Source organism: Oleiharenicola lentus (assembly GCF_004118375.1).
GTDB classification, from domain to species: Bacteria; Verrucomicrobiota; Verrucomicrobiia; order Opitutales; family Opitutaceae; genus Lacunisphaera; species Lacunisphaera lenta.
Window position 1 is genome coordinate 485,001 of record NZ_SDHX01000002.1, and the last position, 56,306, is coordinate 541,306.

Consider the following 56,306-nt stretch of genomic DNA (forward strand, 5'->3'; position numbering starts at 1 on the left):
CTGCGGCGTCATACCGTTAATCGCCGCCGAAGAGGCTTTCGCGAATTGCTGGTGCCGCTGCGCCATGAAGGCATGTCTGACAATCACAAGGGGGCTATCCACTCATAACAGTCCGTGGGCTTGCAGGTCCGATAGCACCGCCGGCGCAGACAACGATTGGCCCGCAGCAATGAACGACCGCCGACCCAAGCGCAGCCCAACTTTCGCTGGTATCTGGACTGCGTCCATGACCGGCTGACCAACGGTCGGTCACTTCGACGGCTCACGATCACGCTGAATACACCATCGAGACCCTCTAGATCAAGGCATACGCCATGCCGTACGGGTCCCGTCTCACCCGCTTGCTGGTATTGGTTCGCGCGGTCACGTGGGCGGACTCATAGCCTATGGGCCAACAGCGTACCCAAATTTGCCAATCAGGTGCTAGTACGCTGGCCCCAAGAGCAACTGGTCGCTCATCGCGTCTTCAACCCGGGCAAGCTGCCCAAGAAAGACTACACCGAAAGCTTCAACGGCAATCACCGCGACGAGTACCTCGACGAGCACATGTTCATTAACCTCCACCTCACCCGGGAACTACGCCTATCTGGATGAGGCAGCAAACAAGTGACGAGCATGCGGGAGTATTGATGATTAGCCTGGTACGACGCAATCCACACTAATCCTGTGAAGAGTAGCATTCAAAATGCGGGTGGTTTTTGCGAATTACGGCAAAAATTAGGGTATTTTTGCCCATATTTTGGGCTTTTTACACAAAAGCAGTTGGAAGACAAATCGAGGGTTGCTTTGACAATTTAAAGTTCTTTTGAACGCATGCTCTAAAGAAGGCATTAACTCTGCGACTTAACTCAACCAAGGCGTTTGCTTGGACCTTAAACAAATTAAACAGATCATCGATCTGATGAAGCGCTCTGAACTTTCCGAATTCGAATTCGAGGAAGAAGGCTTCAAAATCAAAATTAAGCGTGGAGTGAATGGCCTCCCGATGGTCGCGGCCGCTCCTCAATCCACTCACCCCTTCCCCGTGCTATTGCCTGAGGCCTCGGCTGCCCCGAAATCTCTACCTACGCCTCACTCCAATACGGCTGCATCAGGAGGTGACGAAGCCGGGTTTGCTTACGTAAAATCCCCGATGGTAGGCACTTTCTACCGTTCACCTTCCCCTGAAAATCCTCCATTTGTAGATTCCGGCACAAAGGTTGAGGAAAAATCGGTCGTCTGCATCATCGAAGCGATGAAGATCATGAACGAAATCCAAGCCGAGGCAAAAGGAACAGTTGTGGAAGTCCTCGTTGAAAACGGACAGCCGGTTGAATACGGACAGCGCCTATTCAAGGTTAAGCTCAACTAAGCCAGTTTGCCTAGAGCCGGGCAGTCAGCTGTCCGGCTCAATTTTTTTATCCTCATGATCCAGAAGGTCCTCATCGCCAATCGCGGTGAAATCGCGCTCCGCATCATCCGCGCCTGTCGCGAACTCGGTATCAAGACATTGGCCGTGTACTCTGAGGCTGACGTGCAATCCCTCCACGTCCAACTCGCTGACGAAGCAATCTGCATCGGTGGCCCCAAGAGCTCCGACAGCTATCTGCGCGCCGACCGGATCATAAGCGCGGCTGAAATTGCCGACGTCGATGCGATTCACCCCGGCTACGGCTTTCTCTCAGAAAACGCGAAATTTGCCGAGCAATGCGAATCCTGTAACATCAAGTTCATCGGCCCGAAGTCGAAGAGTATTCGGATCATGGGCGACAAAGCTATCGCCAAGGATACCGTTCGTAAAGCGGGGGTGACCACTGTTCCAGGCTCAGACGGTCCAATAGACAGCGAGGCTGAGGCCGTTAAAATTGCCCGCAAAATCGGCTACCCTGTGATCATCAAGGCTGTAGCCGGCGGCGGCGGTCGTGGTATGCGCATTGCCCACAACGACGTCTCCTTTGCCAAGGAATTCCACGTAGCCCGCGGGGAAGCGGAAAAAGCCTTCGGCAACGGGTCCGTATACATCGAGAAATACATCGAGAAACCCCGCCACATTGAGTTCCAGATCCTCGCGGACAGCCATGGCAAGGTTCTGCACCTCGGTGAGCGCGACTGCTCCGTTCAGCGCCGCCACCAAAAGCTGATTGAGGAATCACCCTCCCCCTTTCTTACCGCCGACCTCCGAAAAAAGATGGGGAAGGCCGCCGTTAAGGCCGCCGAGGCTGCCGAATACCAAAACGCCGGCACCATCGAGTTTCTCGTGGATGCCAAGGGCAATTACTACTTCATCGAGATGAACACGCGCATCCAGGTTGAGCACCCCGTGACCGAAGAAGTCACCGGAATTGACCTGATCAAGCAGCAGATTCGTGTAGCGAACGGCGAGAAGCTCGATTTCGACCAAGGGGATATCAAATTTGAGAAGCACGCCATCGAGTGCCGCATCAATGCCGAAGACCCGGCCCGCAACTTCGCCCCATCGCCCGGAACTATCTCGCTCTATTATGCGCCGGGCGGCCACGGTGTGCGTGTGGACTCCCACGTTTACAGCGGCTACACTATCCCGCCATATTATGATTCCATGATCGGCAAGCTGATTTGTTACGGCGACACGCGAAAGATCGCCCTCCAGCGCAGTTACCGTGCCCTCAGCGAATACCTTGTGCGTGGCATCAAGACCACTATCCCCCTGCACAAGGCCATCATGAGCGACCCTGTTTTCATCGACGGCAAGGCCACCACGGCCTACATGGAAGACTTTCTTTCCCGCACGCCGACCGACTTGTTCTGAACCAAGGCTTAGGGTCGGATCAGCACCAAGTCACTCCACTCGCCCATCACGCGCGAGTCCACCTGCCAACCACCGGCCTGGGTGACAAAAGTATCCCGCACCAGAGCCAGTTCGCTCGCTAAAATGCCGCTGAGGACAAGCGTCCCATGTGGGGCAACGGAACCGACCAATTCTGGGGCATATCGCATCAGCACATCCGCCTGAATGTTTGCCAGCAACAGCTCGGCCTGACGGCCAGCCAACCCGGTCACCAAGTCTCCGACGTAGAACTCCACGCGCCCGACCAAACCATTGAGAGCAGCATTATCCCGGCTGACGTCCACGGCCAGAGGGTCGTTGTCAAATGCCGCTACGCGCAAGTAGCCAAGCTTTATGGCAGACAGGGCCAGGATACCCGAACCGCAACCGGCATCAATCACCCGCCCGCCGACGCCTTTCTCGGTCGCGAGCTTCACCAAGCGCTCCACCACCAGTCTCGTCGTCTCGTGATTGCCGGTGCCAAAGGCCATGCCAGGGTCCAACCACAGGACTTGATCACCCTCCGGCAGTCGGAACGTTTCGCGTTCCCAGACCGGCACCCAATGCAGGGGGCCAAACTGCCAGGCCTTGAAGTGCTCTTTATAGCTCTCTTTCCAGTCCTTGTCGGCCAATTCGCTGATAACCGGCTCGGTTGCCAGCCACTCGGGGTCCATGAGCGGGGCAAACCCTTCCCATGATGCTTGCGCAACCACACGTGTCTCGAAATACCCCGTCAACCAAGCCCGACCCGATGCCTTATCCTCGATCACCATCAGGTGCTGCTCTTCACGTTCGGCCAACTGATCCTCGATGGCCGGTACGGCCCCCAGTGCGACCTCAATTTTGAACTCAAATACGGTGGCCATGTTTATTTCTCTCCGTGGCTTAGCCGGGCGATGACCATTGGTAGCAGTTTGTGCTCGGCGGCATGCACTTTGGCCGCCAGCGAATCGAGGGTTTCACCCGGTTCGATTGGCACGCGCGCCTGTTCAAGAATTCGACCGGCATCCACGTCCATCGTTACCTCATGCACTGTGCAACCGGTTTCTTTCACGCCGGCCCGCAAGGCCTGTCCAATTCCATCCAGCCCCGGGAAAGCCGGCAGTAAACTGGGATGCAAATTGATGATCTTACCCGCAAAGGCCCCCAGAAACCCCGCCTTCAACACGCGCATGAAGCCCGCCAGCACCACCAAATCAGGCTGAGCCTGACGCACCGCCGCGATAAATCGGGCTTCGCCTTCGCCTTCCAGCTTGGTCCTGAACGGTGCGGGATCCACAAACTTCGCCGGAACACCAAACCGTGCGCCCAGCGCCAGAATCCCCGCCTCCGGCTTGTCCGCAAGAATCTGCACTACCCGAGCCGCACCCAGCCGGCCGGCCTGCTGCGCCAGCAGGATCGCCTCGGCATTGCTGCCTCTTCCTGAACCGAGAATTACAACTCGCATCCGCCCATTTAGGTCGGGGCGTGGAGGGGAGGCACGCATTATTTCTGTCAAACCTTCACCACTAAGCGCACCCTGCTTGCCTGCGGGGCGAATCCGCGCACGCTCGCGCCATGAAATCCGGCCGGGGATTCCTCAGCCTCTTCGACAGTCTCACCGATCGCATCCTGTGCGTGGTCGGCGCGGTGTTGTTTTCCCAAGGCCCGGAGTTCATGCAGCAATACCTGCAGCGTCTCGGCGGGCATCTCGATGAAGCCCGCCGCCAGCTCGCCACTTTTCAGAAAACCGCCGACCAGGCCGGTCTCACGCTTGACCAGTTCATCAGCCAGACCGCCGCCAATGCCGACTCCGCCGTGGCCAAACTCGGTGGCGTCATGAGCGACTCCGTCGATCGCGTCGCCTCGCTCCAATCCGCGCACGACGCCCTGCTGTCGGCCGCACTGTGGGAGCGACCGTTCGTTTTCGTTCGGCAACTCGACCCCAGCATCGCCCGCGCCACGGCCGGTGTTTACCAGCCTGCCGTGCCCACGACCGCCGAGGGCTTGGTTTACGCCCTCGCCGGCATGCTGATCATCCTGGCGCTGTACCATCTGGGCCTGAAGCGTCTGTTCGGGCTGGTGTTCACCCGCTCAAGCGCTCCTGCCACCGCAAGGGCTGGCGCTTAGAAGAACTTTTTCGCCTTCTCGAAGAAGCTCTTCGAAACCGGTTCGTCGGCGTCGCCGCAGGCCTGGGCGAATTCCTCCAGCTTGCGCTTTTGCTCGGAGTTAAGCGAGGTCGGCACCTCGACATGGACCCGGATAAGTTGGTCGCCCTGCACGCCGCCGCGCAGCTGCGGCATGCCTCGGCCCTTGAGCCGGAAGGTGGTGCCCGACTGCGTGCCGGCAGGGATCTTGAGCGTGGCCTTGCCCTCCATGGTCGGCACTTGGACGGTGCCTCCGAGCGTAGCTAGCGTGAACTTGATGGGCATCTCGCAAAACAGGTCGTCGCCCTGCCGCTCGAACACCTCGTGCTCCCTGACGACGATCACGATGTAGAGATCGCCGGCCGAGCCGCCCATCACGCCCGCTTCTCCGTTGCCCGTGGAACGAAGCTTGGAGCCCGTGTCCACACCGGGCGGGATGCGCACGTTGATCTTGGCGGTTTCCTGCACCCGGCCATCGCCGGAGCATTTCGCACAAACCTTCTCGAATCGCGAACCCGAGCCATGGCAGGTTGGACAGACCTGGCGGACATGGAAGAATCCTCGCGAGGTGGTCACCTGCCCGGCGCCGCGGCAGGTTGGACAGGTCGTCTTCTTGGAACCGGGTTCTGCTCCCGAACCGCTACAGTGCTTGCAGGCGCCGGCACGGCGGAAGGAAATCTCCTTCTCCACGCCCTTGGCCGCCTCCTCCAGCGAAATCTCGAGATCATAGCGCAGGTCCGACCCACGGCCGGAGCCGCCGCCGTTGCCTTCGCCCCCGCCACCACCGAAGAACTCATCGAAGATGCCGCCGGCCCCGCCGCCGCGCTGGCCAAAGACTTCGCGGAAAATGTCGAAAGGATCGTGGAAACCGCCGCCACCGTAGCCACCGCCGCCGCGCGGCCCGGCGCCGGCCTGCTCGAAGGCCGCATGGCCATAGCGGTCGTACGCGGCACGCTTCTCGGGGTCCTTCAGCACCTCGTAAGCTTCGGAGACTTTCTTGAACATCTCCTCCGCCTCCTTGTTGCCGGGATTCTTGTCCGGGTGATACTGCACGGCCTTCTTACGGTAGGCCTTCTTCAGTTCCTCCTCGCTGGCGCCCTTCGCCACGCCGAGCAGCTCGTAGTAGTCCTGTTTTTGTCCGGCGGCCATGGTCAGTCCTTCGCCTCCGCGGGTTTGGCCGGGCCGCTGGAAACCACGACCGACGCCGGACGCAGCAATCGTCCGTTCAGCGAGTAGCCGAGACGCACGACCATGCTGACCTTCTCCTCGGGCACCTCGGCGCTGGGCTGGTGCGAAATGCAGTCGTGCAGGTTTGGATCAAAGGCCTGGCCCTGCGGGTTGATCTCCTTGAGGCCGTGCTTGGCGAGCGTGCTCTTGAACTGTTCCAGCACGAGCGTGATGCCGTCGGTAATCGCCTTCACGTCGGTCTGCTGTTTCGCCGCACCGAGACCCAGGCCGAGGTTGTCGAGGATCGGGATGATGTCCTCCATCACGCCGGAGGCGGCAAACTGCCGGAGCTCGTCTTTCTCGCGCACCGTGCGCTTCCGGAAATTCTCAAGATCGGCCACGGCGCGCGTGTAGCGGTCGTAGTTGGCCGCAGACTCTTTCTTCGCTGCCGCGAGCTGTTCCTCCAAGCTGGGCGCGGCCGGAGCCGGCGCAGGCTCGGCCGTGGCACCGGCGGGTGCGGGATTGGGCTGGGTGGTTTCGGTCTGACTGTTCTCGCTCATGAAAGGGGGCGGAAATTACCTCATGCTTTTGCTTTTTCAAGCGAGCTGAAACCATCCGTGACCAGCACTTGGGCGTCCTCGACCGCGATGAAGCCGAACTTGCCGCCAAACGGCAGCAAAGCGTTGTCGCCCAACGTCAGCGTGGTCTCCCCGGCCGCGAGTCGGCCGCCTACCACGGAAAGAATCCGCGCCTGCTCACAGGCATTGAAGGTCAGGCCTTCGCCCCGCGCCAGGCGGTGGCGGGTAATGCGGAACTCCCGGCACTGCGCCAGCACCGCCGTCTTCTCCCCGTTGCGGACAAGTGATGGCGCGGCGGCAGTGTTGGCCTCCAACGATGCCATGGATTGCTCGACGTGCATCGCCCGCGGTTTGCCATCAAGACCAACGCGACCCCAGTCATAGACGCGGTAGGTCGTGTCGGAGTTCTGCTGGATCTCGAGGATCATGTTGCCGCCGTCGATGGCATGCATGACGCCGCTGTGGATGAGCAGTGAGTCCCCGCCCTGCGTCGGCAACCGATGCACGAGTGACTCGGCGGAGTTGTCCTTGAGCGCCTCGCGAAACGCCGCGGCATCGACCCCGGGCTTAAGACCGGCGAGCACCGCGGCGCCAGGCTCGGCGCGGGCGACATACCAGTTCTCGGTCTTCGGTTCGCCGCCGAGCTTCGCCGCGATGCTCGCGGGTGGATGCACCTGGAGGCTGAGGCGCTCGCGACAATCCAGCCACTTCACGAGGATCGGAAACGGCCGCTCCTTCGGCCAGTGCGGCCCCATGAGCTCGGCGCCATGCGTCGCCATCAGCTCACGCAACGACCGTCCCGCCCAAGGTCCGCCCTCCACCAGCGACTGTGCTTCCACGCGGTCTACGAGCTCCCAGCTCTCTCCAATCGGCGTGGAACCGGGCAGTTTGCGACCGAGAAACGACTCGAGCCCGCGACCGCCCCAGACGCGTTCCTGATAGACTGGCTTGAATTTGAGAAGTGGTGTCATGCTTTGGAGACAAACGGTTTGCGGAATTCTTGGCGGGGGCTTTTACATTGACCCTCCGAGCCGATGAACCTGCAATAAATTCGGTCACACACTGAAAATGCCCAAAGCGGACAGAGCAAATCCAAAGGAAAAAGATACGCCCTCGTTCGAGGGTCCGCGCCACAGCCGGAACCTGTTGGCCGCTTTGTTGTGCCTAGCTTTAGCTGTGCTGATTTCCTATTGGCTGTTCTACTATCTGCCGGCGGAAAGCAGCGTCCACACCAGTGGTGGCAGCAGCGAGGTGGTTAAGGGCAAAATGGAGCAGCGCGAGTTTGTGCCCAACGGCATCAAGCGCCTCGGCATCATCGGCGATCTCTACTCGGCCGGGAGCGTGTGGTTGCTCGGTGCCGCCGGCTGGCTGATCCCGGCGTTTCTGTTCTGGATGACCTACATCTACATGCTGCGAGCCCGCCACCTGACGGCGACGCGATCCGTGGCTTTGATCATCGCCGTGGTGACGGGCGCCTCGTTGCTGGACATGCAGAGCACCCTCTTCACTGACCTGGATTATTATCAGGAGGGCCCGGGCGGCGCCCTGGGCAAGGTTTTCTATCGCGACATTTTCGGGGCTTTGCTGGGACCGTTTGGATCGGGCCTGGTTCTCGGCAGCGTTTATCTCGCGAGCATGCTCTTCATCTTCACGCGCGACATCGGTATGGAGTTTGAGCGGCTGCTCCTCGCCCTGTCTGAGTGGCGCAATAAGCGCGCCGCGCTCAAGGCCGCCATCGCCGAGGAGCGCCGCAAGCAGCGCGAGGAAGCCGCCAAGGCCAGGCAGGCCGAGGCCGCCGCGGCCGCAACGGTCGCCGCACCCGCGATCAATGCCGGCACCAGCAAAAAGATGGTCGTGCCCAAGACGGAAGACCCGCTCGCCGAGAAACCCAAGTTCATCCCTGCCGCTGCGGTCAAACCCGCCCCCGAACCCGAAAAGCCGGCCAAAACCGTCACCACTCCGCCGCAGCCGGCGCCTGCTAAGGCTGCCGCTAGCAAGACCGCGACCGACCCCAAGGACCTCGCCGTGGCCACAGGCAAACTCGAACTCAACATCGTCAAGCCCGAGGAAACCAAGAAAGCCAAGGTCACCCTCCCGCAGAGCGACGACAAGGATTACGAGTTTCCGCCGCTCAAGCTCCTGCGCGAGCAGGTAAAAACCGAGGGCAACAGCGAGGAGGAACACCGCCAGAACGCCGAAAACCTCCTCCGCATCCTCGGCGAATTCGGCGTCGAGGTCACGCTGGGCGAAATCCACGTCGGCCCCGTCATCACCCGCTACGAGGTCGTTCCCGCCGCCGGTGTGCGCGTCGAAAAAATCTCGGGCCTCGACAAGAACATCGCCCTCGGCATGCGCGCGCAGTCGGTGCGCATCCTTGCCCCCATCCCGGGCAAGGCCGCCGTCGGTGTCGAGGTGCCCAACCAGAAGCCCACGCCCGTCGGCATGCGCGAAATACTCGAGAGCGAAGACTGGGTTGGCGCCAAGGCCGAGATTCCCATCGCCCTCGGCAAGGATGTCTCTGGCAAGCCGCTCGTCTCCGACCTCACCAAGATGCCCCACCTGCTCATCGCGGGCGCTACTGGCTCGGGCAAATCGGTCTGCATCAACTCCATCGTCGCCTCCATCCTCTATTCGAAAAGCCCCAAGGATCTGCGCCTGATCATGGTGGACCCGAAGGTCGTCGAGTTGAAGATCTTCAACACCCTGCCCCACATGCTCATCCCGGTGGTCACAGAGCCGAAGAAGGTGCCCGGTGCGCTGAAGTGGCTGCTGAGCGAGATGGAACAGCGCTACCAGATTTTCGCCAAGGTCAACGTCCGCAACATCACCGGCTTCAACAACCGCAAGAAGGACCCCAAGGCCGCCGAGTTCCCACCCACCGAACAGCAGGCCGAGTTGGAGGGCGTCGCCGAAGAGATCGAGATTCCCGACCGCCTGCCCTACATTGTCGCCATTATCGACGAGCTCGCCGACCTCATGATGGTCAACCCGGCCGAGATCGAGACCAGCATCGCCCGCCTCGCCCAGCTTGCCCGTGCCGCCGGCATCCACCTCATCATTGCCACCCAGCGCCCGTCGGTGAACGTCATCACCGGCGTAATCAAGGCCAACCTCCCCTCGCGTATCGCCTTCCAGGTGGCCTCGCAGGTGGACTCCCGCACCATTCTCGATACCAAGGGCGCCGACACGCTTATCGGCCGCGGCGACATGCTCTTCTCGCCCCCGGGCAGCTCGCGCCTCGTGCGCGCCCAAGGCGCCTTCGTGGCTGACGATGAGGTCATCGAGCTGGTCGAGTTCCTCAAGCGCAACGGTCCGCCCCAATACGCCCAGTCCGTCCAGCAGCAGATCGACCGCGCCGCCAAGGAGGACGACGATGAGGATGGTGAGGGTGGCAGCGACGACCTCGGCGACGACCAGGAACTGTTCATGCAGGCCTTCGACGTGATCAAGGCCAGTCGCCGCGCCTCCACCTCCACCCTCCAGCGCAAGCTTCGCATCGGCTACAACCGCGCCGCGCGCATCATGGATCTCATGGAGGACAAGGGCATCGTCGGCCCCGAGAACGGTTCCTCGCCGCGCGAGATCCTCGTGGACCTCGACACCTACCAGCCGTGACCGCCGCCGCGTTTCACGCCGAATTTCGCGTCCGGCGCGTGTTTCGTGGTGACATGACCCTCCGCCTTTCCTAACTCAATTCCCATGCAGACCATCGGCGAACGACTCGAGGAGGCACGGAAACGGAAGGGCCTTTCTATCCGCGAGGCGGCCGAGCACACGAAGATCCGCGGCGACTATCTGCAGAAGTTCGAGGCCAACTCCTTCGACATCGACCTGCCGCCGCTCTACATCCGGGGTTTCGTCCGCACCTACGCCCGCTATCTTGAGATGGATGCGGAGCGCATCGTCAACGAAGTCGAGACGGCCCTCGGCCGCGAGACCAAGCCCGCCCGCCGCGAACACCGCGAACCGCTCGGCCGGGTGGACTTCGGCGCCGAGCCGCGCAAGGCCGACTCCAGCGACACCGGCGAAAAAGTCGGAGGTGGCTCCGCCAACGACAAGGCCATGCTGATCAAGTTCGGTCTCGTGGGTGGAGGCGCCCTCGTCGTCATTGTCGTGATTCTCCTGCTTATCAACGTGCTCACCTCGCGCACCCCGGCCAAACCTGCCGCGACGGTCACCGAGTCTGCCACCCCTACCGTGCAGGCCGAGCCCGCCCAAACCCTCGTGCTGACCGCGGTGGAGGCGACCCGCGTCAAGGTCGTGCAGGATCTCGACGGCGCCACCCTGTTCAACGGAGCCCTCACCAAGGGAGAGGCCAAATCTTTCAAGAAGCAGGGCAGACTTCTCATTACCGTGGAAACCGGCAAAAACATCCGAATGGAAGTCAACGGCCGCAGCTATCCCGTTCCACTCGACGGCTACGGCCGCTTTGCCCTCGACTGAGTATCAGCCCGGGCCGGCTCAAGGCGAAGTGCGGGCAACCCACCCGCAAGCATCAGGTGCTACTTCCGTAGCGCCACGGGCGGACCGAGCACTTCGCGCAGAATGAACGCGCGGCGCAGGGCTTCGGGACTGCGCAGATCGCCCACTACCGTTGAGCGGGTGGCCGCCCGCTTCGCGGCGCTGTGGTCGGCCGTCGCTTCCTCAAACTCGGTGCGCTTCGACGCGGACTCCTTCATGCGCTTGGCTTCGATCAATTTTTCCTGCCACGCGGCCTGCTGCTCCAAAATTTCGGCCTGACGCTGCGCATCAATACGTGAGCCGCTGCGCAACTGTGGTGTCGGCTGCGGAGAGGAAACTATCACTTCCCGGACGAGCGGAGGCGGAGTGTCCGAGCCCTCCTCGGCATATTCCGGTACGGTAGCAGTTTCTTGCGCGGTGCCACCCCGTTGGCGCTGGGCGATCTTGCGCTGGATTTCCTCGCGGATCTTGCGCGTGCGCTCAGCCAACTCGGGATCCTCGAACTCGAATTCCTTGGACTGCTCCGGCTGCCCGAGAGCAGACTCGTCCGCCCCCTTCTTCCTCGTGATGGCCTGGAACAACTGCAGCAGGACACCGCCGATGATGATCACGGCCCAGATGTTATCGAGCAGCAGTTGGATCCATTTCATGACCGGAAGGGGAAGGCGTGAATGGGCGGCAATTCCGGCTTATTTCTTGCCCTCGGGATGTGCAATCGAGCCGCGCATGGCGGTGTCGGACTGGATGTTTTCCATCTTGTAGTAGTCCATGACGCCCAGCTTGCCCTGACGGAAGGCCTCGGCCATGGCGCGCGGCACCTCGGACTGGGCCCGCACGACTTCGGCCTGCATTTCCTGCACCTTGGCCTTCATTTCCTGCTCGAGCGCGACCGCGGCCGCGCGGCGGATTTCCGCCTGCGCCTGGGCCATGTTCTTGTTCGCCTCGGCCTGCGCTTCCTGGAGCTTGGCGCCCACGTTCTCACCCACGTCCACGTCGGCGATATCGATGGAAAGGATCTCGAACGCCGTGCCTACATCGAGACCGCGCTGCAGCACCACCTTGGAAATGCTGTCCGGGCTCTCGAGCACGGTCTTGTAGGTCTCGGCCGAGCCGATGGTGGTGACGATGCCCTCGCCGACGCGGGCGATGATAGTCTCCTCCTTGGCGCCACCGACGAAGCGGCCGAGGTTGGTGCGCACAGTCACGCGCGCCTTCACCTTCACCTGGATGCCGTCCTTGGCCACGCCGTCGATCGTGGTGCGGCCGCCCTCGGGATTGGGGCAGTCAATGACCTTCGGGTCCACCGAGGTGCGCACGGCCTCAACCACGCTCTTGCCCGAGCCCTTGGTCGCGAGGTCGATGGCACAAGCCCGGTCCCAATCGAGCTCAATGCCGGCCTTCTGCGCGGCGACGATGGCCTGCACGGTCGGCACGACGTTGCCACCGGCGAGGAAGTGGGCGGCGATCTTGTCGGTCGCCAGCTCGATGCCGGCCTTCACGGCAGTGATGCGGGCATCAACCACCAGGCTGTAGGGCACGCCGCCGAGGCGCATGCCGAGCAGGTTGAGCATGCCCACGGGCGCGCCGTTGAGCATCGCCTTCAGCCAGGTGCTGAAGAACGAGAACACGATGAAGAACGCGATCAGCGCGGGTACGCCGATCAGGACGAGCACAATGACGGAGGGCATGGTAGTTTCAGGATTTAGTTAGAATTAGACGGAAATTGTCGAGGCCCGTGACCCGCAGCATGGCCCCCTTCGGCGCATGTCCGGATTGTGAGAACGCCTCGTAGCGACGCCCCTCGACGATCACGTAACCGCTCGGCACGAGCGGCGTGATCGCCTCGGCGGTCTTGCCCACCACGGCCTGAAGGTCAGCCACTGGCGGCTGACTGGTGGCGGTGACCGCGGACTGCACAATGAGCTTCTTGCCGACACGCGTCTTGGGCAGCCAGATCAGCTCGATGTAAAGCATCAGGCCCAGCAGCACCACGGCCACGGCCGTGGCGATGAGCCCGCCAGCCAGGCCAAAGTTCACAAACGCCAGCACGCAGCCCACGAGCATACAAAGCCCGCCGATGATGCCGAGGATCGCGCCGGGCACAAAGACCTCGCCGGCCAGCAACAGCACACCGATGAGAAACAGGATAATGATGGCGTTCATAACTTGGCCTTTTCAACGACGAGACCGAAATCCGTGCGCCCACTGACCACGATCGCCTCGCCGGTGTCAATGCCCCCGACCTCGACCTTGGCCTCGTAGCGCCGGCCGCCGATCTCCACCTGACCGCTAGGCCGCAGCATGGTGACAGCCACGCCGGTCTGACCCACAAGGGAAAGAATCTGCCCCCGGGCCTCGGGCGCTGCGCCGGAAATTTGGGCGGTTCCTGCCACGGCGGTTTGGACAATCATTTTGTCCCACACCCAGCCTTTCGGCAGGTAGCGCAGCAGGGCCACGCCCAAAAGGACGGCCAGCGCCAGGCCCAAACCCACATTCTGGAGCGGCCGTACGAAGGCGTCGCCCGACCAAGCCACGCTGATCGGTTCACCCGGCCAGAGATCTGCCATGGCCCAGACCATCGAACCCAGCATCAACGCCAGGCCGCTTACGGCCACGATGGCTATGCCGGGAAAGAAAATCAGCTCGACCGCCACCAGAATTAGACCGATTGCAAAGAGCAGGATCGGCTCGTGCCCGGAGAATCCGGCCACGTAATTGCCGAGGAACACGATCGCCAGCAGCGTAATGCCCGCGATGCCGAAGATGCCAAATCCGGGGGTCTTGAACTCAATGAAGAGCGCCAGCATGCCAAGCCCCATCAGCACCGGTGAAATGGCGTTCAGATATTGGGCGAGTTTCTCGGACCAAGTGACTTGGAATTTCTGCACGGTGTATTTGCCTGCACCGAACTTGCTGGCAAGGAGCTCCTCGATGTTCGCTGCTTTGCCCGCACCGAGCAGCGGCTGGGGTGGCTCGCCGTAAAGTTCCAGGGCTTCGGTGGCGGTCAAGGAAAGCAGCTCACCCTTGGGCTTGATTACCTTGTCGCCGATCTTCAGCTCGAAATCCTCGTCGATCATCGCCTGCACGGCCTGACCGCGGAAGCCTTTGCCCTCGGAGGTCGCCCGCACCCGCGCGCGCAGGTAACTGACGATTTTCTGTTTCATCGTCTTGTCCACCTCACCGCCGGTAGCGAGCACCGGGGCGGCGGCGCCAATGACCGCACTCGGGGCAAACCAGATTTCATCCGTCGCCGCCGAGATGAAGGCGCCAGCCGACATCGCCTCGCTGTCCACGTAGGTCAGCTTCTTGCCGGGAAACTTGTCGAGCGCCTCCATGATCTCGAACGTCTTGTCGAGGGCACCACCAGGGGTGTTCATATCGAGCACCACCACATCCGTCTTCCGCTCGATGGCCTCTTTCAGGCCGCGCCGCAGGATGTAAACGGTCGGCGTGCTGATCTCGTCCTTGACCGGGATGACATAGACCCGGGTCGGGCCAACCACGGCCGGTTCCGGCGCAACCACCGCGCTCTTGGGCGAGGTGGCCGGCGCCGGCGCCTCTTGGGCGACGGCGAGTGCGGCTGCGGCCAGCAGGGGGAAAAGCATCAGGGCGTGCTTAAACATCAGGGCCATCCTACCGTATGCCCGTCGCCAAGCAAGCGTCGCCAACTTACAATTCCCCGAATTATTTCCGGCCGGCCCGCCGGCTTGTGCATAAATTGTCTGACTTTGGGTTGGAACGCGCCCGCCAATTCGTTTTACCAACAAGCCATGGAACGCATCCCGTATCTCGGGCACACGATTTTCAAGTGGCAGGTCGGCGCCTCGTCCTTCCTGGCGCTGCCGGAAAAGGGCGCGCGGCTCATGAACTGGAACGTCACCCTCGGCGATGGCAGCGTGCGCGACATCATCTACTGGCCCGAGGTCGAGAATCTCGACACCATCGCCAGCGTCCGCGGCGGCAACCCGATCCTTTTCCCCTTCAACGGCCGCACCTACGACCGCGGTGCGATCCACCAGTGGCGGGCGGAGGACGGCGTGCAGCGCCCCATGCCCATGCACGGTCTTGCGCGGCAGGGAAAGTTCAACCTGACCCGTCTCGACGAGGGCGGCTTTTCCGCGCAGTTCATACCCGACGAGGCCGCCAAGGCCGCCTACCCCTACGACTACGAGTTCGTCGTCAGCTACCGGTTCGACCCGCTGGCACTCTTTGTGGAGTTGCAACTCACCAACCACGGCCGCGCGCCCATCCCGTGGTCGGCAGGCCATCATTTCTATTTCACGCTGCCTTGGAGCAGCGGCCGCACGCGGCGTGACTACACGCTGGAGACCACCGCCACCAAGCACCTGCAGCGCGATGACAAGGGCCAGCTCGTCCCCGGCCCGCGCGTAAACAACCGCGAAACCCTCGACACCCCCGCGCTGGTGGACCTCATCCACACCGGCCTGAAGCGCGAGGTGTTTGCCGTCACGGAGGCCGGCACAGGCAACCGCCTGTTCTTCCGCACCAGCATGGCCGGCAGCAGCGCCAAGGACTTCGCCGTCGTCACCTGGACCCAGGACGAGAAGTCTCCGTTCTATTGCGTGGAGCCCTGGATGGGGCCGCCCAACGCCCCCGAGACGAAGGTCGGACTGCACCACGTCGCCCCCGGGCAGACCCAGAAGTTCTACGTCGAAATTTCCCTCGGTTGATTTTGCCGGGAATTTCCCCACGTTTCTGAGCAATGCCCGGCCTATTGCATCTTTCCCCCGCCTTCATCGAGGGCATTGGCGGTCCCGAACTGCTGATGATCATGTTCGTGATCCTGCTGCTGTTCGGCGCCGACCGCCTGCCGGACCTGGCCCGCGGCTTCGGCCGTGCGATGCGGGAGTTCAAGAAGGCCACCAGCGGCGTCGAGCAGGAGGTCCGCAAGGCCATGGCCGAGCCGCCGCCCCCGCCCTCGCCGCGGCCCGTCGGCACCGTCGGCCAGGGCGACGCGCCGAAACCCTACATCCCGCCTAGCCCTTCCTCCCCGCCGCCGTCCGCGGAGTGATTCGCGGCGTCAGCCGAAGATATTTCCGCGGTTGAAGCGCCACACCGCGATGCCCATCACCGCAAGCGCGATGCCCCCGAGGATGGCCAGCGTCGGGAGCAGCTCAACGAACGATGCGTTGGCCCAGAGCACCTGCGCGAAGCCTTCCATCGCCCAATAGACGATCGTCAGCTTGCTCAGCTGCTGGATGAACTCCGGCATGAACGTCACGGGGAACCATGCCCCGCCAACCGCGCACATGACCAGGATCACGAATGTCGCCAGCCCGCTGGCCGCTTCGGGCGAGGAAGTCAGCGAGGCGATCAGCATGCCGAACGCCGTGCAGGCCGAGGCCGCGAACACACACATCAGCAAAAGCAGCCCGAAGTGATTTTCCACGTCGATTCCGTAGAGAATCCGCCCGCCGATGAAGAGCACGGTGAGCTGTAGCACACCGACGCTCACGCCGAAGAGGAACTTGCTCCACAGGATCTGGGACCGGCCGACCGGTCCGGCCAGGATGCGATGAAAAATGCCGTGGTCGCGCTCATAGAACAGGGCCGTAGCGGCACCGCTCAGCGCGAAAAGCAGGAACTGCATGGCCCAGCCGCCGACAATGCGCGTGGCGGCCGGAGACTTCACGTCCTGCCCGGCCACCTGCACCGACTCGATGCGCACCGCCTGGGCGAAGAGCGATTCCGCGGGAGCGGTCGAACCCGCGGAGCTGCCCGCGCGCTCGCCGAAGCCGAAATTACCGCTCTCGATGTCCTTGAGAATGTCGTCGGCATTGCCGCCGAAACTGCGTGCAATGCTGGTGGCGAGGTCGCGGTTGAACGACTGCTGGCGCTCACCGCCGATGAAGCCCCGCCCGCGTGCGAGCAACGACTGCCCGAGCAGCTGCGGAACGTTGGCAAAGATCGTTTTCTGGAGGATGCCGTTCACCATCTGGGTTTCGATCTCGTTGCGCGGGTTGCTGTAGATTTTCAGGTGCAGCCCGAACTCCTGCTCGCTGACCACGTCGGCCGGGATCACCAGGGCGAAGCGGAATTTGTTGTCGCGCATCAGCGGCGTCAGATCCTCCTCGCGCAGCGGGCGCGCCGTTTTGTCGCCTGCGGTCGTGGTGGTGATCACCTTGAAAGCGGGCTCGGCCTGTAGGGCCGCGAGGAGTTTCGCCGCCGCGGGATTGTCGCTGGCGTTGACTACGGCGAGCGGGATGCCGCTCGGGCCGGTGTCTTTGCGGTTGATGCCGAAAACGCCACCGAAGATCCAGATGAGGGCGAAGGGCACGATGAAAGTCAGCGAGACCGCCGCCTTGTTGCGGAAGAACGTGGTGAAGTCCTTGCGGACGAGAACGAGAATGGTGCGCATGGCGGGAGGGTTTATTCGCGGAGCGTGCGGCCGGTGAGATGGAGAAAGAGCGCTTCAAGCGTCGGGCGCTGGCTGGTGAAGAGGCGCGCGGGCAGTCCGCGGGCTTCGGACTGCGTGTAGAAATGGGACAGCTTCATCCCGGGTTGAGGGCGGAAACTGTAGGTGTCGCCGGCCTTGGCGATGGCACCGTGTCCGGCCAACTGCGCGGCCAGCGTCGCGGTATTTTCATCGGCTGGAAACCGGATCTCCTCCTCGAAGGGCAGCTTGAGCAGCAGTTCGTCGAGCGTGCCCAGCGCATGGATCTTGCCGTGGTCGATGATGCCGATGCGCGAGCACAGCCGAGTGGCCTCCTCCATGTAGTGCGTGGAGTAAATCACCGTCAGGCCTTCGCGATTGAGTTTCTCGAGAAACTCAAAGATGGCGCTGCGCGACTGCGGGTCCACGCCGACGGTGGGCTCGTCGCATAGCAGGAGTTTCGGCCGGTGCAGGAGCGAGGCGATGATGTTGAGGCGGCGCTGCATGCCGCCGGAGAAGGTCTGCACGAGATCGCGGCGACGGTCCGCCAGCTGCATGGCCTCGAGTCCCTGATCGATGCGCTCGCGCAACGTGGCTCCGCCGAGCCCGTAGAGCTGACCGAAGACCCGGAGGTTCTGTTCCGCGCTGAGCTTTGGGTAGAGCGCGATGTGCTGTGGCACGAGCCCCAGCGCAAGACGCGCCGACGGATCGGCGGCCGTGAGCGGTTGGCCATTCAGGGTGAGCGCGCCGGCATCCGGGGAACGCAGACCGGCGACCAGCGACATGAGCGTGGACTTGCCGGCGCCATTGGGGCCGAGCAGACCGAAGAATTCGCCGGCTTCGATCCGCAGCGAAACGCCATCGAGCGCCGTGAGCGCGCCGTAGCGCTTGGTGATGTTTTCAAGGGAGAGCATGGGAAAGGGTTGCGCCGAGGAATAGGTTATCCGTCCGCCAAGACGAGCCTCCCGTCATCTCCGAAGGTCATGGTCATGGTGACCGGCACTTCCGTCCCATTGCCGGGAACGTCTGATTTCGACTTCGTGCCTTCGGCGAAAATTCAGAAACAGCGCGAAACCACGCAGAAAAATTCTTCTGCCTCATCCCTGCGCACTTACACACACGGCTGCAACTTGGCACATCGGGTGCGTGTAGTGAGGGCAGAACAATATCCGCCATGAAAAAGAATTTCCTCATCATCGCCACCCTCGCGGGGCTCAGCACCATCGCCAGCGCCGCTTCAAAATCACCCGATTCCGAAGTTTTCGTGCTCCCGACCTATGTGGTCACCGCACCCCGTTTTGAATCGGCCGAGCAGCAAATCCGGACGAGCCTGAACGAGCTCCGTCACCAGCCCCTGCTCGCCAAGGCCATCACTCCGGACTTCAGCGCCCTGCGCCAGCATGTCGCCCCGGCCACCCGGGTTGCCCATGCCCCGGCTAACGTCACGGCGAAGTCCACGGCCAAATCCTGAGGCGAAGTCGCCTCCCACTTTGTCAGTGCATTAGTGTGTGTGCAAAAAGCCGCCCCTGGGGAGGGGCGGCTTTTTCATCGCCTGCCGCCGGCGATGCCCAAGCATGGGGCGCATGGCCTCCGACGACCCCGAACAGCCCGTCGCCATCCCCATCACGGGTGAACTCGACTTGCACACGTTCCGGCCCGCGGAGATCGCGTCGTTGCTCGACGACTATTTTGCCGAGTGCCGTCGGCGTGGAATTTTTCGCGTGCGGGTGGTGCACGGCAAGGGCACCGGCACGCTGCGCACCACGGTGCACGCGCATCTGCGCCGCTCGCCCGGCGTGGCGGGCTTCGCGCACGGCGACGAGAACAGCGGAGGCTGGGGCGCGACCATCGTTACACTCAAACCGGATAATTCCTGCTGAAGCGCCGCGACTTTCCTGCGATGATGCGGGTCCTTTCCCCACTTATGAACGCCATGCACGAAATTGACTACAAGATCCACGGCGACGACATGCAGTTCGTCGAGATTGAGCTCGATCCGCAGGAGGCCGTCGTGGCCGAGGCGGGCGGCATGATGTATATGGACGACGGCATCGCCATGCAGACCATCTTCGGCGACGGCTCGCAGCAGAACTCCGGCTTCATGGGCGCGCTGCTCGGGGCCGGCAAGCGCCTGCTCACGGGCGAATCGCTCTTCATGACGGTCTTCCAGAACCAGCAGATGGGAAAAAAGAAGGTCGCGTTCGGCGCACCCTACCCCGGCAAGATAATCCCCGCCCACCTCAAGGAACTCGGCGGCGAGCTGATTGTGCAGAAGGACTCTTTTCTGTGCGCGGCCAAGGGCGTGAGCGTCGGCATTGCCTTCCAAAAGCGCCTCGGCGCCGGTCTCTTCGGTGGCGAAGGCTTCATCATGCAGCGGCTCACCGGCGACGGCTGGGCCTTTGTCCATGCCGGCGGCACGCTCATGGAGCGCACGCTCAACCCGGGCGAAGTCCTCCGCGTGGACACGGGCTGCATCGTGGGCTTCCAGCCCAGCGTGGATTACGACATCCAGATGGTCGGCGGCATCAAATCCGCGTTGTTCGGCGGCGAGGGCCTGTTCTTCGCCACGCTGCGCGGCCCCGGAAAGATCTGGCTTCAGTCCCTGCCTTTCTCCCGCCTGGCCGGTCGCATCGTCGCGGCTGCTCCGCAGACGGGCCGCGGCGGGCGCGAGGAAGGCTCGCTGCTCGGAGGTATCGGCCGCGTGCTCGACGGCGACAACCGGTGAGGCCGTTCATCCGCGATTAGGTCCGTTCGTCTCCCCGCAGCTCGGCTTCCGCGCCGGGCTGCTTCATTTACCATCCCGCACACCTTATGAAAACCACCCTGTTTTACGGCTTCGTCATGGCTCTCGCAGGCTCCCTGCTGACCTACATCCTGTTCTTCCTTGGATATCACGACTCTGTCGAAAAGTTCACCACGGCCCAGACCATCGCGTCAGTGGTCGGTCTGCTGATCTGGATTACCTGCCTGCTTCTCGGCATCAGGGCACGGCGCGACGAAGTACCGGCCCATGAAGCCTTTGGCTATGGGCGTGCATTGGGCGCCGGGACGCTGATCGCGCTCTGGGGTTCGCTTTTCGGCTCCATCTCACACGCCATCTACATGATGTTCGTGAATCCCGATTTCCGCGAAGTCGTCGTGCAGAGTGAAATCGCCAAGATGGAAGCCAAGGGTGTGCCCGCGGCCCAAATCGAACAGGCCGAGGGCATGGTTCGGATGATGACCGGACCGGTTGTGCAATCCATCTTCGCACTGATATTCGGATTCATCCTGTGCTTTATGGTCGCATTGATTGTCGCCGCGTTTGTCCGCCGCCCTGCGACCGGCACACCGCCGCCGCTGGCCTGAGTTTAATAGAACAGATCGGGATCGCGCACACACCACGCGACCCCGATTATTTTCTGCACACACCCTGGCGCGGAGATCCGCGCCAGAAACGTTTTCAGAGCGTCCGCATGCCGGGTTCGGTCGCGCTCACGTCATCGCCCGCCGGCAGCTCGAAGCGGATTTTGCGGGCCGGATTGAGGATCTTGGTCTCGATGTTGATCGAACCGGGTTCGCCACCGAATTCCGCCCCGCCGATGCTGTCGATCCGCGCCTTCACCTCGGCGGGCAGCTTGGCGTGCTCCTCAGGATTATTGATCGGGCCCTGGAAGGTGACCTTGCCGTCCTTGTCCTTCACCGTTAGCTCGCGCTTGCCCTCGGTGGCGTTGACCTCGACGGAACCGGCATCGTCGGAGAACACAAAATTGCCCGCGGTGAGGTCGAGGATGGTGGACCCTGCTCCGCCCGCCCGCCGCAAAACATGCACCCGGGGCTGGGCGAACCAGTGCATGCGGTCACCGCCGATCACGCGCATGACATCGGCCGGATCGCCGGGGGGAACCCCCATGGCCCCGGCGCCCGCCGGACCGCCGGGCATCGACCGAGAAAAGGCCATGACGTTGGGGCCTTCACCGCCAGGCAGAGCGTGGCCGAAGACCTGCACGGCCCGATCGCCCGGGGCACCCTCCCAAGCCAGTTTGGGCACTTCGCGCTCCGCGAGCTTTGCCTTGGCCGTGCTCTCCTTGCCGTTGCGGATGTAGGTTAGCTTCACCTCGTCGCCAGCCTTGTGGTTGCGCACAAGCACAGTGAGCTGCGCCATGTTAACCAAGATCTGGTCGTCGAGCTTGGTGAGCACGTCGTGCTCCTGGAGCAGGCTGGCGGCCGGGCTGCCCTCGGCCACCCGGCGCACCACGATGCCCGTACCCTTGGGCAGGCCGAGCTGGGCAGCGACGGTGGGATCGACGGGCGCCGTCTCAACGCCGAGGTAGGCGACTTTCTCCATCTCAGCCTGACCGGGACCATCCATCTTGAAGGCGAGGTGCGGGCCGTCGCCCTTGGCGGCGTGGTGACGGACGACAATCTCCTTCTTTATCTCGGGCTCGGCGAAGGCGCTGGTGGCCGTAGCCAACAGCAGGACGGGAAGCAAACGGGTGACGATTGGGTTTTTCATGGGGAAAGGGTTCAGTCAAAACTGGCGCGCACGAGCCGCACTTCGTCGCGCGGCACGCTCCAGCGGACCGAAGCGTTGGTGTTCGGGTTTTTCCAAGTGTAGGTGTCCACGTAACGGTAGCGCACCTCGCGCCCCTCCGTGCGGTCAGGGAGCAGCGTCGGTTCGCTCTCGTGCAAATCGTAGAGCACCGACGAGGCATGCACGGGCTCGTAACGGTTGGTCGCAGCCACTACGGGCTTGAGGGAAGTCGAGGCGGTGTTCGCAACACCCGGCGACTCGGGCGCGACGGCCGGCGGGCGATCCCAAAGCAAGAAGGCGACCAGCAACGCAGCCGCCGCGCCGGCGAGCGACCACGAGGCCCATTTCCAGGACTGCCAGCTGTGCGCCGCGGTGTAGCGGCGCGCCGGAGCGGAAGCCGGCGTGGTTGCGGCCGGACCCAGTTCACGTTCGATCACCTGCATCAGCGCAGCGGAGGGCGCGCGCGGCGTCAGGCGCTTCAGTTCGTTTTCGAGTTCTTGGAGGGACTCATCCATGGCAAAGGGGCTCCAGTTGCTTGCGGAGGGCGGTCAGGGCGTAGCGGTAGCGCGACGCCGCAGTGTTGGGCGAGATGCCGAGCGTCTCACCGATCTGCTCGAAGGTGAGGTCCTGCCAGATTTTGAGCGCCAGCACCTCGCGTTGCTCAGCCGGCAGGCGGCGGAGGGCCGTTTCGATTTCCTGGCGGCGTTCATCGCCCTCGCCGGGCAGCTTTTGAAAAAGGGCCTCGCGCTCCTCCAAGCCACCATCCGCGCGTTCCTCGCGGGCCGTGCGGCGGTCTTCGCGGCGGGCGAGATCCAGCGCCGCACGGCGGATGGAAGTGACCAGCAGGGCCTGCGGGTCGCCCGGGAGGTGCCGCTGGTTCCGCCAGTAGCGCACGAAAGCCTCCTGAAGCACATCCTCGGCATCGGCCAGCGAGCGGGTCCACTGGCGGGCGCACAGCAGAAGGCGGGGGCCGTGGGCCTCGATCCATTGCTTCCAAGTGCTGTGCTCATGGGCGCTCTCCATGCGGGTGGGTTCGGTGCTTTTCCTGAAGAGCGTCACAGTCGGACGGGTTTGTCTGAAATTATCCCGCGAATCGCCGGATGCAGACATTAAAAGAGGCCGGGGGTTCTTCACCCACCGGCCTCTGTTAGGACTATCTCTGCTTAAAGTAAAAAACCGCGACTTAGGCGGTGTAGGTGCGCTGACGGCTGTAGTCGGCGGCGGTAAGGGCCACCAGGGCGGCTACCGCGAGGTAACCGACGGCAACCGCAACGCCCACTGCGAAGTCACCAGCGAGGTTGGTGATGCCGAAGCCAGCAATGGCAGCGGCAGCAACATTGGTGATGATTTGGATCGTGTTGGTCTTCATAAAATTGATGTCTATTTGAGTTTGTCTTGGGCCACCTGTTTCAGTGACGCCCCTACTATACGGCATGTCTTGCAATAGCCAAAATACTTAGTTTCTATTGTTTCTATCTGATTTTCCTATGGAGTTATACCAGTTGCGTTACTTCTTGGCAGTGGCTGAGACAGGGAATTTTACGAAAGCCGCCGGTCGCGTCTTCGTTTCCCAACCGTCACTCAGCCAGCAAATCCTCAACCTCGAAGAGGAGCTAGGACAGCAACTCTTCCATCGTCTTGGGAGAAAGGTAGTTCTCACCGATGCCGGACAGAAACTACTGGAAAGCGCCCGCCGCATCGTGGCCGACGCCGATCAGACAATTCAGGAGCTCAAGGAGAGCACCGGCCTTGGCCCCAAGGTCAAGGTCGGGGCCCTGCAGACCGTCGCCCACTTCTTTTTTCCCGCCGTCATGGCGCACTGCCGGGCCAACGACATCCCGCTGATTATCCATACCCGCGAAGACTTCCGCCGCCCGCTGGCCGAGGCCGTGCTGGAGGGACAGCTCGACTGGGCCCTGATTTCCCTGCCCTTCAATGAACCCCGGCTGCACTTCGAGAAACTCTACACCGAGCCGCTCTGGGTCGCCATGAGTGCCAACCATCGGCTCGCGCAGCTAGATCATCTCACCTTCGCCTCCTTGCGGGACGAAAGCTTCATCCTGATGGGCGAGGCGTCTACCCTCACTCAGCACATCCAGCGTTTCTGCGGGGATCACGACTTCGAGCCGAAGATCAGCCACCGCTGCGCCCAGGTTTCCACCGCCAAATCGCTCACCGCGATGGGCCTCGGCATCACCATCCTCCCCAAGAGCGCGCGTAGCGCCACCGACCCCGAGGGCCTCATCTTCCGCAAGTTTAGCGGCCCGGTGCAACCCTCGCGCGATATCGCCCTGGTGCGGCACCGCCGTCGCCACCTGGGGCGCGGGGCCCAGCTATTTGTCGAGATCGCGCGCACGGTCGTCGGCCCGATCGCCAGCACCAACACCGCTCCGCCGCTGAAGGGCTCGTGACCTCTTCCAGAGCATCCTTGAGCGTCGCTTGCACGGTTGCCTCCAGCCGCAGGTCGGTTAAGTTAATCTCACCATGATCAACGCGATCAAAAAGACCCTCCTCGCGGGCCTCGGCGCCGCGGTCGTCACGAAAGAAAAGGTCGAGGCCGGCCTCGATGAACTGGTTAGTCAGGGCAAACTCAACGCCGCCGATGCACGCCGTCTGGCCCGCAAGCTCGCACGGGACGGACGTCGGGAATTTGCCGAACTGAGCAACGACGTCGGTGAAAAACTGCACGACCTCGCGCTCAAGTCCGCCCGCGAAGGCCAGACCCGCCTCCGCCAGCTCGAGGCCCACCTGAAGAAAGTCGAACAGCAGAATAAGCCCCGCCGCGCCAAACCAGCCCGTCGCGCGAAGTGATCGGCTTCGACATCCTCAGCCACGCCGGTCGCGCCAAGGACATCCTCGCGGCCCTGGCCCGCCACGGATTCTCCAATCTGCTCAACCAGATGGACCTGCCGGCGGGCATCTGGCAGCGCCTGCTGCCGACGCCGCCCGCCCCGCACCGAGCGGAGGAGCGCCTCCGTCTCGCCGCCGAGGAACTCGGCCCGGCCTTCGTCAAGCTGGGCCAGATCCTCTCGATGCGGCCCGACCTGCTGCCGCACTCCTACATCACCGAGTTGCGCAAACTGCAAAGCCAGGTGCAGCCCCTGCCCTTCGAAGAGTTCCGCGCCACGCTAGTCACCGAACTCGAGCGCGAGCCCGAAGAATTCTTCAGCGAATTCAACCCCGTGCCGGCCGCCAGTGCTTCGCTGGCTCAGGTGTATTTCGCCCGCCTCAAGGAGGGCGGGCAGCCCGTCGCGGTGAAGATCCAGAAACCCGGCGTCGAACGTTCGGTGCAGATCGACCTCGATCTCGCGGCCTGGCTCGCCGCCCAGGTCCACAAACATATCGACGCGCTCCGACCCTTCGACCTGCCCGCTGCCATCGAGGAAGCCCGCCAAGGCATGCTGCGTGAACTGGATTTCCGCACCGAGGCACGCAACCAGGAATATTTCAATGCCCTTAACCCGCAGCCCGACCAGGTCTTCGCGCCGCGGGTCTATCCGGACCTCTGCACCCGTCGCGTGCTGGTAATGGAGCGCATCGAGGGTCGCCCCGTGAGCGACCCGGGCCTGCCGGCCGACCAATGCAGCGCCTTGGCCGGCCACGGAGCCCAGTCGCTCGTGCGACAGATCCTCATTTCCGGTTTCTTCCACGCCGACCCGCACGCCGGCAACGTCCTCGTCACGCCCGACGGACGCCTCTGCTTCCTCGACTGGGGGCTCGCCGGCCACCTCACGCGCCGGCTCCGCCAGGCGCTCGCCGATTTTTGGGTCGCCGCGGTTGAGCAGGACGCAGAACGCATTGTGCAGATCGCAGCCGACCTCGCGCCGGCCAACGCCCGCCCCGATCTCCGCGCGATGGAAAAGGAAGTGACTCTCGCCCTGCGCGAGGAGCTCAATTTCGCGCTCGGGGAACCGCAACTCGGCCGCGCCATGCTCCGCCTGCTCCACATCTTCGGCCGCAACGGCATCGCGCTTTCCCGCGACTACTCGCTCATGGCCAAGGCCGTGTTCTCCATCGAGGAGGTCGGCCGCGCGCTCGACCCGGAGTTCGACCTGCGCCGGCACATGCCGCCAATCCTCCGCGAACTGTTCCGCGAGCGAGCCAACCCCCGCAACCTCGCCCGTCGCTTCCGCGAGGTGCTCCACGAAGCGCTGCTCGGCCTTCAGGATTTTCCGGGGGAACTCCGCCGCATCGTGCGACGATTCGAACAGGAAAACCCGACGATCAACCTCCAGCACCGCGGCCTGGAACGCCTCGACGACTCCCTGCGCGTCGCCGCCAACCGCATCGCTTTGGGCGTCGTGGTTGGCTCTTTGATCATCGGATCCTCGCTGCTGGTGACCACCCGCGTCGGACCGACGCTTTTCGGCTATCCGGCCCTCGGCATCATCGGCTACATCATCTCGGCGCTGTTCGGCCTCTACGTCATCTTGGACATCATCCGCCACCGCCGGCACAAGTGACCGGCCGCGCCGGCGAACCCGGGTTTGCACCCGGCCGGATTCTCTGAACGCTTCCGCCCCTCCATGTCCGCTCCCGTCACCGCTGAAACACCGGTCCGCCGCCCCCTTCCGGTGCGGCCCGAGGTCCTCGCGCCCGCCGGTGACTGGGAGTGCGCCAAGGCCGCCATCGAGAACGGCGCCGACGCGATCTACTTCGGCCTCGAGCGCTTCAACGCCCGCATGCGCGCGAAGAATTTCACCGTCGCCGACCTGCCGAAGCTCATGGAGTTTCTCCACCGGCGCGGCGTGCGCGGCTACGTGACGTTCAATGTGCTGGTCTTCGCCGACGAACTTGGCGCCGCCGAGGATTACCTGCGCGCCATCATCGCCGCCGGCGTGGACGCCGCCATCGTGCAGGACGTCGGGATCTGCCGGATGATCCGCGCCATTTCGCCCGATTTTCCGATCCATACCTCCACCCAGATGACGATCACCAGCGCCGCCGGCGTGGACTTCGCCCGCGAGCTCGGTGCGAACCTCGTGGTCCTCGCCCGGGAAAATTCCATCAAGGAAATCGCCGCGATAAACGAGGCCCAAAAGTCGCTCGCGCATCCGCTGCCGCTGGAAACCTTCGTCCACGGCGCCCTCTGCGTCGCCTACTCCGGGCAGTGCCTGACGAGCGAGTCGCTCGGCGGCCGTTCCGCCAACCGCGGCGAATGCGCCCAGGCCTGCCGCATGCCCTACGAGCTGGTTTCCGACGGGGCCAAGGTCGAACTCGGTGACCGCCGCTACCTGCTCAGCCCGCAGGACCTCTCCGGCCTCGAGGTGCTGCCCGACCTGATCCACGCCGGCGTCGCCTCGCTGAAAATCGAGGGCCGCCTGAAGAGCCCCGAATACGTCGCCAACATCACGCGCGTCTATCGCCGCGCCGTGGACGCGGCGATGGCGCAGGTGGAGCCCGCGCTCCGCTCAGGTTTGGCTCCAACTGGGAACAACACCTTCGATCCCGCCGCCGCCCGCTACGACCTCGAGATGGGCTTTTCCCGCGGCCTCTACACCGGCTGGTTCCGCGGCATCAACAACCAGGAACTCGCCCACGCCCGCTTCGGCACCAAGCGCGGTGTTTTCCTCGGCGAGGTCGCTCGCGTCGGACGCGACCACGTCGCGCTGAAGCTCGTTGCCTCGCTCAAGCCCGGCGACGGCCTCGTGTTCGATGCCGGCCGGCCGGACGAAAAAGAGGAAGGCGGTCGTGTTTACCAAGTGGACGAGCGCAACGGTGAAACGGTGCTCCGCTTCGGGCAGGGCGACATTGATTTCAGCCGCGTGCGTCCCGGGAATCTCGTCTGGAAGACCAACGATCCGGAACTCGATCGCCGCGTGCGCCAGTCCTACGAGGGCGACCAGATCCGCCACCGGCGCCCGCTGCATCTCGAAGTTCATGGTCACGCGGGCGGCCCGCTCACGCTCCTCGCCCGCGACGACGACGGCCATGTCACCAAGGCCGAATCCGCCACGCCGCTTGAGGTTGCCCAGAAACAGCCACTCTCGACCGAGCGCCTGCGCGACCAGCTTGGCCGCCTCGGCGGCACACCGTTCGAACTCGGCACAATCGAGAACCGGCTGGAGGGCGCGGTCATTCTCGCTGTCAGCGAACTGAACGACCTGCGCCGTCGCCTTGTCGCCGACCTCGACGCGCAGCGCGCTGCCCCAAAGCGCTGGACGATGACCACAACGCGGATTGCAAATCGCAAATTGCAGGACGATCCCCAGCCAGTTGCTGCCGACCCCGAGCTCATCGTCGTTATCCGCCACCTCAGCCAGCTGGAAGCCGCGTGGGCCGCCGGTGCCCGTACGCTCTACGCCGAGTTTGAGGACCCGAAGAAATACCGCGAAGCCGTCGTGCGTTTCCGTGAACTGCGTGGCAGCGACTCCTCGGCGACGCTCTGGGTCGCCGCCCCGCGCATCTTCAAGCCCGGCGAAGATTGGATTCTGAAGCAGGTCCTGTCGTGTGAAGCCGATGGCTACCTTGTCCGCAACTACGACCACCTGCAGTGGTTCGCCGGCCGTCGCCGCCGCGGTGATTTTTCGCTGAACGTCGCCAATCCGCTCACGGCCGAATACTTCATCAATCACCACGGTCTGGAGCGTGTGACCGCCTCCTACGACCTGAACGTCGCGCAGCTCGAAGCCCTGCTCCAGGGCGCGCCCGCCGCGTGGTTCGACATCACGCTCCACCAGCACATGCCGATGTTTCACATGGAGCACTGCGTGTTCTGCGCCTTCCTCTCGGAGGGCACGGATTACCGGAATTGTGGCCGTCCCTGCGACAAGCACGATGTTCGCCTGCGCGACCGCGTGGGCGCCGAGCATCTCCTGCGGGCCGACGCCGGCTGCCGCAACACCGTCTATAACTCCCGCGCGCAAACCGGGGCCGAGTTCGCCGATCGCCTGTTCGCTCTCGGTGCCCGGTCCTTCCGCATCGAGTTTCTCAACGAGTCCGCCGACGAACTGCAACGCACGGTCGGACGCTACCGACAGCTCCTGCGCGGCGAGATCACCGGCGCGGAGCTCTGGCGGGAGTTCAAGCTCATCAACCAGCTCGGTGTCACCCGCGGCCAGTTGGAAGCCACCCCGCAGGTTATCCGCCGCAAGGGCTAGGGGCGGGCGATCGGTTTTATCCATCCCGGGACAGTCCGAGGGGGCGCAATTTTAGTCGCCACCCCGGGAGGGGCACCCTTTAGTTCCCCGCCTCCCCCATGGAGACCACGACCGGCAAATCCACTCCGACGAACGCCGCCACCCCGGCCGCCCCCACCTCGAATTCGCACGACCTCGAGATCAAGGACGCGCTGGTGATCTTCACGCCCATCTGGGAGGATCTCGAGGCGCACTTCGGCCGCGAGCACCTGCGCTTCCCCAAGGAGATCATCCTGCTCGGCGGCGCGCCCGGTGCGGGCAAGGGCACCAACACGGAGTTCATCGCCCGCACCCGCGGCCTCACCTGCCAGCCCATCGTGATGAGCGCCCTGCTCGACACGCCGGAGATGAAGCGGATCAAGGATGCCGGCAACATGATCGGCGACCGCGAAGTGCTCGCCGTCTTGCTGCGCGAGCTGCTCAAGCCCGAATACCGCGATGGCGTCATCCTCGACGGCTTCCCCCGCACCAAGGTGCAGGTCGAGTGCCTCAAGATGCTGTTCGAGAAGATGGTCCAGCTGCGTCGCGAATTCTACTCCACGCCGCTCGCCATCCATTTCCGACAGCCGGTGATCCAGATTGTGGTGCTCTTCGTGGACGAGAAGGAGAGCATCGCCCGTCAACTCAAGCGCGGCCACGAGACCAAGGCCCACAATGAGGAGGTGCGGCGCACCGGCCACGGCACGCTGATGGAGGAACGCGCCACCGACTTTGACGAGAAGCTCGCCCGCCGCCGCTACCGCGTGTTCAAGGAGCAGACCTGGGACGCGCTGCTCTCCCTGAAGGACATCTTCCACTATCACCTGATCAACGCGCAGGGCTCGCTCGCCGAGGTCGAGCAGAACATTCTCGGCGAGCTCGAATACCAGAGCTCGCTCGAACTCGACCCGAGCACGTTCGACCGGCTGCGCACGCTGCCCCTCGCCAGCGAGATCATTGTCCACGCCCGGCAGGAACTGGTGCGCCGCCTCGACCACTACGAGCTCACCCAGCCCGAGCTGTTCCAGCGCGTGGTGAACCTGATCGAAAAGAAAATCATGCCGATCGTGATGCGGCATGCGCTCTCCGGCCACGCCAACATCAACAGCGAAGACCCGGTGCTCAACGAGCCCGAGGCGCTGGCCATGTTCATCGACATCTTCTCCGAGCGCGGCTACCATGCCGTCGTGGACGTGCACCGCATCGAGGTGCCCGAGTCCGTGGACCTCACCACCGGCAAGATCACCTGCCGCGTGAAGAAGGTTTACCGCACCATCATCCGCTTCAAGGGCTCCGAGATCCGCCGCGGCTGAGGGCCGGCGGATTTCCCGCTTTCCCTGACCGGTGGCGTCTGTTTCCGTCCGGTCCATGCGCATCCTTATCACCGGTATCTGCGGCTTCGTCGGCAGCACGCTCGCCCGCGGATTGATTGCCGCCGGACACCAGGTCACCGGCTTCGACAACTTCATCCGGCCGGGCAGCGAAACCAACCGCGCGCCGCTGGAAAAGCTCGGAGCCATAATCCTCGAGGCCGACCTGCGCGACGGGCGCGCGATGGACGCCCTGCCCGCCGCCGACTTCGTGGTGGATGCCGCCGCCAACCCCAGCGTGCTCGCCGGTGTGGACGGCAAGACGAGTTCGCGCGAACTGGTGGACCACAACCTTACCGGCACGATCAACGTCCTCGAATACTGCAAAGCGCACAAGGCAGGCTTCATCCTGCTCTCAACGAGCCGCGTCTATTCCATCCCGCCGCTGGTGAGCCTGCCGCTTAGCCCGGTCAACGAGGCCCTCTGCCTCCGGTCTCCGGCACCCGGCCTCCCGCCGGGCGTCAGTGCCGCCGGCCTCGACGAAACCTTCGCCACCACCGCTCCCGTTTCGCTCTACGGCGCCACCAAGCTCGCCTCCGAGGCGATGGCCCTCGAATACGGCGAGACCTTCGGCTTCCCGGTCTTCGTCAACCGCTGCGGCGTGATGGCCGGCGCCGGCCAATTCGGTCGCGCCGACCAGGGCATCTTCGCCTATTGGATCAACGCCTGGCTGCGGAAGCGACCGCTCAAGTATCTCGGTTTCGGCGGTCTAGGCCACCAGGTGCGTGACTGCCTGCATCCGCGTGATTTGTTACCCGTGCTGGAAAAACAGTTTGCCGCGCCCAAGCTCGCGGCGGCGGACCGGTTGGCCAATTTCTCCGGTGGCGCCGCCTCGGCGATGTCGCTCAGGCAGCTCAGCGACTGGTGCGCCCGGCGTTTCGGTCCGCACCTGGTTGTACAGGATGGCACGCCGCGTCCCTTTGACATCGGCTGGATGGTGCTCGACCACGCCAAGGCCTCGCGCCTCTGGCAGTGGCAGCCGACCACCCCAACCGCCGCCGTGCTCGAGGAAATCGCCACCCACGCCGAACAGAATCCCGGCTGGCTGGAGCTGTCGGCGCCGCGCTAAGGCGGATCAACCCAAGGCTTGCCGGGGACGTATTTGTCCCAAATGTCCCCGGGATGTCCGGTTCGCGCTCCCGCCCGCCCATCCAGCCGTCACTCACGCTCTACTCGATCGTGATTCCCGCGCACAACGAGGAGGAATCCCTGCCTCCCACCGTGCGCGACCTCTACGCCGTGCTGACGCGGGAGAAGGTGCCCCACGAAATCGTGGTCGTGGACGACGGGAGCAAGGACGGCACCTGGCAGGTTCTGCAGGACCTGAAGAAAACCATCCCCACGCTCGCCCCGGTGCAGAACAAGGGCGCGAACGGCTTCGGCCGCGCCGTGATCTTCGGCCTCAACCACATGAAGGGCGACGCCTGCACCATCATGATGGCCGACGCCTCGGACTCGCCCGACGACGCCGTGAAATACTGGCGCCTGCTCAACGAGGGCTGGGACTGCGCCTTTGGCAGCCGCTTCGTGAAGGGTGGCAAGGTGATCGACTACCCGCGCGTGAAGCTGTGGGTCAACCGGCTGGCCAACTTCCTCGTGCGCGTGGGCTTCAATATCGCGCTCAACGACACCACCAACGCCTTCAAGGCCTACCGCCGCACCGTGATCGAGGGCTGCCGGCCGTTTCTCTCGCCGCACTTCAACCTGACTGTTGAGATTCCGCTGAAGGCCATCGTCCGCGGCTACTCCTGGACCGTGATCCCCATTTCCTGGCAAAACCGGAAATTCGGCGTGGCCAAACTCAAGATCAAGGAAATGGGCAGCCGCTACTTCTTCATCTGCGCCTATGTGTGGCTGGAGAAGTATTTCAGTCGCGGCGACTATCGTAAAAAGTAGGACGCGCCGGCTGAAAACCGCCTATTGACGACTTTCGCTGCCGCGTGCCTATTAGGCGGCTTATGATTTATCTGCTCGGAGGTTCCGGTTACGTAGGGTCGGCTTACCAGGCGCTGCTGCAGCGCAAGGGATTGCCCTTCCGCAATCTGCGTCGAGCAGACTTCGACTACACCGACCAGAAGGCGCTGACTGAGTTGCTCCGCCGCGAGAAGCCGGAGTTCCTTATCAACGCCGCCGGCTACACCGGCAAACCCAACGTGGATGCCTGCGAACTGCACAAGGCCGTCTGCCTCTTCGGCAACGGCGTGCTCCCCGGTATCATCGCCCAGGCCTGCACTGACGCCGGCGTGCCCTGGGGCCATGTCTCCTCCGGCTGTATCTACACCGGATCGCGCGCCGACGGCACCGGCTTCACCGAGACCGACACGCCCAATTTTTCGTTCCGCACCAACAACTGCAGCTTCTACTCCGGCACCAAGGCCCTCGGCGAGGAAGTGCTCGCGGACCGCAAGGACGTCTACATCTGGCGCCTGCGCATTCCGTTCAACGAGATCGACAATCCGCGCAATTACCTGACGAAGCTGATGCGCTACAACAGCCTCCTCGAAGCCACGAACTCCATCTCGCAATTGGAGGAGTTCGTCGCGGCGACCTTTGCCTGCTGGGAAAAGCGCGTGCCCTTCGGCATCTACAACGTCACCAACCCCGGCGAGGTCACCACCCGCCAGGTCGTCGATCTCATCAAGAAGACCGGCGTCTCCAACAAGAACTTCCAGTTCTTCACCGACGAGGCCGAGTTCATGCGCACCGCCGCCAAGACGCCCCGCTCCAACTGCACGATGAACTCCACCAAGCTCGCCTCCGTCGGCATCAAGATGACCGAGGTGCACGAGGCCGTCGAACGCGACCTGCGCCGCTGGGTGAAAGCTTCCTCCTGATTCCCGCACCATGAAAATCCTCGTCACCGGCGGCGCCGGCTTCATCGGCAGCAACCTCGTCCGCCTCCTCGTCACCACGACCGAGCACAGCGTGCTCAACGTGGACGCCCTCACCTACGCCGGCAACAAACGTTCGCTGAGCGATCTCGAGGGCAATCCCCGCTACCGTTTCGCGCAGGCCGACATCTGCGATGCCGCCGCCATGGGCAAGCTCTTCGCCGACTTCCAGCCCGACTGGGTCATGCACCTCGCCGCCGAAAGCCACGTGGACCGCTCCATCGACGGCCCCGGCGCCTTCATCCAGACCAATGTCGTCGGCACCTTCACGCTGCTGCAAGCCGCCCGCGGCCACTTTGAGAAACTCACCGGCCCGGCCAAGGAACGCTTCCGCTTCCTGCACGTCTCGACCGACGAGGTCTACGGCTCGCTTGGCGCCACCGGGCTCTTCACCGAGGAGACGCCCTACGACCCGCACTCGCCCTACTCCGCCAGCAAGGCCTCCTCCGACCACCTCGCCCGTGCCTGGGCCGACACCTTCAAGTTGCCCGTCCTCGTGACGAACTGCTCGAACAACTACGGTCCCTACCAGTTCCCCGAAAAGCTGATCCCCGTCGTCATCCTCAAGGCCCTGCGCGGCGACCCGATCCCGGTTTACGGCAAAGGCGAGAACATCCGCGACTGGCTCTTCGTCGTGGACCATGCCGAGGCCCTGCACACCGTCATCGCGAAGGGCCGCTTGGGACAGACCTACAACATCGGCGGCAACAACGAGCGGCAGAACATCGACCTCGTGCGCCTGCTCTGCGGCCTGCTCGACGAACTCTGCCCCCGCGCCGACGGCAAGAAATACGCCGACCAGATCACCTTCGTAACCGACCGCCCCGGCCACGACCTGCGCTACGCCATCGACGCCTCGAAGATCAAGCGCGAGCTCGGCTGGACGCCGAAGCAGGACCACACCTCCGGCTTCCGCAAGACCGTCCAGTGGTATCTGGATAACGAGGCCTGGTGGAAAGGCATCCTCGACGGCTCCTACAAACTCGAACGCCTGGGCAAGGCTTGAATCCGACCATGAACCGCAAAGGCATCATCCTCGCCGGTGGCTCCGGCACGCGTCTCTACCCGCTGACCATCGCGGTCTCCAAGCAGCTCATGCCGGTTTACGACAAGCCGATGATCTACTACCCGCTGTCGGTGCTGATGCTCGCCGGTATCCGCGAGATCCTGATCATTTCCACGCCGACCGACCTGCCACTCTTCCGCAAGCTCCTTGGCGACGGCGCCAACCTCGGCGTGAAGTTCAGCTACGCCGAGCAACCGAGTCCCGACGGTCTCGCCCAGGCCTTCACCATCGCCGGCGACATCGGTTTCCTCACGGGCAACGAGCCCTCGGCTCTCGTGCTCGGCGACAACCTCTTCTACGGTTCCGAGTTCGTGAAATCCGTGAGCGACGCCGGCAAGCGCACCACCGGCTCCACGATCTTCGGCTACCATGTCGCCAACCCGACCGCCTACGGCGTCGTGGAGTTTGCGCCGGACGGCCGCGTGCTCTCCCTCGAGGAAAAGCCCGCCCAGCCCAAGTCGAACTACGCCGTCCCCGGCCTCTACTTCTACGACAAGGACGTCGTGCCGATGGCCCGCAGCCTGAAGCCCTCCAAGCGCGGCGAACTGGAGATCACCGACCTCAACCGTCTCTACCTCGAGAAGGGCAACCTGCACGTCGAGCTCTTCGGCCGCGGCACCGCCTGGCTCGACACCGGCACGCACGACTCGCTCGTCGAAGCCGCCACCTTCGTGCATGTGCTGGAAAACCGCACCGGCCTGAAGATCGCCTGCATCGAAGAGATCGCCTACAAGGCCGGCTGGATCGACCGCGCCGGCCTCGAGGCCAACATCAAGAAGCTCGGCAAGTCCTCCTACGGCGAATACCTCAAGCGCCTGCTGGCCTGAGCCGCCTTACTTCGAGCAACGGCGCCATCGCCGTGGCTTTTCAGTTTTGGCTCCGCTTTCCGTGCCGGATGCGCACACTGCGCGCCATGCGTCTGGTCGCCGTCTCCGTCGTCAAGAACGAGGCCGATATCATCGAGGCCTTCGTCCGCCATAGCCTGGCATGGACGGATCATCACCTGATTTTCGACCACGACAGCACAGACGGCACCCGGGAAATCCTGCAGGCCCTGCAAGCCGAGGGGCTACCCGTTTCCCTTTTTCGTGACGATCAGCCGGGGCATCTTCAGCAGGCCCGCAGCAACCACCTCACGCGCCTCGCCGCACAGGCCCACGCCGCCGATTGGATCCTGCCGCTCGACGCCGATGAGTTCATCGACGGTCCCGGCCGTCCCGAGCTGGAAGCGATCCTGAAAAAGACCGGCGCCGAGCAGACCGTCAGCCTGCCCCTGCTCGACTTTTGCGCCTCGGACCAGGATGCACCGACCGAGCTCAATCCCGCGCTGCGTCTGCGCTATTGCCGACACGCGCCATCGGTAACCCGGAAAATTTTCGTGCCCCGGGCGCTGGCCCTTGATCCGGCACTCTCCGCCGGCAAGGGCAGCCACGCGCTCTACCGCGGAACCGAGGCGCTGCCGGCCCAGCCGTTGCCCGACGGCTGGCATCTCGCCCATCTTGCGCTGCGGTCTGCCCAGCAGCAAGTGCTGCGGGTCGTGCGGGCCGAATTGCAGCGCATGAGCCGCGGGCGCGCTGCGGCCGGCTTGGATGTCCACTACCGCCTCGGTTACCAACTGCTCGCGGAGGAGCCGGAACTCTTTCTTTCGACATCAATCACTCCGGCCTCGGCCCTGCGGGAACTCCCGCTGGCCTACCGCGGCGGGGCGCTCAAGCACACCGCCCCACAGGACTGGTCCCGCGTGGCCCGGTCGCTGCTGCCCTATCTCGAACAGCTCGCCACGAGCCACGGCCGGCTCGCCGACGAAACGGGCTTCGACATCTCGCCTCCCGCTCCGGCCGACCTGATCATCCGCGAGATTCCTGCCGCAAGCGCTTCGTCGCGCCCAGCCGGCTCGCCCGTCCCGGCATTCTCCGGATTCACGGCGCTCTCCGGCTGGGGACCCGCCGAAGGCCCGGTGCCCGAGGCCTTCCTGCCGCAATTTCACTGGAGTTACGCGCCGGCCACCGTGTTGGCTATCGAAACACCAGTGGCCGGCACCGGACAACTCTCCGCCGACCTGCTGACCTACAGCGACCACCAGACCGTCAGCATCGAACTGAACGGCGTGAGCCTCAGCCAATTCGCTTTCCCGCGCACCAACCAGCGGGAGCGTGTCTCCGCCGCTCTGCCGCTGCGCGTCGGACGCAATGAGCTTCGCTTGAGCTACAGCCAGCACCTCGCCTCCCCGCACGATCCCCGCGCGCTGGCGGCGATTTTCCTGAGCCTGCGCGTGACCCCGCCCAATCACCCGTGAAGGTCTCGTTCATCATCCCGCTCTACAACGGCCTGCCCCTCACGCAGGCAATGCTGGCCAGCCTGCGGGCGACTTTGCCGGCCGGCCTCCCCCATGAAATCATTCTGGTGGACGACGGCAGCACCGACGGCACGCGCGAATGGTTGGCTGGTCTTGACCAGCCAAGGGTGAGCCAGTCGAACCCCTCCTCTTCATCTGCCTGTCGCGTGCTGCTGAACGAGCGTAACCGCGGCTTCGCCGTCACCTGCAACCGCGGCGCCACATCCGCCACCGGCGAGTTCCTGTTTTTCCTGAACAACGACCTCGTGCTCCTTCCCGGCTGGCTCGAACCCATGCTCGCGGCCCTCGAGCGCCTCCCTCGCCCCGGACTGGTCGGCAACGTTCAGCTCCAGCATGCCACCGGCAACGTGGACCATGCCGGCATCGGTTTCGACCCGAAGGGCAAGCCCGTGCATCTCACGCACCGCGGCTGGTCCGCGTGGCGAAGGTGCGACGCCGTCACGGGCGCCTGCTTTGCGATTCGTCGCGCACTCTGGTCGCAACTCGGCGGCTTTGACGAGGGCTACATGAACGGCGGCGAGGACGTCGATCTCGCGTTTCGCGCCCAGGAAGCCGGCTGCACCAACGGCGTGGCCCTGCGCAGCGTCGTGCGCCACCACGTGAGCGCCTCGCTCGGCCGGAAGTTGCGCGACGAACAAAACACCCGCCGGCTTTTCCGACGCTGGCGCGTGCAGATCGCGGACCGCATCACGCGGCACTGCGCCCGCGATTGCCTGCTCGCCTCCTGGGATGAACCCCGCGACTACCCCGATCCCACCCTCGCCCGCCATGCTGCCCTGCACTGGCTCGGTGTGCTGCCGCAAGCCACACACCGGCTGAAACAGGCCTCGCTGGCACGGCTGGATTACGAGGAGCAACGCTGGGCCCATCTCCTCGACGGCGCGCCCCTGAGGCCGGAACGCGAAGTCAGCTGGCAGTTTTATCCGCCCAAACCCGAGCGCAAGGCGGTCATTTGACGCCGCCGCTCTCCACAGAACGCACCACCGACTGCGGGCGGTTGTTCACGGTGAGAAACATCCGGCCGAGGTATTCGCCGATCAGTCCGAGCATCACCAGCTGCGCACCGGAGAATACCAGGAGCGCACCCATCAGCGTGCCCCAGCCGTAATCGGGCCCCTTGCCGGTCAGCCGGAGATAGAACACCACCGCGAGTCCAAACAGACCCGCCGCGGCCATGATCAGCCCCAGCAGCGTCGCGAGTCGCAGCGGCATGATCGAGAAATTCACGAAGGTGCTGACCCAGAGCCGCAGCAGTCGCCGCAGGTTGTAGCCGCTTTGCCCCGCGGCGCGCTCAGCGTGGCGCACTTCGACCGCGCCGATGTCCTGCGTGACCTGCAGGATCAGGCCATCGACATACGGGAAAGGTCCCTGATGCTCGGCTACCTTGCCCGCCACAAACCCGCTCACGCAGCGGAAGCTCGAGAGATAAAAACCACGCGGCTTGTCGAGCAGCCAGTCGGTGAGCCGGTTGGTGAGCCAGCTCCCGAAGTTGCGCCAGAGGGAGTGCCGCTTGTCGGCATAGTGGCCGTAAACCACGTCGAGTTTGTTCGCCTTTGCATGCTGCCAGAGGCGCAGCGCCTCGGCTGGCGGATTCTGGCCGTCGTCGTCGAGGTTGACGACAAACTCACCGCGGGCGTGCCGGTAGCCGGTGAGCACGGCGTTGTGTTCGCCGAAGTTGCGCGCATGGCTGACGAAGATGATCGGGATGCGCGCCGTCGCGAGGAGTTCGCGGCACACCGCGGCGGTGCGGTCACGGCTGCCGTCGTTCACCAGGATCAGCTCGTGCCCGCCATCCACGGACAAGGCCTCGATGTCGCGCACTACGGATGTGATGGTGTCGGCGCTGTGATAAAGCGGCACGACGAAGCTGAGGGCCGGACGGCTCATGTGGGGATGTCGGTGCGAACATTACGATTTCACGCCCGGCGTCAGCAAGGAAGTGGCCGTATTGGGATTGGCGAATCCGGACAATTCGACCATGAAACCAGCGCAGCATGTCCGCCCCTTCCCCCGCCCGGCCAATTCTTTGGATCCAGACCGTGCTGGTCGCCATGGTGGCGATGCTCGTGGCCGCCGGGTTGTTCGGGCGTTGGTCGCTCGAGGCCTGGAACCAACCGCACTGGCTGGAGGGCGACCCGCTCGAAGTGTATGCGCGCGTGAAACTCGCCGGCGAACAACCGGCCGCCACCCTGCTCGGGCTCGGCTCGGTTGAGGCGTTGGGCGCCCCCGGCAGGGCCGATTGGACCGGTTATCCCGTGCCTGATCGAATCGTGTTCGTGCTGACCGGCACCTTGGCCGCCCTGACGGGCCTGATGGCCGCCGTGCAGCTGATGAGCGCCGCGATCTTCGGACTCAATGCCGCATCCTTCTTTCTGTGCGCCCGCTGGCTGCGGTGGCGGTGGGAATGGGCCGCGGGCCTCGCGCTCGTCTTCGCGTTCTGCACCTACAATCTGCGCTGGGGGGTGACGCTGAGTTTCTCGCAAACCTTTACGCTGCCTCCGCTCTTTCTGCTTTGTGCCCGGTGCTGCCATCGGGGTATCGCACTGGGATGGGCATCGAGGCTGCTCGCCCTCGGGCTGGCCCTGTGGCTCGCCCAAGGGCAGCCCTACCTCGCTTACTTTGCAGGCGTCGTCTCCGGCGGCGCTCTGGTGCTCGGCCTGAGCCGCAGGATTCCGCGTCAGCGGCTGACTCCCTTGTTTTGGTTTCTCGGCGCCCTGCTCACCGGATTCCTGGCCTGCAACGCACGGACCATCATCCACCGTTTCGACGCGGCGGAAACCGCCCCGCTGGTCCGCAGCACGAGTGATCTAAAAACCTACGCCCTGCGCCCCCTCGAGTGGCTCGTGCCACCGGCGGATCACCGCCTGCCGGCGCTCGGCAGGATCGGACGTGCCTACTTCGACCACCGGGAGGGACACGGGGAGTTCTTCTACAATTATCTGGGCGTCGTGGGAGCGGTTGCCCTGGCGTGGCTGCTCGGGCACACGGTCCGACGAATGCTCCGACGCCCGCGACGCATCCCCGACGCGGTGCTTGGGTTGTTGTGGATCACCGCTTTTGGCCTGGCGGGCGGACTCAACACGTGGCTGGGGGGTGCCGGGCTGGACATTTTCCGCGCGGCCACGCGCATCGGTATTTACGCGCAGGTTTGGGTGCTTCTCTTCTTGGGCGGCAGCCTTGGGCGGCTTTTGCAGCACCGGATTGCATCACACGCCCTCGCGCTGCTGCTGGCGGGTCTCGCCATCTGGGACCAAACGCCGCCCCTGGCCGATCCCTCCACCCGACAGGCCAACCATGCCCGCTGGCAGGAATACGCCACGTTCACCGCCAATCTTGAGCGCGCGCTCCCGGCCGGGGCGATGGTCTTCCAACTGCCGGTGACGGCGTTCCCCGAGTCCGCGCGCATAGGGACCATGCCCGACTACGAACACCTGCTGCCCTATCTGACCTCGCGCTCGCTGCGCTATTCCTACGGGCATCTCGCCGACGCGCCGGCGTTGCGCTGGTCCCGCCACGTCGGCCGTCTGCCAGGCCCGCAGCTGGTAGCCGCGCTCGAACAAGTCGGTTTTGCGGCGCTGTGGATCGACACCCGCGCCTACCCCGACCAGGCCACCGTCCTGCTGCAAGCACTGCGCGCGGGTGGTTACGTCGAAATTGCCCCAGCAACCCGACCGGCGCCCATTCGCGTGTTCCGCCTCAATCCCGCGCCCTCGCCCCGGGTGCCCGACCTTGCCGATCCGCGCTACCAGGAACCGTGGGATGACCCGGCCGCCCAGCCGTTGTTATTGGCGTTGGCTGGCTGGCATCCGCTTGAGCAAAACCAAACTGGCCGCTGGCGCTGGGCGGCCCGCGCAGCTACGCTGGGTCTCCTTACCGAACCGGCCGTGTCCCAAGCCACTCTCCGCTTCAAAATCGGCGGTCCGGCCACTTCGGTCGTCGTGGTGCGACGCGGAGAGCAGGAATTGCTGCGCACCGCGCCGGGGGACAAGATTCACCTCCTGCACCTGTCGCCCGACTCCGGCCTGACCCAGCTCACCTTCCAGCTGGAAGGCGCCACTTTCCGCCCCGGAGACCATGATCCTCGCGAACTCGGATTCATGGTTGAAAATCTGTCCGTGTCTGTTCCCTAAATGCCCTGATTGGCATGTCATTCCGCCTCCGTTCCAAGTTCACCGGTCTCTTTCACGACGAAGTTGTGACGGACTCGTTCTGGATTCGTGAGGAAGGCCGCCTGTCGCTGCCCTCGCTCACTGGCGTGGCGAAGCTGACCATCGTGGGCGAGGTGCTCCCCGCCACCGGCGAACCGGCTTCGCGCGGCGATCTCGGCCTGTGGGTGAAGCTCGATGGCTCGCTGATGGCAGCGCACCCGACGCTGCCCGAGGGGCCCTTTCGCCTGACCATCCCTCTCGGATCCAAACCGCCCGCGCCCGGCCATGACCTCGCGCTGACCCTGCGCGGCGTCGGCTTCGGCAATTTCCTTGCCTGGCTCGGACGGCTGACCGGCTTGGGCTTCCTGCAAGCCTGGCGCAGTCAGCCACGCAACCGCCGTCTGCGCATCCAGCGGGTCGAGGCCGACAGCGAGATCCTGTTCGACTTCTCCAACCGCACCGCGCCGTGGAACGCCGCCTTCGTGCGCCGGTTCCTCCGCCTCGGCCTGAACATCGCGGGCTTTTTCAAGGCCGACCTCGGCGTCGGCGAGTCCGTCCGCTGCATGGCCCGCGCGGCCGACGCCGCGGGCCTGCCCGCGGCCTTCATCAATCTTAAGCTGAACTGCATCAACCCGCAGACCGACACGACCTTCGCGTCGCGACTGCAGGACGACAATCCGCACCCGGTGAACGTGTTTCACCTCGATGCGCCCGTCTCCCGGGACATCGACCACTACCACGGCCCGGCCTTCCGGCGCGGACGCTACAACATCGCCTACTGGGCGTGGGAGCTGCCCGAGTTTCCCGAAGCCTGGGTGCATCACGCGAATTACTTCGACGAGATCTGGACACCCTCGCGCTTCACCACCGAGGCCATCGCGCAGAAGGTGCCGTTGCCGGTGCTCACCATGCCGCACGCCATCGGCTTCACCCGGCCACAGGGCGACTTCCGCACCAAATATGGCCTGCCGGCCGACAAGTTCCTTTTTCTCTTCCTCTACGATCTGAACTCCTACTCGGAGCGCAAGAATCCCGCCGCGGTCATCGAGGCCTTCCGTCGCTCCGGCCTGGCCGGGCGCGGCGCCGCGCTCGTGATCAAGGTCCACAACGTTCCGCGCAATCCCGATGACTTCACACGCCTCCGCGAGGCCGTGGCCTCGTTGCCGGGCACCACGCTCATCACGCAAACGCTGTCCCGCACCGAGATCTACGAGCTGGAATCCGCCTGTGACTGTTTCGTCTCGCTGCACCGCGCGGAAGGCTTCGGGCTGGCCGTGGCGGAGTGCATGTATCTGGGCAAACCGGTGCTTTCGACCGATTGGTCCGGCACCACGGACTTCGTCCGGGCGGAACGCGCCTGTCCCGTGCGCGCCTCCCTCGTCACGCTGGAGCGCAATCATGGGCCCTACACCAAGGGCCAGGTCTGGGCCGAGCCCGACGTGGATCACGCGGCGTGGTGGATGCAGCAGCTGCACGGTGAGCCGGCCCTCGCCCGCCGTTTGGGCGAGGCGGCGCGGGTCGCCATCGAAACGGAACTTTCCCCCGCCGCCGTCGGCGCGCGTTACCGGCGTCGTCTCGAAGCCGTGGCCGGCTGGTAACCCCGCGCGATGAACCAGCTCGAAGGCCTCCTGATCCTGATCGCCCTGCCCCTGAGCCTGATGCTCACAGGCTACTGGCTGGCCGCTTTGCTCTCCGACTCCTCGGCCGTGGACCGGCTCGCCTTTGCGCTGGCCTGCGGCTTGGCGCTGCTGCTGGCGGCGGTGGCCGCGGTGAATTTTTTCCAGCCGTTGCGCGGCGTCTGGGCCTACGGCTGCCTCGCGCCCATTCTGTTCACGTTCCTCCTGCCGCGAACCCGACGCAGTCTCTGGCAGGATCTCCGCAGCATCTGCCGGCCCTTTCCGCGCGCGGCGGTCGGTGCCGGCGCCGTTTTTTTTGTGCTGTTGCTCTGGCCCGTGATCCAGGCACCGGCCTCGCTCTTCTACGACGGCACGAGCAATCACGACAGCTTCTTCTGGGTCGCCGGTGCGGAGCATCTCAAGCGAAACTCCTACATGATGCAGCCGGTCATGAGCGCCACGCAACCGCTGACCAACACGACCTCCGTGCTCATCGGCTTGACCCCCCCGTGGGGCCGGATTGGTGGCGAGGCGCTGCTCGCGCTGGCCTCCTCAGTCATCAACGTTTCCCCGCTCAAGCTCTACCTCTACGCCACCGCCAGCCTCGCCATGGTATGGTTCGGACTGGTCTGGCTTGCCCTGCGCACGTTTGTGACGGCCACGCCCGCGCGGCTGACCGGCATCGCCATCGTATGCGTCCAGCCGGTCTTCATTTTTTTTCACGGCAACGCCAACCTGCCCAACCTGCTGGGCACGCTCACCGGCAGCGCCCTGATCATCGCCGTCGAGCGCGCTATCCGGGCCGCGTCGGTTTCGACGCCGGCCTTCACCGCCTGGGCAACCTTGGCCGCGCTCTCGCTCCACGGATTGCTGTGCAGCTACCCGGAGATGGTGCCGTTTGTATTGCTACCCTGCGCCCTTTTGTGGCTGCGCCCGTGGTTCCGCCAGTCCTTCGGCCACTACTGGCGTTTCGGCCTCCTGCTGACCGCCGCCCTGCTGGCGGGCGCGCTGCTCAATCCGGCCACCACGGTCCGCGCGATCCAGGGCTTTCTCGCTTCTTTCAATCTGGCCCGCGAAAACGAAAACTGGGCCAACCTGTTCAACCCACTTGAGCTCGCCGAATACGTCCCGGCGTTCTTCACCCTCAGCATTCCTGGCTCCAAGGAACTCGGCTGGTGGTTCGGCTGGCCGCTGAGCGCCCTGATGCTCGGCTTGGTGGGTGTTGCGGTCCGACGCAGTTCGGACCCCTTCGGCCTGTGCGCCGCCCTTGCCGGCAGCTTGGTGTTATTGGGCTACACCCTTGGCACGGGCTTTGCCTACGGCATGCAGAAGACCGTGCAGTTCTCCGGAATTTTCGTGGTCCTGCTGTTTCCTGTGGCCGTGGTCGAACTGCTCGCCCGCCGGCGCGCCACGACTTCAGGCCGGGCACACCGTCTCACCACCGCCACGCTGGCGGTCGTCGGCGGGTTCATGGTTTACGCCAACTTCATGAACTGCCGCGACACCTACAAGTGGAGCGACCGCAAGGTCATCTCCGCCGACTGGTTCGACCTGCGCGAGCAGTCCCGCGGGGCGCTGATGGATGCCCCGGTGCTGGTGGAGGCCGCGAGCTTCCGCATGGCTTTCTTCCACGGCATGTGGGCGGCCTATTTTCTTCCGGAAAGCCATTTGTATTTCGGCGCGCGCGGACAGGAAAGCGGCGGTTATCTGCGCGACTGGGTCGTCAATGAACAGAAACTCCCCATCCCCATCCCCTCAGCCGTGCTGGTGGGACGCCTTTGGGGCGACACCTTCGACGCCAATTCCCCCAAAATCCTCACGGGCCGGGAGTTTGTCCTCCTGCAGAAGAGCAACCGTATGTTCGCGATGGAAGGAGTCCAGCCGCTCAACGGACCGCCCGACCACTTCTCCGACACTGCCGCCTTCGACCTGCTGCCGCACTCGCCCAGCATTCTCCTGGTGGAGCTGGCCCCGCGCAAAAACACCATCGCGCCCAGCGGGGCATGGCAGCTCACCCGCCGGACCGACGGACAGGCGGACTTCCAGGCGGAGCTCAGCACCCCGCCACCCTGGCGCATCCGGATTCCGCTCGTCGCCGGTCAGCGGAATCGGATCGAGTTCCACTTTGCCCACGCAGGCGGTCCGCTCGGGCCGACCGCCTTCCAGGTGCAGTCGCTTCGCGTCGAAAACGCCCCATGAGCGCGCGACCGATCCTGTTCGACGCCACGCACACGAGCCACACGTCGGCGCAAACCGGCATTCAGCGCGTCTGCCGCACTTTCTTCAACGAACTCTGCGCCACCGGTCCGGTGACACCGGTTTGCTACGACCCGCACCTGATCGGCTGGCGCCCCTTGCGCAAGGACGAGACCGCCGTGCTGCGCGACCAGTCGGGCGGCGCCGGCAAATCGCGCGGCGCGAAATGGACGCTCCGGCAGAAACTCACGGGCGCCGGCGCCCGCTGGCTCGGACGCAAACCAACTCTGCCCGAGGCCGCGGGCCTGATCTGTCCCGAGCTTTTTTCCGCCAAGGTCGGCGCCCGCCTGCCCGAACTGCTGGTGCGAACGGCCGGCCCGCGCGTCGCCATCTTCTACGATGCGATCGCACTGAAATTTCCCGAACTCACTCCGGCGGGCACGGTCGCCCGCTTTCCCGCCTACCTGCGCGAGCTGCTCGTGTTCGACGGAATCGCCGCCATCTCCGAAGACTCCGCCGTCGCCCTGCGTGATTACTGGAAATGGCTCGGGGTGGCGGCAGTCCCGCCCGTGCATGCCATCCCGCTCGCCATTGACCGGTCGCTCACGGAGCCGCACGCGGCGCCCACCTCTTCTGATGTGCCCCGCATTCTCTGTGTCTGCACGATCGAGGGCCGCAAGAACCACCTGGCTCTGCTGGAAGCCTGCGAGTCGCTCTGGGCCGGGGGCTTGAAATTCGAGCTGCAGCTGATCGGCATGCCCAGGCCCGACACCGCGGGCGCGGCCCTTGCACGCATCGCTTCGCTGCAGCAGGCCGGCCGGCCGGTGATTTTCCCCGGCGCGGTGCCGGAGGCGGAACTGCACGCCGCCTACCGCGGCTGCGCGTTCACGGTTTATCCCTCGATCATCGAGGGCTTCGGCATGCCGGTGCTCGAGAGCCTGCAGCACGGCAAGCCCTGCATCTGCTCCGGCCGCGGCGCGCTCGGCGAATCCGCGCATGGCGGCGGCTGCGTGCCGCTGGATACCGTGGACGCCGCCACACTCGCCGCCGCCGTCCGGCGCCTGCTCGAACACCCGGCCGATCTCGCGGCCCTCGCGGACGCGGCCCGCGCACGCTGGCTCAAGTCGTGGCCCGATTACGCTGCCGAGTTCACGGGGTGGATGCAGTCGCTGCACCGCCGGAGCTAAGCGGCTGCGGACACCGGCCCGGCCGGGTTTGCGGTTGCTATGGCCCGCCATCTTACGTCTAGTCGGCCCGAAAATTCCATGGCCCTGTCCCTGTTTTCCAAGACCAAGAAAGCCATCGTTGAGCGCGCGCAGGACGACTACGCGACCAAGATGCGGCTGAAATACAAGCCCTACTACCACGCCATGGAGTCGCAGTCGGGCACGCGCATCCGCCTGAACGGCCGCGACATGGTCATGCTTTCGAGCAACGATTATCTTGGTCTCTCCTTCCACCCCAAGGTGATCGAGGCCTGCAGCGGTGCCGCCCGGACCTGGGGCACCAGCACGACCGGCGCCCGCATCTCCAACGGTTCGCGCGCCTATCATACTGCGCTGGAGGAGAAGATCGCCGCCTTCCTCGGCCGCGAGGCCTGCCATGTCAGCGTCGCGGGCTACATTTCCTGCTGCTCGGCCGTCGCCTCCTTCGCCCAAAAGGGCGATCTAATCCTCGCCGACAAGAACATCCACTCCTGTCTGGTGGACGCCACCCGCCTGTCCATGGCGACGGTCGAGCGTTTCAGCCACAACAACCCCGAGGACCTCCGCGCGATCCTCAAGGGCGTGCCGCACAACACCGCCAAGATGCTCGTCGTCGAGGGGGTGTATTCGATGGAGGGCCACATTTGCCGCCTGCCCGAGCTCGCCCAGATCGGCGAGGAGCACGGCTGCTTCACTGTGCTCGACGACGCCCACGGCTTCGGCGTTCTCGGCCGCCAGGGCCGCGGCACCGTGGACCACTTCAAGCTGAACGAGCAGGTGGACATCATCTGCGGCTCGCTCTCGAAATCTCTTGCCAGCACCGGCGGGTTCGTCGCCGGTTCCCGCGCGATGATCGAGTATCTGCGCACCAACTCCCGGCAGACGCTCTTCAGCGCGGCCATCAGCCCGGCCATGGCCGCCACGGCCTCGGCCTCGCTCGACATCATGCAGTCCGAGCCGCAGCACCTTGAGCGCCTCTGGAAAAACACCAAGCGCTACCGCGAAATGCTGAAAGGCCTCGGCCTTGATATCTGGGGCAGCGAGACCCCCGCCGTACCGATCGTGCTCGGCTCGAAGGAGCTCGTTTACCGCTTCTGGAACGCCCTCCTTGACCAGGGCGTGTTCACCGTGATGTCCATCGCCCCCGCCGTGCCCCCGGGGAAGGACCTCATCCGCACCGCCGTCTCGGCCCTGCACAGCGACGAGGATCTGGAGAAGATCGCCGCCGCCATGTCCTACGCGGTGAAGCAAATGTGACCGACGCGCTGCGTCGGCCAATCACATAGTCCTGAGGTCCAAACCTCCATCACCGGCCAAGGCGGTTTTCGCCATCGGCTTTGGACTTTGTTGGGGTCTTGGCGCCTGGGATTTCCCTATCGCAGTCCGTCCATCAGCGTCCGTGCCGTCTGGCTCCAGCGCGGCAGCGGTCGGCACATCGCCTCGCGCTGCAAACGCCGGCACTCCGCTTCGTCGGTCAGCACCGAGCGCAGCTTGGCTGACCAGTCGGCCAGGTCATTCACCCCGGTCATGAGGCAGCCGCCCGCATCCGCGTTCTCGTGCAGCACCGGCAGGTCGCTGCACACGCACGGCACGCCACGCCACAACGCCTCCAGAATCGGCAGGCCATTGCCCTCGGCGATCGTCGGGAACACCACCGCCCGCGCCGCCGCATAGAGCCGGGCCAGTCGCTGGTCGCCCGCGGCCGCAAGGAAATGAAAACGCGGCTCACGCTTTTGGAGTTTTTCCATGCGCACCTCGATCGGACGTCCGTGATGCGGATTCACGCGTCCGACGACATGCAGCTCGAAATCCAATCCGTCGCGCCACAGCGCCCCGGCCACCTCCAGCAGGAAAGTCTGGTTCTTGCGCGGCTCCACGATGCCCACGCAAAGCAGCGCGGGCCGGCCGCGCGGGATAATCGGGTCGCGCACCACGCGGTTGCTCCCGTCGAAGTCCGCACCGAGCGTGATCACCTGAGGCTGTGACCTGGGCGTCACACCCTGCCAGCGCCAGAACTCCGTGAAGTCGCGCCGCGTGGCGTCGGAGATCGCCCAGGTCCGGTCGAAGGACGCCAGCAGCTTCATGTATTCGGGATGCCGCTGCACACTCTGCGGCCACGAGATGTGCGGCCAGCGCACCGGGATAGCATCGTGAAACATTGCCGCCAGCCGGCACGGCGGATTTGCCACGAAGGCGCGGAAGCCCGGCCGGTCCGCCTCACAGAACTGTTCCACGGTCAGCAGCCAGTCATCGGGCTTGGGCGTCACCGGCGCCGCCGGCTTGCCGCTGACAAAACCGCGCCGCCGTCCATCCCAAGCCACCTCGGTCACAACGGAACCGAGTTCCTCGCGGATGCGCGAACTCAGCCGCATCAGGCCCGAGCGGTGCTTCGCCGTGCCCATCTTCGTCGTGTCGTAGTAGATCATGGCTTCATCGCCTCCTCGAAGCACGCGACCAGCCGGTCCGTGTTGCGGTGGGCGTCGTAGTTTTCCTCCACCCATCGGCGTGCCCCGGCCCGGAGGCGTTCGGCCAACAGGTCGTCGTCGCGGAACCGCTGCAACGCCACCTGCCACGCCAACGGCAGATCCACATCGCAAACCAAGCCGGTGCGCTCCTGCTGCACCGCTTCCGTCGTGGCCGAGACCGGGGAGGTCACGACCAGCACGCCAGCCGACATGGCCTCGGGAATCACGTTGGGCAAGCCGTCGCGATCGCCACTGGGTGCAATGACCCCCGTATGCAGGAGCACGTCAGCCCAAGCGAGTTGTTCCCACACCTGCGGCTGTTCAAGCCGGCCGAGGAACTTCACCTGTTCGGCGACGCCCAGCTGCGCCGCCAGCGCAAGGAGCGAGTCTTGCAGGGGACCGTCGCCCACGATGCGGGCTTCGAAGGCAAAGCCCGCCTGCTTCAATGCCGCGTAGATGCGAAGCTGATGATCGAGACCCTTCTTCGCCACCAGGCGCGCCACACAAACAAGCCGCAATGGCGAGCGCACCGGCCGCAACGGCTTGAGCGGAGGAAACGCCTCGAGCCCGCGCCGGATGACCTGAATCTTGGCCGCCGGCACGCCGCGCTCAACGAGCTCGCGTTTCGCCGCCTCGGTCGAGGCGTGGATGAAGCGGGCGTGCTGGAGTTTTTCCATCAGCCACCAGTCGCCGCCATGCTCATAGATGTCGTAGGCGTGCGCCCCGCTGCTGTAGCGCCAGCCAAACATGCGCCACCACACCCAGCCCGCCGTGGCGGGTGCGCCGGCCCAGGCACCATGCACAAGCGCCGGCGGATCACGCTGTAGTTCCCGGTAGAAACACCCGGCGAAACCCGCCCCGAGCATGTTCTCCCAAAAATTCAGCCACGACGGCGCCGCGCGCGTGAACACACCTTCGAAGAGATCGCGGATCAGCCGCGGACGCCGGACGCATTGCCACGGGATCTCAAAGAGGAACAGCGGCAGAAGCCGCCACTTGTTGAAGCTACGCACCTGTAACCCGCGAAACTCGCCACCCCCGCCCCACAGCGAATAGATGCGCAGATTTAGCCCCTTCGCCTGCAACGCCGCCACGTCGCGCTGGAGAAATGTCTCCGAGATTTTCGGAAACGTGGTGTAGAGGAGGACAATGGAGGGACCGGCTTTCAATCTGCTCAACCTGTCATCCTGAGCGGAGCGAAGGATCCAAGGGCACGACCGCCGGCGATCATGATGCTGGATTCTTCGCTGCGCTCAGAATGACAGGAAATTGGTGATGACATGAAGGTTTCGATTGGCACTGACGACGATACTTTTCCTACGCGGTCGCCGCTCCGGCCACGACCAGAAACGCCCCGAGGGCCGGGTCGGCCGGGCCATCCTTGCGCCAACCGAGCACAAGCCGGCTCTCCGGCGCCGGACCCTCCAGCGGACGAAATGTCACCTCGTCCGGCAACTGCTTCGCCTCGGACGGCGCCATGAAAGTCGCGCCGAGTCCGGCGCGGACGAGCCCGATGGCGTTGGCCCTCGGCCACACTTCGTCGGCGATACGCGGGGTCACACCCGCCGCTTGAAAAGCCGCGAGCACGCGGTCGTAGAAACCGGGGTTGTGCGCCCGGGGGAACATCACGAACGCCGTGTCGGCGAGGTCCCGCAGCCGCAGCTTGGGCGCCATGGCGAGCTTGTGCTCGGCCGGCAGGAGCACGCCGTTTTTTTCCTGCAACAGAAGCTTGGTGCTGAAACCAGCCGGTGCCGTGATATCGGGGTGGAAGAATCCGCAGGCGATCTCGCCATTTTTGAGCGACTCCAGCTGGGCCGAGGTCGGCGATTCGTTCAGCTCCACCTTGATGCCCGGATAGCGACGGTTGAATTCGCGCAGAATGCCCGGCAGCACCGTCGCCATCGCCAGACCGGTGAACGCCACCCGCACATGCCCGGCCTGTCCGCCGGCCAACGCCTGGATGTCCCCGGGCACCGCCGCCAAGGCGCGGAGCAGCGGCTCGATCCGCTCCAGGAACGCTCGACCCGCTGCGGTCAGCTCCACGCGCCGCCGCGTGCGATTCAAAAGATCCACGCCCATCTCCTTCTCCAACTGCGCGATACTGCGGGAAAGTGCCGGTTGAGCCACCGCCAGTGACTCCGCCGCTTTCCGGAAGTGAAGCTGACGGGCCACCTCGCGGAAGTAAACGAGGTGGCGGAGTTCAAACGGAAATTGATACTCACGCGGCATCACAGGCCACGAAACAAGTATTTCTGGGTATGGCAAGTTTCTGGTAGTCTATCGCCTCTTCAGCACCAAGCTGACGACTCCCCTTTTCCCATCATGTCCTCCCCCCAATCCCTCTTCCAGAAAGTCTGGGACGCCCACACGGTCCGCAAACTGGCCAACGGCCAGACCCAGCTGCTCATCGGCACGCACCTGATCCACGAGGTCACCTCGCCGCAGGCCTTCGGCATGCTGCGCGATCTCGGTCTCAAGGTCCTCATGCCTCACCGCACCTTCGCGACGGTTGACCACATCGTCCCGACCAACGAGCTGGTCGAGCCCTACAAGGACAACCTCGCCCAAGCCATGATGGACGAGCTCCGCAAGAACACGAAGGAGTTCGGCATCACCTTCTTTGACCGCGCCACCGGCAAGCAGGGCATCGTGCACATCGTCGGGCCCGAGCAGGGCATCACCCAGCCCGGCACCACCATCGCCTGCGGCGACTCGCACACCTCCACGCACGGCGCGTTCGGCGCCATCGCGTTCGGCATCGGCACCAGCCAGGTGCGCGACGTGCTCGCCACGCAGACCATGGCCCTCGGCCAGCTGAAGGTCCGCCGCATCGAAGTGAACGGCAAGCTTCGCCCCGGCGTCTATGCCAAGGACGTCATCCTCCACATCATCCGCCTCCTCGGCGTGAACGGCGGCACGGGCTACGCCTACGAATACGCCGGCTCGACCTTCGAGGGCTTCACGATGGAAGAGCGCATGACCGTGTGCAACATGTCCATCGAGGGCGGCGCGCGCGTCGGCTACGTCAATCCCGACGAGACCACCTTCGCCTACCTCAAGGGCCGCCCCTACTCGCCGCAGGGTGCCGCGTGGGACAAGGCCGTCGCCAGCTGGAAGTCCTTCGCCTCGGATCCGGGCTGCCACTACGACGACGTCGTCAAAATCGACGCCGCTTCGATTGCCCCGACCGTCACCTGGGGCATCAACCCCGGCCAGGGCATTTCCATCGTCGAAAACATCCCGAGCCCGGAGACCGCGACGTCCGACGACGACAAGGCCGGCATCATCGAGGCCCTCGCCTACATGAAGCTGCCCGCGGGCGCGCCCATCAAGGGCACGAAGATCGACGTCGCGTTCCTCGGCTCCTGCACCAACGGCCGTCTGTCCGACTTCCGCGAGGTCGCCAAATACATCAAGGGCCGCAAGGTCGCCGCCGGCGTTAAGGCCATCGCCGTCCCCGGCTCGCAGATCGTCGCGCTCCAGTGCGAGAAGGAAGGCATCGACAAGGTGCTTTCCGAGGCTGGCTTCGAATGGCGCGCCGCCGGCTGCTCCATGTGCCTCGCGATGAACCCCGACAAGCTCGTCGGCGACCAGCTCTGCGCCAGCTCCTCCAACCGCAATTTCAAGGGCCGCCAGGGCTCTCCCACCGGCCGCACCGTGCTTATGAGCCCGGTCATGGTCGCCGCCGCCGCTGTCACCGGCACCGTCGCCGACGCCCGCGAAGTCTTCGCCGTCAACTGATCTACAATTCCCAAACCAATTGCCCACGGAACACACGGAATACACTGAACATTAGGCCGCTTCCTTCCGTGTATTCCGTGTGTTCCGTGGGCCCAACTCCTCTTTCTCATGGCCTTAGCTAAAATCACCTCCGTCACCGGCCGCGCCGTTCCCGTCGTCGGCAACGACATCGACACCGACCGCATCATCCCCGCGCGCTTCATGAAGTGCGTGACCTTCGATGGTCTCGGCGAATTCCTGTTCAACGACGTCCGCAAGGACCCGAAGACCGGCGCCACGACCGACCACCCGCTCAACCAGCCGCGCTATCAGGGCGCGACGATCCTGCTCTCCGGCGCGAACTTCGGCTGCGGTTCCTCCCGCGAACACGCCCCGCAGGCCATTCAGAAATACGGCTTCAAGGCCATCATCGCCGAGAGCTACGCCGAGATTTTCTTCGGCAACAGCACGACGCTCGGCATGCCCTGCGTCACCGCCGCCCGTGAGGATATCGCCAAGATCGCCGCCGCCGTGGACCAGAACCCACAGACCGAGGTCACCATTGATCTGGTGAAGCTCGAAGTCCGCTTCGCCGGCCAGACCGTGAAGATCACGCAGCGCGAGTCCGCCCGCGACGCCCTGATCAACGGCCGCTGGGACGCCATCGGCGAACTCCTCGACGGCGTCCCCGCCGTCAAGACCACCGCGGCCAAGCTGCCCTACCTGGCGACCGCCTGATCGCAGATTCATTGGCTCTCTCCCAGGGCGGGTCGGCCAGACCCGCCCTTTTGCTTGGCTGCGCTAAAGGTATAACGGCTTCAGCGCTTGCGACGACCTTAGAGTGAGCGAAGGTCTTGCTCACCGTGAGCGCCCCCACCCCGACGATCCGCAACCCGGTCCTGCCGGGCTTCAACCCCGACCCTTCCCTCCTCCGCGTCGGAGACGACTACTACATCGCGACGTCCACCTTCGAGTGGTTCCCCGGGGTGCAGATCCACCATTCGCGCGACCTCGTCAATTGGCGGCTGCTCTGCCGCCCGCTCAGCCGTCCAAGCCAGCTCAACATGCTCGGCGATCCCGACTCCTGCGGCATTTGGGCGCCGTGCCTCAGTCACGCCGACGGCAAATTCTGGCTGATCTACACGGACGTGAAGCGCTACGGCCGCACCTCGGTGGGCGGCGCCTCGGGGGCGTCGCTGCGCGATTTCCACAACTATCTCGTCACCGCCGACCGCATCGATGGCGACTGGTCAGACCCGGTCTATATGAACAGCAGCGGCTTCGATCCCTCGCTCTTCCACGACGACGACGGCCGCAAATGGTTCGTCAACCAGCTCTGGGATCACCGCCCCGCCAGCAACCGCTTCGCCGGCATCGTGCTCCAGGAATACTCGGTGAAGGAACGCAAGCTGATCGGCACGCGCGTGAATATCTTTCCCGGCACGCCGCTTGGCCTCACCGAGGCGCCGCACCTCTACAAGCGCAATGGCTGGTATTACCTCATCACCGCCGAGGGCGGCACCGGCTGGGGTCACGCCGTCACGCTGTGCCGCTCGCGCACGCTGACCGGCCCCTACGAACTGCACCCGGAAAATCCGTTCCTCACCGCCCGTCACCGGCCCGACGCCCCCCTTCAACGCGCGGGTCACGCCGACCTCGTCGAGACGCAGGACGGCCAGACTTGGATCGCCTACCTTTGCGGACGCCCTCTCAGGAACCGCGGCCGCTGCACGCTCGGCCGTGAGACGGCCATCCAGCCGCTGGTCTGGGGAGCGGACGGCTGGCCGCGCACCACCGACGGCCAGGGCATCCCTCAACTCAATCCGCCGGCCCCGGATCTGCCGTCGCACCCTTTCCCGCCCTCGCCGGCCCGCCGGGACTTTGATTCGACGTTACTGCCCGGCGAGTTCCAGTGGCTCCGCAGCCCATGGCCGGAAGAACTGTTCAGCCTCACCGCCCGGCCCGGCCACCTCCGGCTCTACGGACGCGAGACCATCGGCAGCCTTTTCAAACAGGCGCTCGTGGCCCGCCGCCAACAGGCCCACTGCTACAGCGCCGCGACGGTCATCGAATTCGAACCTGAACACTTCCAACAACTCGCCGGCCTCGTGTGCTACTACGGCGCGGCCAAGTTTCACTACCTCTACATCTCGCACGATGAAATTATCGGCAAACACCTGCGTGTGATGTCGGCCATCCCCGACGGCGTCGTGGGCGACTCCTTCACCGCCCCGATCGCAATCCCGACCGGCCGGCGCATCGAGCTGCGCGTCGAAGTGGACGAAGAGCGCCTGCACTTCGGTTACCGTCTCGAGGGCGCCGGCGCGTGGTCATGGATTCCGCAGATCTTCGACGCCAGCATTCTCTCGGACGAGGCCACCATGCCCGGCTTGCCGAACTTCACCGGCGCGTTCGTGGGGATGGCCTGCCAGGACATGGCCGGCACGGCCCGGCCGGCCGACTTTGACTGGTTTGAATACCGCGAGCGCGCCTACGCGACCGATCCGACCACCCCCTGACCGCACTCAGGCGTTGCGCGCCTTGGCCGGAAACGGCCCCGGCCGGTAATCCGTGCGCGAAACCTCCTGGGCGAGGTTCACCAGCTCGGTGATGACCAGTGTCGGATCCTCCTCGTAGCGAAGCCGGCGAAAATCGTCGCGGTATTTTTCGTAGCCGCGCGGATGCACGAGCCAGCTCTCGATCTGGCGGCCGAAATCGGCGGGTTGCTCCACCAGCTCGGCGCCGGCCCCGTTCCGGAAAAATTTAACGGTGAGCGACTCCTGCGGCATCACGCCGCCGAGCGCGTTGAACAGGATCGGACAACCGAAGTGGAGCGCCTTGGCACACGAGGTCGTGCCGCCGCGCGTGATGATCACGTCGCTGACCTGCATGAGCAGGTGCACTTCCTCGGAAAAACCGTCGAGGTAACAGTCCAGCTGGGGGTGCTCGGCGCGCCAGTGCAGCACCTTGTTGTAGGCCTCCCGGTTCCGGCCGCAGATGACCACGGCCTGCACGCGGCCGGCGAACGGCAGCAGCTGCTCGAGGAAAGTCAGGTGGTTGTTGGCCCCGTTGCCGCCGGTCGCAAGGAACACCGTGAACAGGTCCGGCTGCAGTTCGAGCACGCGTTCGCGATAAGCGAGCCGCTCCGGCGGCAGCATGAAGGCGGTGTGCTGGCGGGGGCGCATGAGGTGCCCGCGCACGCGCGTGCGGGCGGGCGGCATGCCCAGCTTCACGGCGTAGTCGCGGGCAGTCGGGGTGCGCGAGATGTAGAGATCCGCGGTCGGCTCGACCCAGTTGATGCTGTAGCCAAAGCCGCCGGAAAATTCGCCGCAGTAGGTGGCACAGCGGACCTTGTCGCGCCCGAGGATGCGGCGGGCGGTCTGAAAATATCCGCGGTTGAGGCAGTCATGCACGCTGAACACGAGGTGCGGCTGGTATTCGCACAGGGTTTTCTCGTAGTAGCCCCGTCCGATCGCCACGGATCGCCGGTTGAGCAGGCTGAGCATCTCCACGAAGAGGAAGTAGGCCTTGTGCAGCCACGGTGACTTTTGCTGGATCCAGTTGTAGAAGCGCACCCCCGCGCTGAAGAGCCCCGACGACTTCTCCAGCATCTGCTCGATCCGCACGTCCACGTTGTGACGGTAAAGCTCAAAGCACCACTCGGCAAAGGCCTGCGCCCGCGTGTCGTGGCCCGCGCCGGTGCTGGAGGTCAGGACAAGGATTCGGACACGCGGCTGATTCATAGGCCGAAGTAGCTCTCCTGAATCCGCCGCTTCAGCGCCAATGATCCGAAGCGCGCGAGCAAGGGCGCCACCACCGCCTGGAAGGGACGTCCCGTGCGCACCGTGCGGCTGCATCCGGCTCGCAGGGCGCGCTTGAGCGATTCCGCCGCATGCACCGGCGGCGGGCCGCTGCGCATCATCCGCTCGAAGGCGGTCCAAGCCCGGGCCATGCGACCGGCGTTGAGCGGATCGAGCCCCGGCTGGTCCGGGCGGCGCACAGAGCCCTCGAAATCGGTGCGGTAATCCCCGGGCCGGAAATCAATCACGATCACACCGGTCCCCTTGACCTCATACATGAGGCTTTCACTGAGCGCGGACAGGCCCGCCTTCACCGCGTTATAGACCGGCT

Annotated in this window: 53 protein-coding genes (1 of these 53 only partly in view); 32 read left to right on the forward strand and 21 right to left on the reverse strand. The window is 64.4% G+C overall.

All coding sequences use genetic code 11. The features are described from left to right. Positions 1 to 420 precede the first annotated feature (420 nt). The 3 genes from ESB00_RS19740 to accC all read left to right on the forward strand — a co-directional run bounded on the left by ESB00_RS19740 (position 421) and on the right by accC (position 2,767). Positions 421 to 594, forward strand: a complete 174-nt coding sequence (locus tag ESB00_RS19740; protein ID WP_164976252.1) for a hypothetical protein — start codon at positions 421 to 423, stop codon at positions 592 to 594. A 271-nt stretch (positions 595 to 865) separates the two neighbouring features. Beyond that, positions 866 to 1,351, forward strand: a complete 486-nt coding sequence (gene accB / locus ESB00_RS15860) for an acetyl-CoA carboxylase biotin carboxyl carrier protein (RefSeq protein WP_129048764.1) — start codon at positions 866 to 868, stop codon at positions 1,349 to 1,351. A 54-nt stretch (positions 1,352 to 1,405) separates the two neighbouring features. After that, positions 1,406 to 2,767 (forward strand): acetyl-CoA carboxylase biotin carboxylase subunit, encoded by a 1,362-nt coding sequence (accC, locus tag ESB00_RS15865; protein ID WP_129048765.1) that lies wholly within the window; start codon positions 1,406 to 1,408, stop codon positions 2,765 to 2,767. Positions 2,768 to 2,775: 8 nt separating this feature from the next. Here the strand turns inward: accC and ESB00_RS15870 are convergent, their stop codons facing one another. Then, a complete protein-coding gene (locus ESB00_RS15870) occupies positions 2,776 to 3,651 on the reverse strand; it encodes a 50S ribosomal protein L11 methyltransferase (protein ID WP_129048766.1) in 876 nt (291 codons plus the stop codon). Positions 3,652 to 3,653: 2 nt separating this feature from the next. Next, positions 3,654 to 4,232 carry a phosphoribosylglycinamide formyltransferase gene (gene purN / locus ESB00_RS15875; protein ID WP_129048767.1) on the reverse strand — a complete coding sequence of 193 codons (579 nt, stop codon included), beginning with the start codon at positions 4,230 to 4,232 and terminating at the stop codon, positions 3,654 to 3,656. Between the two features lie 110 nt (positions 4,233 to 4,342). On the opposite strand from purN, the gene ESB00_RS15880 reads away from it, so the two are divergent. After that, complete coding sequence (locus ESB00_RS15880) at positions 4,343 to 4,894, forward strand: DUF2937 family protein (RefSeq protein ID WP_129048768.1); 552 nt, start codon at positions 4,343 to 4,345, stop codon at positions 4,892 to 4,894. Here ESB00_RS15880 and dnaJ read toward each other — a convergent pair. The 3 genes from dnaJ to ESB00_RS15895 are packed head-to-tail and all read right to left on the reverse strand — an operon-like array spanning position 4,891 to position 7,627. Further along, entirely contained in the window at positions 4,891 to 6,060 is a 1,170-nt protein-coding gene (dnaJ, locus tag ESB00_RS15885; RefSeq protein WP_129048769.1) for a molecular chaperone DnaJ, read from the reverse strand. The genes ESB00_RS15880 and dnaJ overlap by 4 nt on opposite strands. Positions 6,061 to 6,062: 2 nt before the next feature. Further along, positions 6,063 to 6,638 carry a nucleotide exchange factor GrpE gene (locus ESB00_RS15890; protein WP_129048770.1) on the reverse strand — a complete coding sequence of 192 codons (576 nt, stop codon included), beginning with the start codon at positions 6,636 to 6,638 and terminating at the stop codon, positions 6,063 to 6,065. Positions 6,639 to 6,658: 20 nt separating this feature from the next. Beyond that, entirely contained in the window at positions 6,659 to 7,627 is a 969-nt protein-coding gene (locus ESB00_RS15895) for a type I phosphomannose isomerase catalytic subunit (protein WP_129048771.1), read from the reverse strand. 97 nt (positions 7,628 to 7,724) lie between these two features. Between ESB00_RS15895 and ESB00_RS15900 the strand changes: the two genes are divergently transcribed. Next, a complete protein-coding gene (locus ESB00_RS15900) occupies positions 7,725 to 10,271 on the forward strand; it encodes an FtsK/SpoIIIE family DNA translocase (protein ID WP_129048772.1) in 2,547 nt (848 codons plus the stop codon). 84 nt (positions 10,272 to 10,355) lie between these two features. After that, the gene (locus ESB00_RS15905; protein WP_129048773.1) at positions 10,356 to 11,099 is read left to right on the forward strand and encodes a helix-turn-helix domain-containing protein; all 744 of its coding nucleotides are present in this window, start codon (positions 10,356 to 10,358) and stop codon (positions 11,097 to 11,099) included. Between the two features lie 59 nt (positions 11,100 to 11,158). Here ESB00_RS15905 and ESB00_RS15910 read toward each other — a convergent pair whose 3' ends face one another. The 4 genes from ESB00_RS15910 to ESB00_RS15925 form a co-directional block, all read right to left on the reverse strand. Next, on the reverse strand, positions 11,159 to 11,728 hold the full coding sequence (locus tag ESB00_RS15910) for a hypothetical protein (RefSeq protein WP_164976253.1): 570 nt from the start codon (positions 11,726 to 11,728) through the stop codon (positions 11,159 to 11,161). Positions 11,729 to 11,806: 78 nt separating this feature from the next. Beyond that, on the reverse strand, positions 11,807 to 12,805 hold the full coding sequence (gene floA / locus ESB00_RS15915) for a flotillin-like protein FloA (protein WP_129048775.1): 999 nt from the start codon (positions 12,803 to 12,805) through the stop codon (positions 11,807 to 11,809). A gap of 7 nt (positions 12,806 to 12,812) precedes the next feature. Next, entirely contained in the window at positions 12,813 to 13,280 is a 468-nt protein-coding gene (locus ESB00_RS15920; RefSeq protein ID WP_129048776.1) for an NfeD family protein, read from the reverse strand. Then, the gene (locus ESB00_RS15925; protein WP_246026502.1) at positions 13,277 to 14,914 is read right to left on the reverse strand and encodes an NfeD family protein; all 1,638 of its coding nucleotides are present in this window, start codon (positions 14,912 to 14,914) and stop codon (positions 13,277 to 13,279) included. Before ESB00_RS15925 ends, ESB00_RS15920 begins: the two co-directional genes overlap by 4 nt. Here ESB00_RS15925 and ESB00_RS15930 point away from each other — a divergent pair. Continuing rightward, the gene (locus ESB00_RS15930) at positions 14,888 to 15,808 is read left to right on the forward strand and encodes an aldose epimerase family protein (RefSeq protein WP_129048777.1); all 921 of its coding nucleotides are present in this window, start codon (positions 14,888 to 14,890) and stop codon (positions 15,806 to 15,808) included. The genes ESB00_RS15925 and ESB00_RS15930 overlap by 27 nt on opposite strands. Positions 15,809 to 15,840: 32 nt before the next feature. Then, positions 15,841 to 16,149, forward strand: a complete 309-nt coding sequence (locus tag ESB00_RS15935) for a Sec-independent protein translocase subunit TatA/TatB (protein WP_164976254.1) — start codon at positions 15,841 to 15,843, stop codon at positions 16,147 to 16,149. Positions 16,150 to 16,158: 9 nt separating this feature from the next. Here ESB00_RS15935 and ESB00_RS15940 read toward each other — a convergent pair whose 3' ends face one another. Together ESB00_RS15940 and ESB00_RS15945 are read right to left on the reverse strand one after the other, a co-directional pair. Next, entirely contained in the window at positions 16,159 to 17,496 is a 1,338-nt protein-coding gene (locus ESB00_RS15940) for an ABC transporter permease (protein WP_129048778.1), read from the reverse strand. Between the two features lie 11 nt (positions 17,497 to 17,507). Beyond that, a complete protein-coding gene (locus tag ESB00_RS15945) occupies positions 17,508 to 18,425 on the reverse strand; it encodes an ABC transporter ATP-binding protein (RefSeq protein WP_129048779.1) in 918 nt (305 codons plus the stop codon). A gap of 260 nt (positions 18,426 to 18,685) precedes the next feature. Here ESB00_RS15945 and ESB00_RS15950 point away from each other — a divergent pair, with 260 nt between their 5' ends. The 4 genes from ESB00_RS15950 (at position 18,686) to ESB00_RS15965 (ending at position 20,859) form a co-directional block, all read left to right on the forward strand. After that, a complete protein-coding gene (locus ESB00_RS15950; RefSeq protein ID WP_129048780.1) occupies positions 18,686 to 18,982 on the forward strand; it encodes a hypothetical protein in 297 nt (98 codons plus the stop codon). Positions 18,983 to 19,094: 112 nt separating this feature from the next. Further along, positions 19,095 to 19,391, forward strand: coding sequence for a Smr/MutS family protein (locus ESB00_RS15955; protein WP_129048781.1), 297 nt, complete (start codon positions 19,095 to 19,097; stop codon positions 19,389 to 19,391). A gap of 44 nt (positions 19,392 to 19,435) precedes the next feature. Next, on the forward strand, positions 19,436 to 20,236 hold the full coding sequence (locus tag ESB00_RS15960; RefSeq protein ID WP_129048782.1) for a TIGR00266 family protein: 801 nt from the start codon (positions 19,436 to 19,438) through the stop codon (positions 20,234 to 20,236). An 86-nt stretch (positions 20,237 to 20,322) separates the two neighbouring features. After that, positions 20,323 to 20,859, forward strand: a complete 537-nt coding sequence (locus ESB00_RS15965) for a DUF4199 domain-containing protein (RefSeq protein WP_129048783.1) — start codon at positions 20,323 to 20,325, stop codon at positions 20,857 to 20,859. A 94-nt stretch (positions 20,860 to 20,953) separates the two neighbouring features. On the opposite strand, the gene ESB00_RS15970 is transcribed toward ESB00_RS15965, so the two are convergent. From ESB00_RS15970 to ESB00_RS15985, 4 genes are all read right to left on the reverse strand, one after another. Next, complete coding sequence (locus ESB00_RS15970) at positions 20,954 to 22,006, reverse strand: S1C family serine protease (RefSeq protein ID WP_129048784.1); 1,053 nt, start codon at positions 22,004 to 22,006, stop codon at positions 20,954 to 20,956. An 11-nt stretch (positions 22,007 to 22,017) separates the two neighbouring features. Beyond that, complete coding sequence (locus tag ESB00_RS15975) at positions 22,018 to 22,539, reverse strand: hypothetical protein (protein ID WP_129048785.1); 522 nt, start codon at positions 22,537 to 22,539, stop codon at positions 22,018 to 22,020. Continuing rightward, positions 22,532 to 23,047 carry an RNA polymerase sigma factor gene (locus ESB00_RS15980; protein ID WP_129048786.1) on the reverse strand — a complete coding sequence of 172 codons (516 nt, stop codon included), beginning with the start codon at positions 23,045 to 23,047 and terminating at the stop codon, positions 22,532 to 22,534. Before ESB00_RS15980 ends, ESB00_RS15975 begins: the two co-directional genes overlap by 8 nt. A 160-nt stretch (positions 23,048 to 23,207) precedes the next feature. After that, on the reverse strand, positions 23,208 to 23,393 hold the full coding sequence (locus ESB00_RS15985) for a hypothetical protein (RefSeq protein ID WP_129048787.1): 186 nt from the start codon (positions 23,391 to 23,393) through the stop codon (positions 23,208 to 23,210). A 118-nt stretch (positions 23,394 to 23,511) separates the two neighbouring features. Here ESB00_RS15985 and ESB00_RS15990 point away from each other — a divergent pair, with 118 nt between their 5' ends. From ESB00_RS15990 to ESB00_RS16045, 12 genes are all read left to right on the forward strand, one after another. After that, on the forward strand, positions 23,512 to 24,435 hold the full coding sequence (locus ESB00_RS15990) for a LysR family transcriptional regulator (protein ID WP_129048788.1): 924 nt from the start codon (positions 23,512 to 23,514) through the stop codon (positions 24,433 to 24,435). A gap of 73 nt (positions 24,436 to 24,508) precedes the next feature. Next, on the forward strand, positions 24,509 to 24,835 hold the full coding sequence (locus tag ESB00_RS15995; RefSeq protein WP_129048789.1) for a phasin family protein: 327 nt from the start codon (positions 24,509 to 24,511) through the stop codon (positions 24,833 to 24,835). Next, positions 24,832 to 26,487, forward strand: coding sequence for an ABC1 kinase family protein (locus ESB00_RS16000; RefSeq protein WP_246026503.1), 1,656 nt, complete (start codon positions 24,832 to 24,834; stop codon positions 26,485 to 26,487). Before ESB00_RS15995 ends, ESB00_RS16000 begins: the two co-directional genes overlap by 4 nt. Positions 26,488 to 26,550: 63 nt before the next feature. After that, positions 26,551 to 29,124, forward strand: coding sequence for a U32 family peptidase (locus tag ESB00_RS16005; RefSeq protein ID WP_129048790.1), 2,574 nt, complete (start codon positions 26,551 to 26,553; stop codon positions 29,122 to 29,124). Positions 29,125 to 29,222: 98 nt separating this feature from the next. Beyond that, positions 29,223 to 30,455 carry a nucleoside monophosphate kinase gene (locus ESB00_RS16010; RefSeq protein ID WP_129048791.1) on the forward strand — a complete coding sequence of 411 codons (1,233 nt, stop codon included), beginning with the start codon at positions 29,223 to 29,225 and terminating at the stop codon, positions 30,453 to 30,455. 55 nt (positions 30,456 to 30,510) lie between these two features. Then, positions 30,511 to 31,581 carry an NAD-dependent epimerase/dehydratase family protein gene (locus tag ESB00_RS16015; protein ID WP_129048792.1) on the forward strand — a complete coding sequence of 357 codons (1,071 nt, stop codon included), beginning with the start codon at positions 30,511 to 30,513 and terminating at the stop codon, positions 31,579 to 31,581. Between the two features lie 53 nt (positions 31,582 to 31,634). After that, a complete protein-coding gene (locus ESB00_RS16020) occupies positions 31,635 to 32,408 on the forward strand; it encodes a glycosyltransferase family 2 protein (RefSeq protein WP_129048793.1) in 774 nt (257 codons plus the stop codon). Positions 32,409 to 32,470: 62 nt separating this feature from the next. Then, the gene (locus tag ESB00_RS16025; protein ID WP_129048794.1) at positions 32,471 to 33,346 is read left to right on the forward strand and encodes a sugar nucleotide-binding protein; all 876 of its coding nucleotides are present in this window, start codon (positions 32,471 to 32,473) and stop codon (positions 33,344 to 33,346) included. A gap of 10 nt (positions 33,347 to 33,356) precedes the next feature. Next, complete coding sequence (gene rfbB, locus ESB00_RS16030; RefSeq protein WP_129048795.1) at positions 33,357 to 34,409, forward strand: dTDP-glucose 4,6-dehydratase; 1,053 nt, start codon at positions 33,357 to 33,359, stop codon at positions 34,407 to 34,409. An 8-nt stretch (positions 34,410 to 34,417) separates the two neighbouring features. Further along, positions 34,418 to 35,296 carry a glucose-1-phosphate thymidylyltransferase RfbA gene (gene rfbA / locus ESB00_RS16035; protein ID WP_129048796.1) on the forward strand — a complete coding sequence of 293 codons (879 nt, stop codon included), beginning with the start codon at positions 34,418 to 34,420 and terminating at the stop codon, positions 35,294 to 35,296. Positions 35,297 to 35,364: 68 nt separating this feature from the next. Beyond that, positions 35,365 to 36,765 carry a glycosyltransferase family 2 protein gene (locus ESB00_RS16040; protein WP_129048797.1) on the forward strand — a complete coding sequence of 467 codons (1,401 nt, stop codon included), beginning with the start codon at positions 35,365 to 35,367 and terminating at the stop codon, positions 36,763 to 36,765. Continuing rightward, positions 36,762 to 37,781: a glycosyltransferase family 2 protein gene (locus tag ESB00_RS16045; protein WP_129048798.1), complete on the forward strand. Its 1,020-nt coding sequence runs from the start codon at positions 36,762 to 36,764 to the stop codon at positions 37,779 to 37,781. Before ESB00_RS16040 ends, ESB00_RS16045 begins: the two co-directional genes overlap by 4 nt. Here ESB00_RS16045 and ESB00_RS16050 read toward each other — a convergent pair. Next, complete coding sequence (locus ESB00_RS16050; protein WP_129048799.1) at positions 37,774 to 38,712, reverse strand: glycosyltransferase; 939 nt, start codon at positions 38,710 to 38,712, stop codon at positions 37,774 to 37,776. The genes ESB00_RS16045 and ESB00_RS16050 overlap by 8 nt on opposite strands. A gap of 107 nt (positions 38,713 to 38,819) precedes the next feature. Between ESB00_RS16050 and ESB00_RS16055 the strand changes: the two genes are divergently transcribed. The 5 genes from ESB00_RS16055 (at position 38,820) to ESB00_RS16075 (ending at position 47,247) form a co-directional block, all read left to right on the forward strand. Then, positions 38,820 to 40,955: a hypothetical protein gene (locus ESB00_RS16055; RefSeq protein WP_129048800.1), complete on the forward strand. Its 2,136-nt coding sequence runs from the start codon at positions 38,820 to 38,822 to the stop codon at positions 40,953 to 40,955. Between the two features lie 14 nt (positions 40,956 to 40,969). Beyond that, positions 40,970 to 42,571, forward strand: coding sequence for a glycosyltransferase family 4 protein (locus ESB00_RS16060; protein WP_129048801.1), 1,602 nt, complete (start codon positions 40,970 to 40,972; stop codon positions 42,569 to 42,571). 9 nt (positions 42,572 to 42,580) lie between these two features. After that, the gene (locus ESB00_RS16065) at positions 42,581 to 44,788 is read left to right on the forward strand and encodes a hypothetical protein (protein ID WP_129048802.1); all 2,208 of its coding nucleotides are present in this window, start codon (positions 42,581 to 42,583) and stop codon (positions 44,786 to 44,788) included. Beyond that, on the forward strand, positions 44,785 to 45,972 hold the full coding sequence (locus tag ESB00_RS16070; protein ID WP_129048803.1) for a glycosyltransferase: 1,188 nt from the start codon (positions 44,785 to 44,787) through the stop codon (positions 45,970 to 45,972). The genes ESB00_RS16065 and ESB00_RS16070 overlap by 4 nt, the downstream gene beginning before the upstream one ends. Positions 45,973 to 46,050: 78 nt before the next feature. Continuing rightward, complete coding sequence (locus tag ESB00_RS16075; protein ID WP_129048804.1) at positions 46,051 to 47,247, forward strand: aminotransferase class I/II-fold pyridoxal phosphate-dependent enzyme; 1,197 nt, start codon at positions 46,051 to 46,053, stop codon at positions 47,245 to 47,247. A 116-nt stretch (positions 47,248 to 47,363) separates the two neighbouring features. Here the strand turns inward: ESB00_RS16075 and ESB00_RS16080 are convergent, their stop codons facing one another. From ESB00_RS16080 to ESB00_RS16090, 3 genes are all read right to left on the reverse strand, one after another. Beyond that, a complete protein-coding gene (locus ESB00_RS16080; protein WP_164976256.1) occupies positions 47,364 to 48,416 on the reverse strand; it encodes a glycosyltransferase in 1,053 nt (350 codons plus the stop codon). Continuing rightward, positions 48,413 to 49,624, reverse strand: a complete 1,212-nt coding sequence (locus tag ESB00_RS16085; RefSeq protein ID WP_246026504.1) for a glycosyltransferase family 4 protein — start codon at positions 49,622 to 49,624, stop codon at positions 48,413 to 48,415. The genes ESB00_RS16080 and ESB00_RS16085 overlap by 4 nt, the downstream gene beginning before the upstream one ends. 148 nt (positions 49,625 to 49,772) lie before the next feature. Continuing rightward, positions 49,773 to 50,684, reverse strand: coding sequence for a LysR family transcriptional regulator (locus tag ESB00_RS16090; protein ID WP_129048807.1), 912 nt, complete (start codon positions 50,682 to 50,684; stop codon positions 49,773 to 49,775). A 93-nt stretch (positions 50,685 to 50,777) separates the two neighbouring features. On the opposite strand from ESB00_RS16090, the gene leuC reads away from it, so the two are divergent. The 3 genes from leuC (at position 50,778) to ESB00_RS16105 (ending at position 54,694) form a co-directional block, all read left to right on the forward strand. Further along, on the forward strand, positions 50,778 to 52,196 hold the full coding sequence (leuC, locus tag ESB00_RS16095) for a 3-isopropylmalate dehydratase large subunit (protein WP_129048808.1): 1,419 nt from the start codon (positions 50,778 to 50,780) through the stop codon (positions 52,194 to 52,196). Between the two features lie 108 nt (positions 52,197 to 52,304). After that, positions 52,305 to 52,913, forward strand: a complete 609-nt coding sequence (leuD, locus tag ESB00_RS16100) for a 3-isopropylmalate dehydratase small subunit (RefSeq protein ID WP_129048809.1) — start codon at positions 52,305 to 52,307, stop codon at positions 52,911 to 52,913. Positions 52,914 to 53,038: 125 nt separating this feature from the next. Further along, positions 53,039 to 54,694, forward strand: coding sequence for a glycoside hydrolase family 43 protein (locus ESB00_RS16105; RefSeq protein WP_129048810.1), 1,656 nt, complete (start codon positions 53,039 to 53,041; stop codon positions 54,692 to 54,694). 6 nt (positions 54,695 to 54,700) lie between these two features. Here ESB00_RS16105 and ESB00_RS16110 read toward each other — a convergent pair whose 3' ends face one another. Together ESB00_RS16110 and ESB00_RS16115 are read right to left on the reverse strand one after the other, a co-directional pair. Next, entirely contained in the window at positions 54,701 to 55,918 is a 1,218-nt protein-coding gene (locus tag ESB00_RS16110; protein WP_129048811.1) for a glycosyltransferase, read from the reverse strand. After that, a protein-coding gene (locus ESB00_RS16115) for an SDR family NAD(P)-dependent oxidoreductase (RefSeq protein ID WP_129048812.1) crosses the window boundary here: on the reverse strand, positions 55,915 to 56,306 show its end. 442 nt of this gene lie beyond the right edge of the window; the window shows 392 of its 834 coding nt (coding positions 443-834); its start codon lies off the right edge, out of view; it ends in the stop codon at positions 55,915 to 55,917. The genes ESB00_RS16110 and ESB00_RS16115 overlap by 4 nt, the downstream gene beginning before the upstream one ends.

Excerpts from the sequence above, each read along its gene's own strand:
- floA (WP_129048775.1), bottom strand. The coding sequence starts at position 12,805 with ATGCCCTCCGTCATTGTGCTCGTCCTGATCGGCGTACCCGCGCTGATC.
- ESB00_RS15895 (WP_129048771.1), bottom strand. The coding sequence starts at position 7,627 with ATGACACCACTTCTCAAATTCAAGCCAGTCTATCAGGAACGCGTCTGG.
- ESB00_RS15980 (WP_129048786.1), bottom strand. The coding sequence starts at position 23,047 with ATGGAGAGCGCCCATGAGCACAGCACTTGGAAGCAATGGATCGAGGCC.
- ESB00_RS16075 (WP_129048804.1), top strand. The coding sequence starts at position 46,051 with ATGGCCCTGTCCCTGTTTTCCAAGACCAAGAAAGCCATCGTTGAGCGC.
- ESB00_RS16090 (WP_129048807.1), bottom strand. The coding sequence starts at position 50,684 with ATGCCGCGTGAGTATCAATTTCCGTTTGAACTCCGCCACCTCGTTTAC.
- ESB00_RS16020 (WP_129048793.1), top strand. The coding sequence starts at position 31,635 with ATGTCCGGTTCGCGCTCCCGCCCGCCCATCCAGCCGTCACTCACGCTC.
- ESB00_RS15995 (WP_129048789.1), top strand. The coding sequence starts at position 24,509 with ATGATCAACGCGATCAAAAAGACCCTCCTCGCGGGCCTCGGCGCCGCG.
- rfbA (WP_129048796.1), top strand. The coding sequence starts at position 34,418 with ATGAACCGCAAAGGCATCATCCTCGCCGGTGGCTCCGGCACGCGTCTC.
- ESB00_RS15890 (WP_129048770.1), bottom strand. The coding sequence starts at position 6,638 with ATGAGCGAGAACAGTCAGACCGAAACCACCCAGCCCAATCCCGCACCC.
- ESB00_RS15965 (WP_129048783.1), top strand. The coding sequence starts at position 20,323 with ATGAAAACCACCCTGTTTTACGGCTTCGTCATGGCTCTCGCAGGCTCC.
- leuC (WP_129048808.1), top strand. The coding sequence starts at position 50,778 with ATGTCCTCCCCCCAATCCCTCTTCCAGAAAGTCTGGGACGCCCACACG.
- ESB00_RS16015 (WP_129048792.1), top strand. The coding sequence starts at position 30,511 with ATGCGCATCCTTATCACCGGTATCTGCGGCTTCGTCGGCAGCACGCTC.
- ESB00_RS15905 (WP_129048773.1), top strand. The coding sequence starts at position 10,356 with ATGCAGACCATCGGCGAACGACTCGAGGAGGCACGGAAACGGAAGGGC.
- ESB00_RS15945 (WP_129048779.1), bottom strand. The coding sequence starts at position 18,425 with ATGCTCTCCCTTGAAAACATCACCAAGCGCTACGGCGCGCTCACGGCG.
- ESB00_RS15975 (WP_129048785.1), bottom strand. The coding sequence starts at position 22,539 with ATGGATGAGTCCCTCCAAGAACTCGAAAACGAACTGAAGCGCCTGACG.
- ESB00_RS15900 (WP_129048772.1), top strand. The coding sequence starts at position 7,725 with ATGCCCAAAGCGGACAGAGCAAATCCAAAGGAAAAAGATACGCCCTCG.
- ESB00_RS15950 (WP_129048780.1), top strand. The coding sequence starts at position 18,686 with ATGAAAAAGAATTTCCTCATCATCGCCACCCTCGCGGGGCTCAGCACC.
- ESB00_RS15880 (WP_129048768.1), top strand. The coding sequence starts at position 4,343 with ATGAAATCCGGCCGGGGATTCCTCAGCCTCTTCGACAGTCTCACCGAT.
- ESB00_RS16080 (WP_164976256.1), bottom strand. The coding sequence starts at position 48,416 with ATGATCTACTACGACACGACGAAGATGGGCACGGCGAAGCACCGCTCG.
- ESB00_RS15985 (WP_129048787.1), bottom strand. The coding sequence starts at position 23,393 with ATGAAGACCAACACGATCCAAATCATCACCAATGTTGCTGCCGCTGCC.
- leuD (WP_129048809.1), top strand. The coding sequence starts at position 52,305 with ATGGCCTTAGCTAAAATCACCTCCGTCACCGGCCGCGCCGTTCCCGTC.
- purN (WP_129048767.1), bottom strand. The coding sequence starts at position 4,232 with ATGCGAGTTGTAATTCTCGGTTCAGGAAGAGGCAGCAATGCCGAGGCG.
- ESB00_RS16050 (WP_129048799.1), bottom strand. The coding sequence starts at position 38,712 with ATGAGCCGTCCGGCCCTCAGCTTCGTCGTGCCGCTTTATCACAGCGCC.
- ESB00_RS16025 (WP_129048794.1), top strand. The coding sequence starts at position 32,471 with ATGATTTATCTGCTCGGAGGTTCCGGTTACGTAGGGTCGGCTTACCAG.
- ESB00_RS15870 (WP_129048766.1), bottom strand. The coding sequence starts at position 3,651 with ATGGCCACCGTATTTGAGTTCAAAATTGAGGTCGCACTGGGGGCCGTA.
- ESB00_RS15960 (WP_129048782.1), top strand. The coding sequence starts at position 19,436 with ATGAACGCCATGCACGAAATTGACTACAAGATCCACGGCGACGACATG.
- ESB00_RS16010 (WP_129048791.1), top strand. The coding sequence starts at position 29,223 with ATGGAGACCACGACCGGCAAATCCACTCCGACGAACGCCGCCACCCCG.
- ESB00_RS15940 (WP_129048778.1), bottom strand. The coding sequence starts at position 17,496 with ATGCGCACCATTCTCGTTCTCGTCCGCAAGGACTTCACCACGTTCTTC.
- ESB00_RS16070 (WP_129048803.1), top strand. The coding sequence starts at position 44,785 with ATGAGCGCGCGACCGATCCTGTTCGACGCCACGCACACGAGCCACACG.
- ESB00_RS15970 (WP_129048784.1), bottom strand. The coding sequence starts at position 22,006 with ATGAAAAACCCAATCGTCACCCGTTTGCTTCCCGTCCTGCTGTTGGCT.
- ESB00_RS15930 (WP_129048777.1), top strand. The coding sequence starts at position 14,888 with ATGGAACGCATCCCGTATCTCGGGCACACGATTTTCAAGTGGCAGGTC.
- accC (WP_129048765.1), top strand. The coding sequence starts at position 1,406 with ATGATCCAGAAGGTCCTCATCGCCAATCGCGGTGAAATCGCGCTCCGC.
- ESB00_RS16065 (WP_129048802.1), top strand. The coding sequence starts at position 42,581 with ATGAACCAGCTCGAAGGCCTCCTGATCCTGATCGCCCTGCCCCTGAGC.
- ESB00_RS16060 (WP_129048801.1), top strand. The coding sequence starts at position 40,970 with ATGTCATTCCGCCTCCGTTCCAAGTTCACCGGTCTCTTTCACGACGAA.
- rfbB (WP_129048795.1), top strand. The coding sequence starts at position 33,357 with ATGAAAATCCTCGTCACCGGCGGCGCCGGCTTCATCGGCAGCAACCTC.
- ESB00_RS15990 (WP_129048788.1), top strand. The coding sequence starts at position 23,512 with ATGGAGTTATACCAGTTGCGTTACTTCTTGGCAGTGGCTGAGACAGGG.
- ESB00_RS15920 (WP_129048776.1), bottom strand. The coding sequence starts at position 13,280 with ATGAACGCCATCATTATCCTGTTTCTCATCGGTGTGCTGTTGCTGGCC.
- dnaJ (WP_129048769.1), bottom strand. The coding sequence starts at position 6,060 with ATGGCCGCCGGACAAAAACAGGACTACTACGAGCTGCTCGGCGTGGCG.
- ESB00_RS16040 (WP_129048797.1), top strand. The coding sequence starts at position 35,365 with ATGCGCACACTGCGCGCCATGCGTCTGGTCGCCGTCTCCGTCGTCAAG.
- ESB00_RS16055 (WP_129048800.1), top strand. The coding sequence starts at position 38,820 with ATGTCCGCCCCTTCCCCCGCCCGGCCAATTCTTTGGATCCAGACCGTG.
- ESB00_RS16005 (WP_129048790.1), top strand. The coding sequence starts at position 26,551 with ATGTCCGCTCCCGTCACCGCTGAAACACCGGTCCGCCGCCCCCTTCCG.
- ESB00_RS16110 (WP_129048811.1), bottom strand. The coding sequence starts at position 55,918 with ATGAATCAGCCGCGTGTCCGAATCCTTGTCCTGACCTCCAGCACCGGC.
- ESB00_RS15955 (WP_129048781.1), top strand. The coding sequence starts at position 19,095 with ATGGCCTCCGACGACCCCGAACAGCCCGTCGCCATCCCCATCACGGGT.
- ESB00_RS15935 (WP_164976254.1), top strand. The coding sequence starts at position 15,841 with ATGCCCGGCCTATTGCATCTTTCCCCCGCCTTCATCGAGGGCATTGGC.